We start from the raw sequence: 55,460 nt of genomic DNA, 5'->3' as shown, positions 1-55,460 counted from the left end.
GCCGCCAGAACCGTCGACCAAACCGAGGCCTTCCTGGAACAGGCGGTTGCTGCGCTCCTTGTCACCCAGCTGCGCCAGTAGCCGCGCCAGTTCGGCACAGGTTTGCGGGCGGTGCTCGAGGCGCAAGCTGGCTTCGAAATAGTCGCGCGCCTTACCCCAGAGCTCATTGCGCTGGCTCAAGCGGCCCAGTGCCAGCAACAGCTCGGCATTGTCCGGGTGATCTTTCAGCCAGCTTTCGGCCAGGCTCAGCTGGCGCGATGGCTCCTGCCCCTGGACACGCCCGTAGCGTTCCACCAGGCGGTCGTCGAAATGTTTCTTCAGCGCCGCACGCAAGACTTCCTCGGCCTTGGCCTCATTGCCAAGGCGGGCAAGTCCGTCGGCATACGCGCGCACCAGCGCCGGCTCATTGCGCAGGCCGCTCGGCGAATTCTGCCAGCGCTGTGCGAGTGCCTGCCGCGCCTCTTCGGCGCTCGCTTCGGGCAGCTGCGAAGCCTGCTCGACGGCTGCCGTCCAGGCCAACAACTCCAGCTCGTCCAGGCGTGCCGGCGGCAACGCGCGATGCTTGCGCAGTTCCGGCAGCAGGCGGCACAGCGCGGGCCAGTCCTGCAGTTGCACATAAAGCTGCTGCAGCAGCGTCAGCACGTGGTGATGACGCGGATGGTCGCCATGCAGTCCGTTCAGGGTCTCGCGCGCCTCGACATACTGGCCCCTGTCGATCTGCAGCTGGGCCTGGGTCAGGCCGATAGCCATGCCGGCGCCGGGCTCACGCTCCCGCGCACGCCGCAGCAGCTCATCGCTCTGCTCGTGCCGGCCCAGCTCATTGGCAGCCCGTGCCGCGCCCAGGAAATGCACCAGCGGCTGGCGGTCATGCTCGGCAGCAATCTGCAAGTTGGCCAGAGCGCTGCTCCACTGCCCCTCGGCCAGCTCGCGCAGGCCATTGCGCGAAGCCTTGGCGATACGGCGCTCGCGGTGGCGACGTGACCACGGATTGACCAACGCTCCAGAGAGCTGCAGCACACCCAGAATCCTGTGCACCAGCACCACCAGCAACCAGACGACGAGTATCAGCCCGATCAGAACCCAGAGGCTGGACTCATAGCGAAAGCGGTCATAGCTGATCAGTACGTAGCCGGGGTCCTTGGAGACGGCCCAGCCGACTGCACCAATGATGGCGAGCAAGACGATGAGGAACAGAGCAAACCGCTTCATGTGCGCAGATCCTCTTCACTCGGCTGCTCATCTTCGCCGGCGGGTGCTTCGTCCGCCTCGACCGGCTCGTCGCCCTGGCCGTTCTGGCGTTTTTGCACATAGGCCTGCAGGGTCTGCAGCGCAGGAGCAAGATCCGGCAAGGTCACCGCAACCTGGCGCGAGGACAGCGCCTCGATACGGTCGCGCAGCCCACGGCTCTGGCCGTTGTCTTCGTTGAAGTGATCCTCGATCAGCCGCACGGCCTGGGCCAGCGACTGTCGATAGACTTCCGTATTGCCATTGAGCACCGCCCATTGCGCCTGCTCGATGGCCAGCGAGAGGGCCAGGCGCACCTGGGCCAGACTTTGCCCGGCAAGCAGAGGCTTGACGTCGGTACCGGCATCGAAATCGATGCGTACATAGCGGGTCAGCTCATCCAGCCACTGCTGCCAGCGGCTTTCTCCCTGGCTTTCGGGCTGGGCCTGACCAAGCTGGAACTCGGGCGCCAGGGCGCTTAGCTGGTTCGCCTGGCCGCCCAACGCGCCCAGCTGCAGGAACAGGCCGGTACGGTCCAGCTCGGGCAGGCTGCGCAGGGCTTCAAGGCCTTCGAGCATTTTTTGCCGTGCGGCGTAGGCGCCAGGGTCGTCCTGCCGGCGCAAAATCAGGTCCGCCTCCTCGACCAGCGAAACGGCGCTGTTCACATCCTGCATGGCTGACAGACGCAGCATCGCCATGCGCAGCAGGTGCTCGGCCTCAGCCAGTTGCCACTGCTCGCGGCTAGCGCCCAGAACCTGCTCTACGCGCCCGGACAGTCGCTGCTGATCGGCCTGTAGCTGGGCCACCAGGCGACGTTGCTCACCCAGCTGTTCTTCTGTGGACAACTGCTCCAGGCGCGTCAGACGACCCGCCAACTGCCGAGTTTGCTCGCTGAACTGAGCCATTTCCTGGCGGTTCGCCGACTGCAGTTCCGTGATCTGCAGCGCCTCCTTTCCCGCCAGTTGCTGCAGTTGCCAGACACTGTAGCCGCCAGCAGCCAGGCCGGCCAAACCAACCAGCAGCGCGAGGCCGGCCAGTGCGCCGCGCCCACCCTTTTGCTCGACCTTAGGTTTTGCAGGGCCGGTTTTGCCGCCGGGCGTGACGCCAGCGGCCTGGCTCGGAGGCGTTTTGCTTTCGGGGGTTACGGAGTCCTGCTTTGAAGGTTGCCGAGGCGACTTATCGGAATCTGATTCGCTCACATTTCCATCCTTTGCGTTCAATGTGCGGGCACGGGTGTTGCCCGCAGCGCCACCAGCAAGGCCGCGGCTCCAGCACCGCGGCAGTCCACTATTCTTTTTGCGCCCAAGGCTGCAGCCATTTTTGCAACTCGGGGACTGGGTACGAACAAGGGTAGCTCACAAAGTTCGGGCCAGTCCCCGCCTGCCAGAGCATGCAGCGACTCCAGACCTTGTCCGCTGCTGATCAGCACGCCGTTGAGTTGCTGCGAGCGCAGGGTTTCGACCAACGTGCCTGGCGGATATTCGGGCAGACAGCGCCGGTAGAGTTCCAGCCTGTCCACCTGCACGCCGCGCTCGCGCAGCGTTTCGGTCAGCAGCTCGCGGCCACCCTCACCACGCAGGATCAGGACCCTGGGCTGGGTTGCAGCTTCCAGCACCTCGTTGAACCGCGGCAGCGCCAACAGCGCTTCGCTGTCGTCGGCGCCAAGTGGCCAGCTTGCGTCCAGACCATGATCTTTCAGCAACGTGCCGGTGGCGCCACCGACACTGAACCAGACCAGCGCCTGCGGCGGCTGCGGCCAGTAGCGGTCCAACAGTTCCAGTCCAATCCGGGCCGCCGGCTTGCTGACCACCACGACCGCACAGTAGCGATCCAGCGCAAGGATGGCTGCACGCTGCTCGGGGGTTTCCGCCAGCGGCTCGATGGCCAGCAGCGGCAGGCTCGCGCTCTGAATGCCCTCCGCCGACAGCGCAGCTGACAGTGCGACGCACTCGTCGGCCGGCCGAGTCAGCAGTAGCCGCCAGCCACTCACGCCTTGCCGGCCTCGCCGTAGATGTCCTGAAGAATCTTCCCGGCGCCCTGCGCCAGCAGTTCATCGGCGATCTTCACGCCCAGCGCCTCGGCCTCAGCGGCCGGCGCACGACCTTCGGCACGCAGCAACAGGCCGCCATCGGGCTGACCGACCAGACCACGCAGCCACAGCTGGTCGCCTTCGAGTACGGCATAACAGGCGATAGGTACCTGGCAGCCGCCGTTCAGATGACGGTTCAGCGCACGCTCGGCAGTGACCCGCGATGCGGTTTCCGGGTGATTCAGACATTCAAGCAACTGGTGCAGCTCACTGTCGCCGGTGCGGCATTCGATGCCCACAGCGCCCTGGCCGCCCGCGGGCAGGCTGTCTTCGACGCTGATGCTGGAGCGTATGCGCTCGCCGAAGCCAAGGCGGATCAGCCCCGCAGCGGCAAGAATGATGGCGTCATACTCACCGGCATCGAGCTTGGCCAGGCGGGTGTTGACGTTGCCGCGCAGAAACTGGATTTTCAGATCCGGGCGGCGAGCCAACAGCTGTGCCTGACGGCGCAGACTGGAAGTGCCGACCACTGCGCCGGGCGGCAGTGCATCAAAACTTTCGAAATGGTTGGAGACGAAGGCGTCGCGAGGGTCTTCACGCTCGCAGATGCAATACAGGCCGAGCCCCTCGGGGAACTCCATCGGTACATCCTTCATGGAGTGCACTGCGATATCGGCCTCGTTCTCCAGCAGCGCGGTTTCCAGTTCCTTGACGAACAGGCCCTTGCCACCAATCTTCGCCAGCGGCGCATCCAGCAATTTGTCACCACGGCTGACCATGGGCACCAGGCTTACCGTTACGTGGGGATGTGCAGCTTCAAGGCGCGCTTTGACGTATTCGGCCTGCCAAAGGGCCAGGGCGCTCTTGCGGGTGGCGATGCGGATTTCGCGAGACATGGACAATTCCAGAACAGATGAATTGCCGAGGATGATAACAGGCCCGACCCTGCCGCTGGTTTGGCAGGAATCAAGGAAGCAGTCCTAAGCGACGGGTCTGTTATAGCGTACTCATCAACTTGCGCACCCCGGCGACATGCCGTCGGCTGACCGTCAGCGGCTCGTTATCAAGCCCCTTCAGGTACAGCTGAAAATGCCCCAGCGGTGTGCGCTGCAAACGCTCGATACGGTCACGGTAGACCAGCGCGTTACGGTGAACCCGCACGAAGCGCTCGCCGAATTCGTCTTCCAGGGCTTTCAGTGGTTCATCCAGCAGTACCTCGCCGTGTTCGTGGCGCAGGGTGACGTACTTGTGATCGGCGATGAAGTAGATCACCTGGTCCAGCGGAATCAACTCGATGCCTTTGCGGGTGCGCGCGCTGATATGGCTGCGCGGGCCGCCACCGGTAACGGCAGCAGGCCGGGTCAGCGCTGCCAACTGGACGCGATTGGGTCGTTCTGCCTTTTTCAGCGCTTCGGCCAGATGTTCTGGGCGTACCGGCTTGACCAGATAGCCAACCGCACTGACCTGGAACGCCTCAAGGGCAAATTCGTCATGGGCTGTGCAGAAGATGACAGCGGGCGGCGCATCGCGCTCGCACAGTTTTGCCGCAACCTGCAGGCCATCGAGGCCCGGCATGCGGATATCCAGCAGGACGATATCGGGCCGCAACTCTTCGATCAGAGTCAGGGCTTCTTCGCCATTGCTTGCGGAAGGTTCCAGGACACGATAGCCGTCAAGTTCACCTACTAGGCGGCCGAGGCGTTCGCGTGCCAGAGGTTCGTCATCGACAATCAGCACATTCATATGGATCAGGCTTCCTGCTTTTGGGTCGCACATGGATAGCGTAGACAAGTGTAGTAACGGGCGTTACGCCACTCCACGCTGAGACTCGCCGCGGGACCGAAAAGTGCCGTTAGTCGTGCGTCTATGTTGAGTAACGCCTGTTGGGTGCCGCGCGAGGGCGGTGCTTGAGCGGTCTCGTCATAGGGATTACTGACCTGCAAATGAAACACGCCATCAGCGTAAAACGCGCTTACGCTGACCGTTCCACCCTCGATTCGCGGCTGAATGCCATGAATCAGGGCGTTCTCCAGCAGCGGCTGCAGCGTCAGTTGCGGAATGGGCAGATCATCGGGAACGCCTTCCACCTGCCACTCCACCTGCAATCGGTCACCGAGCCGGTAACGCTCGATGGACAGATAGCGCCGCGCCAGCTCCAGCTCCTCGCACCAAGGCACCAGCGCGCCGGGACGAGCCAGGCTGGCCCGAAACAGATCGGAAAGGTCCAGCACCGCCTGCTCGGCCTGGCGTTGATCGGTGGCTACCAGACTGGCGATGCTGTTCAGGCTGTTGAACAGGAAATGCGGGCGAATCCGTGCCTGCAACGACTCGATGCGGGCCCGCAACTCGGCCTGCTCCTGCCGTCGCCACTGGCTCTGCAGGTAAAAGTAGCGCAGCAGCAGGCCCGACATGATCAGGCCGATCAGCGCATGGCGCAGGTAGAGATTCACTTCCCCCTCGCGGGACAGCGGCCCACCCAGCTGATAGATATCGGCCACGGCGGTGCAGCCCAGGGTCAGACCCACCACCAATGCACAGCAGGCGAGCCCGGCCAGCCAGGGCGACAGCCTGGCCAACAGCGGTCGCAGCCGGCAGGTCAACCCCACCGACAGCAACATGACCCACTGCACGAACAGTGAGGTCAGCGCCAGGCGCACCCAGTCGAATCCCGGCTGCATCGGCTGCGCCAGCACCAACACCAGGACCAGCAATTCGGCCAGCAGCACCAGTCCGAGCAAAGCTTCGGGCTGACACAGCTCGGGCACGAAAAAATCGTCCGTCGTCGGGTGTGCGCTTTTTGACATGTTCTTCTGCATGCCGGCAGTGTCCGCGCGCCCCGGCACGACCGCAAGGCACCCGCGCACGGAGCCAGCGACAAAGTTCGGAAATGCTGCGCAGCTCACTGTTCGCCGCGCCTCCGAGAGCGGCGCCAACCCTGTTATCATTCACGCCTTTACAGTCCCCGTTTTCTGCGAGCGCATTCATGAGCACCGACAAGACCAACCAGTCCTGGGGCGGCCGCTTCAGCGAGCCCGTCGACGCCTTCGTCGCCCGATTCACCGCCTCCGTCGAGTTCGACAAGCGCCTCTACCGTCACGACATCATGGGCTCCATCGCCCACGCCACCATGCTGGAAAAGGCTGGCGTTCTGAGCGCCGACGAGCGCGACCAGATCATCGCCAACCTGAAGGACATCCAGGCCGAGATCGAAGCCGGCACCTTCGACTGGCGCGTCGATCTGGAAGACGTGCACATGAACATCGAAGCGCGCCTGACCGACCGCATCGGCGTCACCGGCAAGAAACTGCACACCGGACGCAGCCGCAACGACCAGGTGGCCACCGACATCCGACTGTGGCTGCGCGACGAGATCGACACCATCCTCGGCGAAATCACCCGCCTGCAGCAGGGCCTGCTGGGCCTGGCGGAAGCCGAAGCGGACACCATCATGCCGGGCTTCACCCATCTGCAGACCGCACAGCCGGTGACCTTTGGTCATCACCTGTTGGCCTGGTTCGAGATGCTCTCGCGCGACTACGAGCGCTTGGTCGATTGCCGCAAGCGCACCAACCGCATGCCGCTGGGCTCGGCCGCGCTGGCCGGCACCACCTACCCGATCCAGCGCGAGATCACCTGCGAACTGCTGGGCTTCGAAGCCATCTCCGGCAACTCGCTGGACGGCGTCTCGGATCGCGACTTCGCCATCGAATTCTGCGCCGCCGCCTCGGTGGCGATGATGCACCTGTCGCGCTTCTCCGAAGAGCTGGTGCTCTGGACCAGCGCCCAGTTCCAGTTTATCGACCTGCCTGATCGCTTCTGCACTGGCTCCTCGATCATGCCGCAGAAGAAGAACCCGGACGTGCCGGAGCTGGTGCGTGGCAAGACCGGCCGTGTGTTCGGCGCCCTTGCCGGCCTGCTGGTGCTGATGAAGGGCCAGCCGCTGGCCTACAACAAGGACAACCAGGAAGACAAGGAACCGCTGTTCGACGCCGCCGACACCCTGCGCGACAGCCTGCGCGCCTTCGCCGACATGGTGCCGGCGATCAAGCCCAAGCGCGAAATCATGCGTGAAGCGGCGCTGCGCGGTTTCTCCACTGCCACTGATCTTGCCGACTACCTGGTGCGCCGCGGCCTGCCCTTCCGTGACTGCCATGAGATCGTCGGCCATGCCGTGAAGTACGGCGTGGACAGCGGCAAGGACCTGGCCGAAATGAGCTTGGACGAGCTGCGCCGGTTCAGCGACCAGATCGATGACGACGTGTTCGCCGTATTGACCCTGGAAGGCTCGGTGAACGCCCGCGACCACATCGGCGGCACCGCGCCGAATCAGGTGCGTGCCGCCGTCGAGCGTGGCAAAGCACTGCTCGCTTCGCGGTGATCGCACCCCGGCCGGTGCATCTCGGTGCCCGGCTGTTCGATACCGAAAGAACACGCTGTTGCGCCATCTTGCGCAGCAGCACCGTTATCGGCCCATGAGTCGGCGCCTCGATCATCGGAAGCGATTCAGCCCAATTGGAGCGGTAATGCGCTGACCACACTTTCAGGAAGAGCAAGATGCCTCTGGAGATTCGCCCCGCAGTACGCGAAGACGCCGCACTGATTCTGCGTTTCATCACCGACCTGGCCATCTACGAGAAGGCCGAGCACGAGGTCAGGACCGACGTCGCGGGCATCGAGAACAGCCTGTTCGCCGACGGCGGCACGGCCCACGGCCTGATCTGCGAGCTGGACGGCGAGCCCATCGGCTATGCGGTGTACTTCTTCAACTACTCGACCTGGCTGGGCAAGCACGGCCTGTATCTGGAAGACCTCTACGTCACTCCGCAGCAGCGCGGCATCGGTGCCGGCAAGGCGCTGCTGCGCCACCTGGCCAAACTGGCGGTGGCGCGCGGCTGCGGTCGCTTCGAGTGGTCGGTGCTGGACTGGAACCAGCCGGCCATCGATTTCTACGAGTCCATCGGCGCCAAGCCCCAAAACGAGTGGATCGGCTACCGCCTCACCGGCGACGCGCTGACGGAGTTCGCTGCGGGCTGAGCGGCTTTCAGGTGTGCAGCCAATACCGGCGTCGATCCCTGACTCAGGAGGCGCAATGCAGCCCCGCAAACCTCGCCTGCCCTTTGCCAACGCCTGGTTCTTTCCCGCTGCTGCGCTGCATGCAGCACTGCTGCTTCCGATTTCGGTGCTCGGGTTGCTTGACCTGATCCCTGCTCTGCCGGGCTTGGCCACGCCTGCCGGGCATGCCCGTGAAATGCTGTTCGGCTTCGCCCTGGCGGTGATCGCCGGTTACCTGCTTGGCCCGCAACCGCTGCGTCTGACGCTTGCGCTGCTGGCCTGCTGGCTGTTGGCGCGCCTCGGCTCGCTGTTCTGGCCCGGCTCTTGGCTGGCGTCAGGCGCCACTTTGCTGTTTGCCGCCGGGCTTGTCTGGAAAGTGCTGCCACGCTTTATCGGCGCCGCGAAGAAGTGGCGCAACCAGTCCATCGCGCCGGTGGTGGGCGGGTTCGCGCTGCTCAGCGCGGTCACCGCCTTCGGCCTCGATCACGGCCTGGTTCGTCTGCTACAGCACGAGGCCCTGTTGCTGCTGGCCGCCCTGCTGTTCTTTATGGGCGGACGCATCATCGCGCCGGCGCTGGCCGGCCATGCTCAAAATGAAGGACGGCAGCTAAACGCCCGCGTGCAGCCTCAACTGGAAGGCGCGGTGCTGATCCTGCTGGCCCTTGCGCTGCTGCTGGCACCCCTTCCGTGGCTTCTGCTGCAGCGTCTGTCCGGTGCCATTCTGATCACAGCAAGCGCACTCACCGGCATGCGCCTGCTGCGCTGGCAGCCATGGCACTGCCGCACCCGCATGGACCTGCTGGCGCTGGTGATCGGCTATGCCTGGCTTGCCCTTGGCTTGCTGCTGCTCGGTCTGAATGTATTGGTCCCGACCCTGCCGACCACCGCCACGCTGCATGCCCTGAGCGTCGGCGCCCTGGGCAGCCTGACCTTTGCCGTGATGGCACGCACGCGACTGGTGCAGCGCTTTCGCGACCCTGGCGCGCGGCGCTGGATCCATCCGCTGGCGTTGCTGCTCAGCCTGGCAGCGCTGGCGCGAGTCGTCCCGCCGCTGCTGGGCTGGCAACACACGGGCTGGATGCTGCTCGCCGCCGGATGCTGGACGCTGGCCTTTCTGGCGTTGCTGGTATTGCTCTGGCAGTGCCGTGATGTTGGTCGCCACGGCTCTCGCCATTTATCGGCGGAGCATTGACCTCGAGACCGGAACTCCACGGCGGGAGACGGGACCTACAAGCATCGGCAGACGAAAGTCGCCGCTCTTGAACCTCACCGGGACCGGCATGGCTGACCTTCGTACACTGCTGCTGAATCAGGACACCCAGGGCGGCGAGCTCTTTGAGTCGCCCAAGGAACGCCTGATCTTCTATCGCTCTGAAATTCACTTCGAGTCTTCGCTGCTGGCAGAGCGAACCAGTGCCTATCTGTCGTCGCAGTCCTTCCTGATGATTGCTTTCGCCTCGACGATGGCCAACAGCAACCCGGACTGGGGGAACCTGTTTCGCCTGGTGGTTCCGGCCGTGCTGGCATTGCTGGGGCTGATTACCTCACTGCATGCGATGCCGGGGATCAAATCCAACTTCGAGGTCATCGAGCGCTGGCACCAGAAGCAGGCCGAACTGCTGCAGTGCGAGGGCCGCGTCGGCATACTGCCCAATAACGAGTCGGCACTGTTCGGCGAAGGCGACAGCCCTGCGGGCGGCAGGCGCTACAAGCGCACCCTGTTGTTCTCACTGCGCACACCACTGATCTTCTCGCTGGTATGGTCAGTGTTTGGCGCGCTGTGTCTGGCGCTAAGTTTTATCGACTAATCGCCCGCATGCGGAGGGCCAACGCCATGCAGAACCCAGATCGCCCGCGCTTTCGTATCGATGCCAATCGCCAGAGTGGCAGCCGAAAGGTACGCTACGTCGAAACCAGCCGCCCGGATGACGGCAGCTGTACCCTCTGCCGGCTGGATGACGAAAATCCCGCACCACTTGAGAGCCGCACCATGTCCGAACCGCAAGACGACGAAGCCTTTGCCGAATCCACCCTGATCCAGGCCATCGAAAATCAGCTGGAAGCCGGCGAGCCCGCCGCTGCCCAGGCCACTCTGAACAAGCTGACCCTGGTGGGTTACGAGCGCGAAGAAAGCCTGCACATGATGGCCCTGGTGCTGGCCCACGAAGTTCGTCTGATGCTGGCTGAAGACCGTCCGTTCGACAACGAAGCCTACGAAAGCATGCTGCGCAACCTCCCCGAGATGCCTGAGTAAATTCGATTCGCCTGCCCGCTTCATGGACAGGCCAGGCGCAGATCAAGCCGGGGTTGCATTCTCCCATTACACTGAGCACACAGGGCCAGCGCCCACAACCAGAGGAACGAGCATGTCGTATACCCCCGAGCGAGTCGCCGAACTGGATGTACTGTGCCAGTTCAACCTGGAAAACCTTCAGGAGGGCCTCAAGGTCCACCATGACGCCAGCCCTGCCACCATCGCCGCCTTCGAGCGCCTGCACGAGAAGGGGCTGACCAGCCAACCGGACGGTGGCTATCTCACCAGCCTCGGTCGCGACGCGGCCGAGCAGGCCCAGAAACTGCTGATCATCCTCGCTGAAACAGCCGAAGCCTGATCCGACTCCTGGCGGCGCTGATCAAGCGCCGCCGTGTCACCCACTCCGCTTCGAGCCCTGCTTTAATCTGCATGAACATCCATGACGCGCTTTCCTGAAATACACCCGGTTCTCGAAGATGGAATCGACCGCAAGGTGCTCGCCACCCTGCGCGCACGCTTTTTGACCATCAACCGCGGGCGTCTGGAACGGGCGCTCGAGACGATTCCGGCACGTCAGCAACCGGTGCTCAAACTGTTGCCGCTGCTGTTTCACGTGAACCATCCGATCATGCCGGGTTATGTTTCCGGCACCGTGCCCGCCGGACTTGACGAATTCGAACCGGACGCCGAAACCCTGGCCGAGGCACAGCGCCTGAGCCGTTCCTTCTCCCACAAGCCTCAGCGCGGCAAGCTTCCGCAACCGATCCAGAGCCTCTTTCTCATGGGCAGTCCGGGCACCATCGCCCAGGAAGAGCAGAGCGATCTTGACGTGTGGGTGTGTCACGACCCACAACTGCCACAGCAGCAGCTCGACGCGCTGCGCACCAAATGCGAGGCACTGAAAAGCTGGGCGGCATCCCTGGGCTGCGAGACGCATTTCTTCCTGATCAATCCCGAGCGCTTTATCCGCGGCCAACGCGAATCAAAGCTCACCTCCGAGGACTGCGGCACCACCCAGCATTACCTGCTGCTGGACGAGTTCTACCGCACCGCCATCTGGCTCGGCGGGCGCACCCCTCTTTGGTGGCTGGTGCCCGACTACGAGGAACACCGCTACGACGACTACGTCGACATCCTGCTCAGCAAGCGTTTCGTGCGCAGCGAGGAGGTATTGGACCTGGGCAACCTTGGCAACATTCCCGCCGGCGAATTCCTCGGCGCGGGGCTGTGGCAGCTGTACAAGGCGCTCGAAGCGCCCTACAAGTCGTTGTTCAAGCTGCTGCTGATCGAGGTCTATGCCAGCGAGCATCCGCAGTTGCGTTGCCTTGGCCTGGATTACAAGCGAGCCGTCTATCGCGGGCAGATGGAGCTCGACGAGCTCGATCCCTACATTGCCGCCTACCACCGGATCGAGAGCTACCTTATCCAGCGCGGCGACCAGGAGCGACTGGCGCTGCTGCGCCGCTGCCTTTACCTGAAGACCAACAAACCTCTGAGCCGGCCACCGACTCGCCACCGGAAAAGCTGGCAACGCTGCCTGCTGGAACGCCTGAGTCGCGACTGGAAATGGGACGAGCGCCAGTTCATCCAACTTGATCGGCGCAGCCAGTGGAAGACCCGCCAGGTCGAACAGGAGCGGCGCGCGCTAGTCAACGAGCTGACCTACGCCTACCGTTTTCTCGGTGAGTTTGCCCGTCGTCAGAACATCACCAGCAGCATCGACGAACGCGACCTGGGCATACTGGGCCGCCGCCTGCAGGCAACCATCGAGCGCAAGGCCGGCAAGATCGAAGCGATCAACCTGGGCATCTCGCCAGACATGGCCGAGGATCAGCTGACCCTGGTGCAAAGCTACGACGCGGCCGGCGACCTGTCCTGGGCGCTGTACGAAGGCAGCCTGCACGCCAGGGAAATCGAAAACTACTCGCCGCTCAAGCGCACCCGCGAGCTGATTCCCCTGTTGGGCTGGTGTCATCTCAACGGCATCATTGACAGCGCTACCCATGTCTCTCTCCATCCGGGCGACAGCGACATGACCGAAGCCGAGCTGTTCGCCTTGCTGAGCGGCCTGCGCCAAACGATTCCCATGCCGCCCCCAGCTGTCAGCGAAGAGACGCTGCTCAATGCTGCCGTGCCCACCCAGGTGCTGATGCTGATCAACGCCGGGTTCGATCCGTTCAAAGCCGAACACACCCCGGCAACGAAAAGCGCCAAGCTGCCCGGTTACGACACGCCACGGGAAAACCTGGTGCTGAGCATCGATCAACTCACGCTCAATAGCTGGAACGAGCTGATCGTCAGCCACCACACCGGCCCACAGGCCCTGGCCGACTGCCTGAACAGCTATCTCGCCAGCCTGGTCGACGGCAACTGTCCCACACTACAGGTGCGCTGCTTTACCCCGCAGACCGGGACCAGCATTGCCCGGCGGGTGGAAGAGATTATCCGCGACAGCCAGCAGGCGTTCGCCGAAGCCCGCGACAGCCGCTATCTGCTGCAGGTCAGGCAACAGTTTCACCTGTTCGACCTGCAGTCAGAACAGCTGCAGCACACCCAGCTCAACGACTTGGGTGCGCTGCTCGAGTACCTGGGAGAAGCCCACCATCGCCAGCGCCCGCTGCATCTGGATCGCAACCTGCTGGCCGGTCACGATTTGCCGCTGATACTGGCGCAGGGCAAGACCGGCTGCCTGCAGATCTTCTACCGTATCGAGGGTGATCAGGCCGAACTGAGCGTGCTGGACGAGTTCAACGCGCTCTGGCGCCAGCGCCTGCCCTACCGCGACGAACAGAGCCTGCTAACGCCCCTGCGCCGCTTCCTGCACTCGTTGGAGCATCGTCGACGCGCGCAGGACACGCTGGACGCAACCGCTAGCGCGAGCATGGAGATCCTGTTCTATCGAATCATGCCGGCTCTCGGCGATCGCCCCACCTGGCTGGAGCGCCGCTACCCGCCGCGCATCGAGGTGAACGATCCACTGCATGATGTGCAGGCCATCGTCGAGCCAGGCGAGCAGAAACGCTCGCAGGTGACGCTGTATTGCAATCAGCAGGAGTTTTCCAGCCTGGAATACGGCAACGGCCTGTTTGCCGCGGTGGCCCGCTACATCCTGGCCCAGCGTCGTCTAGGCGAACGCTATCCCTGCTACATCACCGATTTGGATCTCTCGGCTTTGCACGGCAGCGGTCGCCCGCAGACCGTGCAATACCTGCGCTACAAAACGCATCTGGAGGCGGCGCTGAACCAGGCCATGATGGCCCGAGAGGTCTGACGCCGCGGGTACCGACAGAACTGTCAGAGATTGGTGTCGCCAGCCGCTTCCGGCTGATATTCGACCTCCAGCAGGGTCAGCTTGAGGACTTTTCCGCCGGGGGTCGGCCAATCGATGTGCTGGCCTACGGTCATGCCCAGCAGCGCACTGCCCACCGGCGCCAGTACCGAAACAGTGCCTTCCTTGCCGGCATCCTGGGGATACACCAGCGTCAGGTGGTAGTCCTTGTTGGTGCCTTCATCGCGGCAATGCACGCGTGAGTTCATCGAAACAACACCGGCAGGCAGCTCGCTGCGCTCGACCACCTGGGCACGGGACAATTCCTGCTCAAGCGCCTCGGCAGCTGGACCGTAATCATCCAGGCTGTCGAGCAGCCGCTCCAGCCGCTGAAGATCGAGTTTGGTGATTATGATTGACGGTGCAGTGGTCATGGGTCCTGGTCAGCTCCAGAAAAAGTCAAAGGGGAAAAAGCAAAAACCCCGCCCTAAGGCGGGGTTTTTAAACCTGAACAGACCCTATCACAGCCTAATAAATAAGCAAGTGGGTCAAGGTCTGAACCCCGGCGCGTACCCTAGAGAGCCTCGAAGTCGAGCGCCTCGCCACCCTGCTCCAGCACCACGCGTGCCAGCAGCTCGCCCAGACGTTCGTCGTTGCTGTCACAGATCCAGTGCTGCGCGGCCTCGTCGTAGTCGAAATGGAAACCACCCGAGCGTGCCGCGACCCAGAGCTGCCGCAGTGCCGGCTGACGACTGAAAATCAGCTGGGTGCCGTTTTCAAAGCGCACGGTCAGCACGCCTCCGGAGTTTTCCAGATCCACATCCAGTCCGCTGTCGTCGAACACATCCTCGATTTCTTCCTGCACCGCATCGACAAGGTCGTGATAGCGCGCTTCGCTAAGGCTCATGAGTCGTTTTCCTGCTGAATGAATGGCGTAACAGCCGCGATATGCGGGCGAGCTTATCAGGCCTGAGGCTCAACTGCCGCTCACATAGGCAAGCCATCGAGCGCTGGGTATACTCGCGACATTGATTTTTTCAAGGAATTTTCCACCATGAAGCGTCTGCTGCTTCCTCTTATCGCACTCACCGTGCTGAGCTCCGTGCTCGCCGGCTGCGGCCAGAAAGGCCCGCTGTATCTGCCGGATGACGAGGCGACCGCCAAAGAACGTTCCAAAGATCGATTCGAACTGTAAGGAGGCATCACCATGGAGGCCTTCTCGTACCGCGACGGTCAACTCTTCGCGGAGGGCGTGGCACTGCCCGCTCTCGCGCAACGCTTCGGCACCCCCACCTACGTCTATTCCCGCGCCCATATCGAAGCGCAGTACCGGGCCTACGCCGACGCACTGGCAGGCGTGCCCCATCTGGTCTGCTTTGCGGTGAAAGCCAACTCCAACCTTGGCGTGCTGAATGTCCTGGCGCGCCTCGGTGCTGGCTTTGACATCGTTTCGCGCGGTGAGCTGGAGCGCGTGCTGGCCGCTGGCGGCAAGCCCGAGCGCATCGTCTTCTCCGGCGTCGGCAAGACCCGTGACGACATGCGCCGTGCGCTGGAAGTGGGCGTTCACTGCTTCAACGTCGAGTCTGTCGACGAGCTTGAGCGCCTGCAACAGGTTGCCGCTGAGCTGGACGTCATCGCCCCGGTATCGCTGCGGGTCAACCCGGACGTGGACGCCGGTACCCATCCGTACATCTCCACCGGACTCAAGGAAAACAAGTTCGGCATTGCCATCGCCGATGCCGAGGCCGTCTATGCCCGCGCCGACGAGCTGAGCAATCTGGAAGTGGTCGGCGTCGATTGTCATATCGGCTCGCAACTGACCAGCCTGTCGCCCTTCCTCGACGCCCTGGACCGCCTGTTGGTGCTGGTGGACCGCCTGGCCGAACGCGGCATCCATATCCGTCACCTGGACCTGGGCGGCGGCCTTGGCGTGCGCTACCGCGACGAACAGCCGCCGCTGGCTGGCGACTACATCAAGGCCGTGCGCCAGCGCATCGAGGGCCGCGAGCTGATGCTGGTATTCGAGCCGGGCCGTTCCATCGTGGCCAATGCAGGCATCCTGCTGACCCGCGTGGAGTACCTCAAGCATACCGAGCACAAGGATTTCGCCATCGTCGATGCAGCGATGAACGACCTGATTCGCCCGGCCCTGTACCAGGCCTGGATGGATGTGGTGCCAGTGCAGCCGCGCGAGGGCGAAGGTCGCCCGTACGATATCGTCGGACCGATCTGCGAAACCGGGGATTTCCTCGCCAAGGATCGCCAGCTGGCCCTGGCCGAAGGTGACCTGCTGGCCGTGCGTTCGGCTGGAGCCTACGGCTTCGTCATGAGTTCCAACTACAACACTCGCGGTCGCGCCGCCGAGGTGCTGGTGGACGGTGACCAGGCTTTCGAAGTGCGCCGCCGCGAAAGTGTGCAGGAGCTCTACGCCGGCGAAAGCCTGCTGCCTGCCTGAGGCCCGAACGATGCTTCTGCGTTTCACCAAGATGCACGGTCTGGGCAACGACTTCATGGTCATTGACCTGATCAGCCAGCACGCGCACATTCAGCCCAAGCATGCCAAGGCGTGGGGCGACCGGCATACCGGCGTGGGTTTCGACCAGCTGCTGCTGGTCGAGCCACCGCATAACCCCGATGTTGATTTCCGCTATCGCATCTTCAATGCCGATGGTTCGGAAGTGGAGCAGTGCGGTAACGGTGCGCGCTGCTTCGCCCGTTTCGTGGTGGACAAGCGCCTGACCACCAAGCGCGAAATACGCGTCGAAACGAAGGGCGGCATCATCGTGCTGAACCTGCGCGCCGACGGCCAGGTCAGCGTCGACATGGGCCCGCCACGGCTGGCTCCGGCGGAAGTTCCGTTCCTGGCAGACAGCGAAGCCTTGAGTTACCCGCTGGAGGTCGACGGCCAGTCGCTGGAAATCGCGGCGGTCTCCATGGGCAACCCCCACGCCGTGTTGCGCGTGAACGAAATCGACAGTGCCCCGGTGCATGAATTGGGGCCGAAGATCGAACATCACCCGCGCTTTCCGCAACGGGTCAACGCCGGCTTTCTACAGGTTCTCAATCGCCAGCACGCCAGGCTGCGCGTGTGGGAACGTGGCGCTGGCGAAACCCAGGCCTGCGGCACCGGGGCTTGCGCCGCCGCGGTTGCGGCGATTCGCCAAGGCTGGATGGATTCGCCGGTGCAGATCGACCTCCCGGGTGGCCGTCTGTCCATCGAATGGGCAGGTTCCGGACAGCCCGTTATCATGACCGGCCCCGCCGTGCGCGTTTTTGAAGGACAGGTTCGTCTATGACCGAGCAGAACCCAACCAGCCCGCAGTTGCCCGACGCCGACGCTGTCGCAGCCTACCTCAGCGCTCACCCGGAGTTTTTCGTCGATCACGACGAGCTGATTCCCGAGCTGCGCATTCCCCACTTGCCGGGCGGCGCCGTATCGCTGGTCGAGCGCCAGGTGAAGCTGTTGCGCGAGCGCAATATCGAGATGCGCCACCGCCTGTCGCAACTGATGGACGTGGCTCGCGACAATGACCGGCTGTTCGACAAGACCCGCCGTCTGGTGCTCGACCTGCTCGATGCCAGCAGCCTGGAAGATGTCATCGGCGCCGTGGATGAGAGCCTGCGCCACGAGTTCCAGGTGCCGTTCGTCAGCCTGATCCTGTTCAGCGAAACCCCGCTCTCGGTTGGTCGCAGCGTCAGCCAGGCCGAAGCACAGCAAGCCATTGGCGGCCTGCTGGCGGGTGGCAAGACGATCTGCGGCGCGCTACGTCCCCACGAGCTGGCGTTTCTCTTCAACGAAGAAGCCAGCAAGGAAATCGGTTCCGCCGCTGTGGTCGCTTTGAATAATCAGCAAGGCATCCTGGCCATCGGCAGCCGCGATCCGCAGCATTACAAGAGCTCGCTGGGCACCCTCTTCCTGGGTTATATCGCCGAGATACTGACCCGCGTCCTGCCGCGCTTCTCTACCCCACTGCGCTCGGTACGCTGAGACGCTTTGAGGATCGGTGGAGCCCGTTCCACCCTATGCACGCCGGGAAAACATAGGGTGGATGTCGCTCTCTACATCCACCATACCGCTCGGTGGAACACGCTACGGCGAGCGGTCTGAGGACACTCGATGCAAACCGACCTCGATGCCTACTTCCAGTACCTGCGCAGCGAGCGGCAGGTGTCACCGCACACCCTGGATGGTTATCGGCGCGACCTGCTCAAGGTGGTTGATTACTGCGCGAAGCAGCCGTTGCAGCAGTGGTCCGAGCTTACGACCCACCACGTTCGCCAGCTGATTGCTGATCAGCATCGCAAAGGGCTCTCCAGTCGCAGCCTGGCGCGCCTGCTGTCGTCGCTGCGTGGTTTGTATCGCTACCTGAATCAGGAAGGGCGCTGCGCCCACGACCCGGCAGCGGGCATCTCCCCTCCGAAAGGCGAAAAGCGCCTGCCACGATTGCTGGATACCGATCGTGCGATGCAGCTGCTCGACGGCGGCGTCGAAGACGATTTCATCGGGCACCGCGACCAGGCCATGCTGGAGCTGTTCTATTCGTCAGGCCTGCGCCTGGCGGAGCTGGTCGGCCTGAATCTCGATCAACTGGATCTGCCGGCCGGCCTGGTTCAGGTGCATGGCAAAGGCAACAAGGCGCGTGTGCTGCCGGTCGGCCGCAAGGCTCGCGAAGCCTTGCAGGCCTGGCTGCCATTGCGCGCTTTGAGCAACCCGGTCGATGGTGCGGTTTTCGTCAGCCAAAAGGGCCGCCGCCTAGGCGCACGGGCTATTCAGGTGCGGGTACGCCAGGCCGGCGTTCGCGAGCTGGGCCAGCACCTGCACCCGCACATGCTGCGTCACAGTTTCGCCAGCCACCTGCTGGAATCGTCCCAGGACTTGCGCTCGGTCCAGGATCTCCTCGGCCATGCCGATATCGGCACCACCCAGATCTACACGCACCTGGATTTCCAGCACCTGGCCAAGGTCTATGACCAGGCGCACCCGCGCGCCAAACGCAAGCAGGACCACGAAACGTGACTATTCGCCTGATCACCTTCGACCTGGACGACACCCTGTGGGACGTCGGCCCCGTGCTTCACAGCGCCGAGCTCAGGCTGCGCGAATGGCTGGCCAGCCACGCGCCCGGCCTGAGCGATGTTTCCATCGAGGCGTTGGGGGCGATCAGGCGCAGGCTGCTGGACGCCGATCCGCAGCTTCGCCATCGCATCAGCGAGCTGCGGCGGCGTATTCTCTGCCACGCACTGGAGCAGGCCGGCTATCCGCAGGGCGAAGCGCGCGAGCTGGCCGAACAGGCCTTTCAGGTATTTCTCGAAGCACGGCATGCGATCCAGCTGTTTCCCGAAGTCCACCCGACCCTGGAGCTGCTCGCCAACCACTACACCCTGGGCGTGATCACCAACGGCAACGCCGACGTGCGCCGGCTGGGTTTGGCCGACTATTTCCACTTCGCCTTGTGCGCCGAAGAACTGGGCATCGGCAAGCCCGACCCGCGCCCTTTCCAGGAAGCACTCAGGCTTGCCGGCGTAGCCGCAGAGCAAGCCGTGCATATCGGGGATCACCCGAGCGACGATATCAGCGGCGCACAACAAGCCGGCATGCGCGCCATCTGGTTCAACCCCGGCAGAGCGCCTTGGCAACAGTATGACTCTCAGCCGGATGCGATCATCGCCAATCTGGCGGAACTGCCTGCAGCGCTGCGTGACTGGCGCGATATCAGTAGCTAGAGCTGGTTGACACGCCGCCAGGCCCAACGCAGCGAGATGGTTCTCAGCAGGCGTTACGCTCGCGATTGACGTAACGGAAGCTGCAGCGTGAAGCATGCACCGCATTCACTGCGGTTGGTCGCCGTCAGCTGTCCACCATGCCAATGCACCAGCGCGCGCGCAATGGATAGGCCGAGGCCAACACCATCGCTGCCAGTTTCCTGCGCCTGCCCACGATAAAAGGGCTCGAACAGCCTCGGCATACTGTCTTCGGGAATGCCCGGGCCCGAATCGCATACCGAGCAGACCAGCATTCCGTCCGCTTTATCGACCGCGATGGTAATTGGCGCGCCCGGCGGACTGTACTTGTCCGCATTGGAAATCAGGTTGGTGAGCACTTCAACGCACCACAGGCGGTCGCATTCGATCCACAAAGGGCGGACGATGCCCGGTGCCCAGTTCAGTTCAATCGGCCGTGTCGCGAGCAGCTCGCCGAAGCCGTCGAGCGCCTGGCGCACCAGGTCTTCCCAGTCACAGCGCTGGTATTCCAGCGCGACGCCCTCGCCTCGCTGCTCGTCCACCCGCAAGCCCTGCAGCACGCGGGTGACCAGTTGGTTGAGCTGGCGAACCGAGCTGCGGATGCGCTGCAGGCGCGTTTGCACAGCCTCATGCTCCGCATCCTGGCGGGCCAGTCGCTGGGCGCTGGAGTCGATCACGGCCAGTGGCGTGCGCAACTGATGCGACATCACCGAAACGAAGTCTCGATAGCGCCGGGTTGCCTCCTTTTCGCGCTCCAGCGCGTCAAGCAAGCCGCGCGCTTGGTCGCGGGCCCGGCGCACGCGGGACAGGCTGCCCAGCAGCTGCCAGCAGAGCAGGCCGCCAGCCAGGGTCACCCCGCCAATACAGACGATGAGCAGGCGCAGCAGGTCCTCGTGGTCATCGCGGCGCTCACCGGCCAGGTCGAGCCGGGTGCGCATGATCTGCTGACCGATGGTATGCAGCTCCACCTGTATCAGCCCGTGATCCGGCTGGGGCTCGGCGAGCATTTGCTTGATTCGCAGCAGCGGCTCGCGTGCGCCTGCGCGCTCCATGAACGGCTCCTGCACCGGCGCCAGCAGCACTGCCAGCCTGCCGCGCAGCAGGGCATGCTGCAGCGCCCGATTGCCGCGGTGCCCCTCACCCGGAGCGTACTGAGCCTGCAGCAGCAGGTTGTTCTGGTAGCTCGCCTGGGTGATGGCCCAAACCATGTCCTCGCCCGGATCCTGGGATAGATCTTTCTGCAAATTGGCCAGGGCCATCAGGCTGTACCCGATCAGGCCGGCGGAAGCCGCCATCAACAGCAGCAGCGCCCCGGTGAACCAACGCTCGCGCCGTCTCACCGGCAGTCCCCGGCCATCTCCGGAAGGGTCCAGCCTGCCGCCAGGATCTGCGCCACCAATTCGCTCTGGCGCGTTACGCCAGTCTTTTGGAAGAGGTTGCGCAGGTGGAAATTCACCGTCGCTACGGAAACCCCCAGCGCTTCTGCCACCGCTTCCGAACGGATGCCCTGGGCCATCAGACGCGCCACCCGCGCCTCACTGCGGGTCAGGCCGAACAGCAGGCGCAACGCCTCCACCTCAGGCACGGGACGGCTCTGCGCGCTGCAGACGAACAGCGCGAACAGTTGCTGCGCCGCCACCGCGTGCTCAGCTCCGTCGAGCTTGAGCAGCCCCAGCAACACGGCATCAGTGGCCCGGCGCATTTCCAGGGTCTGCACGCGGCGCACCCCGGTCGCGCACTGACTCAACTCGGCGATGTTTTGCTTCAGCGTCTGCAATGCCGCCGGCAGGGCGTACGGCCACTCCAGTCGTCCCTTGGCATCGACACGCCAAAGGCCATGCTCCTGCATTAGCGCCTGGGCCTGATGGTTGGCATGCAGCAGATTGCCGTCGCCGTCGCACAACAGCACCGCTCCGGGCAGCTGGGCAAAGACGTCGCGCATGCGCCCAAGCAATTCGGTGCGGCTGAATGCCTGACTGTCGCGCACCCGTCCGACCGAAGCCAGGCGCGCAGCGATGGTAGCCAGCAGCAGGTCATAGTCGACCGGTTTAACCAGATAATCGTCGATGCCAAGCCGCTTGGCCTGTAGCAGATCGCTGCGCTGGCCCAGAGCGGTGAGGAGGATGAATGGCGTCGCGGCCAGGTCCGGACGCTGCTGACGGATATGCTGGTGGAGGGCATAGCCGTCCGGCTGATCGTCGGCCCCGAGCATCACATCGCACAACACGAGGTCGGGCGTGAAATCGTCCAAGACGATCAGCGCCTGCGCCACCGAACTGGCCACGCGTACGTCGTAGCCCGCCGCACATAACTCCTCTTGCAGGTCGGCAAGCAGAGTCAGCTCGTCCTCGATGCAGAGGACTCGCGCCGATAGCTGAGGGGCCGGAGTCAACGGGCCAAGACCTCAATGCTGCGCAGCAACCAAACCCACCGGTAATGAAAGCGCTGGTCGCGCAATTCATCGAACTGATCAAGTGGGTAAACCACCCGTAGTGGGCCGAGATCTTCCACGCCCAGCTCCTTGCCATCGACGCGCCAGGCGAGAATGACGTCCCAGCGGTTGAAGTCCTCGTTGGTGAATTCGACGTGATAGTCGTCCCATGAACTGATGCGGATCGGCACCACTTCATCGGCGGGTACATCTATCAGTGCCAGCACGTCACGCAGCAACGGCCCCTGCCAAAGCGCAGGCTCAGGGTGCAGGGTGGTGCCGGTTCTCAGGCTGGCCTGAGGCAGTGCGGCGATCTGTTCGCGTTCCAGTTCGAGCACCTTGTCGCCCATGCGCAGCGTTAACATCGGCGAAAAAGGATCGTCCGCCCAGGCGGTGCCGCTTGTCAGCAAAAACAGAGCCAGAACGGTATTCATCCAGCGAGCCATTTTTGCCCGGCGTTGGGTCAGCAATTGCATACTTCTTCTCTCATGGCCCTGACATCGACTACGGGCAGCAGAGAACGATAGCAAAAAGCTACAGCGTCCCAAATATTAAAAACCTATCAAAACATGCGGGGCGGCTTCTCAAACTCCTACGCTAATGTTCAAAAAATGACGAACGGCATGGAACTTCTCGGAAGAAGCATATCCGGAAACGCACTCCTGCCGTCTTTTTTTGCCGACTGATCCCCAAGGAGTCCCACCAATGTCCATCAAATCCCGTGCGCGCCAACTCGGCCAAGGCATGACCGAATACATCATCATCGTTGCGCTTATCGCAATTTCTGCGATTGTTGTATACAACCTGTTCGGCAGCACGGTGCGTGAGCAGGTCGGTGATATGGCGGCTGAACTGGGTGGCGGCCAAGCCACCCAGGCAGCCAATACCACGGGTACCGAAGCGCAACAAGCAGCCGGTACCGCGCACAACCTGGGCAGCTTCCAGCAAGAAGAGCGTCAGTAACGCCTAGTGCCGGACACAGTCTGTGAAACTCAAGAGGCAGAACGGGCAGGCCATGGTATTTGGCCTGCTGTTCATGGGCATTATCGCGCTGGGCATGATCCTGCTGTTCAATCAGGGCATTCTCACGCGTGACCGCGTGCAGGTGGAGAACGCTGCCGACGCGGCGGCCTACTCACAGGCCAAGCTTTTTGCCCGTCACCAGAACCTGATCGCCTACACCAACCGCGCCATCGTGGCCAATGAGCTGTCGGTTGGTCAGGTGGTGGCGCTTGCTTCATGGGGCAAGCGTTACGCCAACATCCCACGCTGGATCAACAGCTTCCCCGTCTACCAGCTGCCGATTGCCATCATCATTCCCCGCCCGACTATTGGCGATGTGGTCGGTATGGCAACGTTGCCTTGGCAGATACTGGGGATTGGCGCCCGCTTCGTTTCCCTGCCTGTGGTCAATGTCTATCCACAGGTGGTCTCCAGCTTCAACACCATCATGGGCTTTTTCCAGAAAGCCTTCGCCATAGCGACCTTCGAGGCGCAGACGCGAATTGCCGGCGATGTGGTGGGGCGGCACACGATGGACAAGCCCGGCGGCGACACTCTGGAGGTCGCCCCGCTCAGCACCGCGCTGCTGATCCAGAATTTCATCCTGACGTATTTCGCCGACATGCTGCCGGTTCAGGACCTGCTCACCCAGCTCGTCGCCAGCGAGCCCGGGCCGGGTGGCTCGCTGCCGGCCTCACCGAACGACTCCGAAGGGCTTGAAGAACCCGATGACCAAGGGTTTCTCGCTGACTTCCTGGGCTCCAAAACCGGGGATCTCGTGCCCAGTTCGATGTTGGTCAACATTGCCCCGGAGATGCATAGCAAGAGCGGTACGCCCAACGATATCGACTCGCGCAACGCTGCTCGCCAGTACGCAGCGCTGGTTAACGCCCAGCGCAACCCCTGGCTGAGTCAGCGCGACTTCAACTTTGGCCCATCACTGGACCTGTCGCTCAATTTCTCCCTGGGTTTCATCGAGATCAAACTCAACCTGTCCGCCTTTGTCGGCGTGGGCAACGAGGGCGGCACCGCCTACGTCTACAACCCGCTGAGCACCTCGGCCGTGGGAAGCAAGACTCCGGTGTACGGCTGGGCCTCGGTGGACCACAGCTCAATCGGCTTCCAAATCGACGTTGGCCTGGAAATCCGTATTTGTCTGCCGGTCCTTGGCTGCGTTGATGTTCCGCCTCTGCAGTTTGGCTTCGGCATGGGCATTCCGCTGGGAGGGGCTACACATCAGTTGGTGACCAATGTCGGCGACGAAAAACTGTTCGGACCGCAATGGGGTACGCCGGTCGAAGCGGGATTGATCTCCAAAACACCCTACGGTGACGCCATGGACCCCATCCACGCCGCGACTTGGGCCTGGGGCAACGTGCTGTCGATCTACGGCCTCAATCGCGCAGAGGACGTCACCAACGGCTACAGCGGCTCGCCGTCATTCTTTGCCCTGGGTGGCGCCCATAGCGAAAGCGGACGCAGCAAGGAATTCACAGTAGCCGTGTCCAAACCGCTGCAGGCGATAAGGACCAGTGACAACCCGGACGCCCTGAACATTCGCCAAGGCCGCTTCGCTCTGGAGACAGACACGCGCGACAACCCCATGGACTTCGCCTGGGGCGGCGACTCCGAGCGAATGATGACCGTGTCCTCGGCCGAGACGTATTTCGCCGCGCCGTCTGGTCGAGACGAATCGCCCAACCAATACAGCCCCTGGTGGGACGCGCGCCTGCGTGAGCCGAGCAAGGTCGTGCAATTGATCGCTTCCGGTGAAATCGACCTCTCCGAGGTGCTCGGCCTGCCCGATTTTGGCCCGGCGACCGTAGTAGGCCTGCTGTTTGATGTCTCTACCGACTACCTGATCATGCCGGGCGTTGACCGTGCCCTTGAGAAACTGCCGCCGGTGATTTCGCCGGTCGCCAAGCCGGTGATCAACCAGATCAGCGAGAACGTGCTTGATCAGGTCAAGAGCGGCATGCTGGATGCGCTGCAATGAGCACCCTCGGCATGCATCACCTCGCTCGGGGGCAGGCCATGGCCGAATTCGTGGTCATGGTCGCCGGCTGCGTATTGCTGATGTTCGTTGCCGTACCGGTGATCGGCAAGCTTACCGATATGGCTTACAAATCCCAGGAGATGGCGCGCTATGCAGCCTGGGAGCGCACCGTGTGGTACGGCACGCCCGAGGACTACATCGGGCAGAGCAAAAGCGGCCACAGCCCGTCGCAATACGACCGAGACCAGATTTCTTCCTTGTCTCCCTCCGATCGAAGCCTGTATGCACGCCTCGATACCGTGGACGGCTTACCCACCCGCAGCAATGAAGACATCTTCAACAGCGCGGAAAACCGTCTGCTGGCGTATGGACAGGCGGCTCGGCCTTTTACCAATGAGGATGTTGAAGCTCCTGGCAATAGCATGATCAACCGTTTCTGGCGCTGGACCAGCGGCCAGAGCCAACCCATGGTCAACAGTGGCGCCAGCGCAGCTGGCTCGAGCATGAGCAACAGCACGCCCACCTCGGTCGCCGACACATTGACCGGCGGTTACAACGCGCTGATGAGCCCGGTCACCAAGGCGGTGGACATCCTCAGTTTTGGCCGCGGCGACGACGATTTGCTACAGATCGCCCACCCCCGCCGCAACCTCTATAGCAGTGACGTACGCATCCCGGTTTCGCTGACCGGCAGCACCCTGGGCAGCACGCCACTGATCGGCGCTGCGCCATTATCGGTCAATGCCCGCTCGGCGATTCTGGCCGATGCCTGGGTGGCGCAGGACGAACTTCACATGCGTGAAAAATCCGACGACTTCGTCCTCGGCACCGGATTGGAAGACAACCTCCTGTGGGACGTCATCAAGACGGCCGTCAGCATCATGGAGCCGTCGTTCAGGCATATCGACCTGGCCCCCGTCAACACCGACCCGATTCCCGGCGACTCGGTGGCCTGTAATCCACGAACCGGTTTTTGTTATTTCAATGATTAAGCACTGGCCCCTGGTCGCCCTGCCCCTGCTTGGCCTGCTTGGCACAAGCGCATATGCCGAGTGCGACCACGACGACTTCCCACGCATGGACGCCATGCTGGTCGGCGCGATTGCCGACGGCATGCAGTGGAACAACACCGCCATGAATGTGCGCAGCTTCCGTGTGCCCGCCACCCCCCGGCAGGTCAAGGATTTCTACGGCAAGCAATGGAAAGAGGCCGTCGATTACACGACCTTTGGCCCCTGGGAGCAGATCCTGCACATCAACAACCAGTGCATGATGATGGTGCAGGTGCAGGCGCAGAACGAGCGCTACAGCTACGGCAAGCTGATGCTGACCAATCCCCCGGTCGCAGGGGCCAGCGATCGGCGTCTCGGCGAAGGCGTACCCATGCCCGCCGAAGCGCAGGTGGTCAGCGATATGCAAAGCGACGACCCACTGCGCAAGGGGCGCGTAACCATGCTGTTGGTCGCCGACGACATCCAGCGCACCCGCGCCTGGTACGAGAGCGAAATGCTCCACCGTGGATGGCAGCTGGAGCACCGCAGCACCCTGGCTGGCAGCGTCGTGCTCAACTACGCCAAGGGCCGCGAACTGCTGACAATCGGCCTGCTGCGCCACGAAACCAATACCCAGGTCCTGCTCACACGGATGGATCAGTGATCATGCGCAGCAGGCAACTTGGGCAGTCAATGACCGAATACCTGGTCGTGTTAGGCGTTACCGGGGCGGTATTGGTCGCCACCCTGACTGACGTCGAAAACATCTTCGATGCCGTGCATGACAACTACGCCACGCAGTCCCGCGAGATGAACCGCGTGCAGCTGTATGACAGCCATCGCGTGCGTTACAGCGAGGTGGTCCCTGGCGAGGACTATGACGATGGTTCCACCGAGGGCAGCCAGCCCGATATCGAGCTACCAGTCGCTAGCCTGCCCACGGGCATATTCGACGAACTGGGCAACCTGATCGGTATTCAGGACGGCGACAGATACGTCGATAAAAACGGCGAGACCGTCGCCACCTGTGACTTGACCGGCCTGTGCGTGGACGGCAACGGCAACCCGGTCAGCGCCACCCCGATCGACGCAGGCGGCAACGCCCTGACACTTCAGGCGCTATACGACGCACAAGGCAACCTGCTGGGCTTTGCCTATTACCACAACGGCGGCTACTACCATCCCGGCAGCTACCGCCCCATGACCCTGCCCAGCGGCGTCACGGTGGATAAACGCGAGCCCAGCAACACCCTGTACGTAGGCGACAGCAAGCAGCCCGCGGGCTTCGAGTCACGCGGAAAGATCTATGGCCTGGCCAGCGTGTACGCACAGACCGACCTGCGCGCAGGCGGCCTGAACGCCAGTGCTGAACAACTGCTCAGCGTGGCCTACGCCACCCCGCCAGCGGGGTGGGAAAACCTCTCGCCGTGCGTGGTCATGAGCAACGCGCAGATGGCTGACATCGAAATCATTTCCGTGGGCAGCTTAAGCACACCGGTCGCCACGCTGGGCAATTCAGGCAAACGGGCGCTGGCAGATCCAGCCTCCCTGCGCCATGTGAAGACTACCGCCAGCGCTTGTAACGCCGCCAAGCAGGCCACGCTCTATCCGGGCGGGCATTGGGTTGTATCAGACAAATAAAAAAACACATTGCAGTCGCCTCGCAGTGCCGGGGGCGTTTATGAACGGGGAGCAACATGTCATCGGTCTCAGGTAAAAAACTACTGCTAATCGCCATCGCCTGCGGGTTGCTGGCCGCGTTTCTGGGCTGGGCGTACCTGAAGGCCAAGGAGTCCCAGTACAAGGCTGCTTACAAGCCCGCCACCCAGATCATGACCTCGGTGGTAGTGCCCAAGGAAGACATCGGCAAATCCCAGACGCTGTCCCGGGAAAATGTTGCGGCCATGGACGTGCCCCGTGACTACCTGCCTTCCAATGCGGTGCTGGCCGAAGACTGGCCGCGCGTTGAAAACCGCATGGTAGTTAATCCGCTGCAACGTGGCCGGCCGATCACCTGGGATGCACTGGAAAGCAGCCGCATCTCGCGCCTTTCGGAAAACGTCGAACTGGGCAAGCGCATCAAGACCGTGCAGGTCAACAAGATCAACTCTTTCGACGGCATGCTGCGCCCGGGCGATCGCATCGACCTGCTGGGCAGCTTCTCCGCGAACGACGTCGGCCTGCAGCAGCAACCCAACTATTCCGACCAGGTCGTCATGACCGTGCTAGAAAACGTAGAAGTGCTGGCCGCAGGACGTGAAGACGCCAAGGGCAAGAAGTACGAGAAACACTACGACCGCAACTCGTCCGATGGCTTCAACATGAGTTTCTCTACCCTGTCGCTGATGCTGACGCCAGCGCAGGCAGCACGTGTCGAAGTGGCAGAAAAGGCCGGCGAGCTGGTAGCGGTACTGCGTAATCCGAAGGACACCAGCATTGCTTCGCTGGATCAGATCACAGTGGCCAACCTGCTCGACCCGCTCCCGGCCGAAACCGTCGACGTCGTACTCGACGCCAACGGCAAACTGCTAGGGCGCATCGTCGGCGACAACGTGGTCGATCACGACGGTCGCATCATCGGCCATATTGTTGACGGTAAGGCCATCGGTCTGGACGGCAAGATCATGGGCCGCATCGTGCGTGGTCTTTCTGCCGACGATCCGCTACTGCGGATGCGCGAACAGGCCACCGTGATACGTGACGAGGCCGGCAATGTCATCGGCAAGGTGGTTAACGGTCAGGTAGTCGACCGCAACGGCCAGGTCATCGGCAAATACGAAGACGGCAAGGCTATCGGCATGGATGGCCAGAGTCTTGGACGCGTCGAGGAAAACGTCGCGCTAGACGCCAGCGGCCAGGTCATCGATATGCGCAGCTCCCAGGTGCAAAGCCCTGCAGCAGCGCAAACCCATGAACGTCCGGTAGTACGTGACGCAAACGGCAAGGTCATTGGATTCGTCCATGGCGACGAGATCAAGGATGCCAACGGCGTGCTCATCGGTCACGTCAGGGACGGCCAGGCCATCGGTCTGGACGGCAAGATTCTCGGCACCCTGAGCACCGCCCTGTTCGACGCCAACGGCAACCTGGTCGGCGAAATGGGCGAAGTTGTGCGCGGCGCCGATGGCAAGATCCTCGGCACCATTACCGATGGCAAGCTGGTCGACGCCGAGGGCAACGTGTTGGGTAGCGTCAAGGACGGCAAGGCGGTCGACGCCAACGGCAAGGTGCTCGGAGAAGTCGAACAGGCCCTGCTCGGCGCCGACGGCAAGCCACTGGCCGATGCCGCCCAGGTGGTACGCGATGCCAACGGCAACGTGATCGGCACCGTGGTTGGCGACAAGATCGTCGACGCCCAGGGCCGCACCGTCGGCTCGGTCAAGGACGGCAAGGCCCTGGATGGCAGCGGGAATGCCATCGACGGCTCCAGCCTCGACGTGCAGCAGGACGTCGTGCAGGTCGTCCGCGACGCCCAGGGCAACGTGATCGGCACCCTGCGTGGCGACCGCGTCTACGGCGCCGACGGCAAGCTGATCGGCCGCCTGGTCGACGGCAAGGTGATCGATGCCAACGGCAATGTTCTCTACCGCGGCGTCACCGTCACCCTGGAATCCCCTCGCAATGCCGGCCCCAATGCAAACAAGCGCGACGCCAGCCGCATGATCCAGTTCATTCCCGGAGGAACCGGCAGCAACGGCGTGATTCCGGTTCAGACGCTGCGTCTGGAATAACCAGAACCTCAACGTGCCGCGTTGCGGCACGTGATCACCACCTTAGAAGTTTTGCTGGGGCAATCATGAAAAAACAAAGCGTATTCGGCGTTCTCTGCGCCCTGTGCCTAAGCGGTGCCGGCCATGCTGCCGAGCTCCCCAACGCCGTTGTCCTCTATGACGGCGATGTTCGCGTACTGGAAGCACCAGGCGTCGAGCGAGTGGCCGTCGGCAACGTTGAAATCATCAGCGCGACCATGCTGAAGAACGAGGAAATCGTGGTGACCGCCCAGCAACCGGGTGAAACCACGGTGCAGATCTGGTTCGACGATGACACTCGCAAGCAGCTGAGCGTGGTCGTGGCCAAGGCCAACGGCTACCGCCAGTTTGGCGAACTCAAGGCACTGCTCAGCGATATCCCGGGCCTGAAGATTCGTACCGTCGGCCGCCAGGTGGTGCTCGAAGGCCGCCTCAGCGGGGAATACCTCACCCGCGTCAAGGAAGCGGCGAAATTCTACGACAACGTGCTGGTGCTGGCTGAAGAGCAAAGCGGCGCGGCCACCAAGGCCGACTCCGGGGAGGTGCTGGCTGAAGTGCAGGCCATGCTGGGGCAGATTCCAGGGATCAAGATCAAATCCGTAGGCCGCCAGATCGTCATCGACGGCGACCTGCACGCCGTGGATATGAGCCGCATCGACCTGCTCAAGGAGCGCTATCCCGATGTACTGGTACTGGCGCAGCCGATGTCCGAGTTCCTGGCGCCGATGATCTACTTCGACGTACGCATCACTGAGTTCGCCAAGGATGACGTTGAAGAGCTTGGCGTCAACTGGAGCACTTCCATCAATGGCCCGACGCTGGCGTTCAATGCCGACGGCGGCACAAATAACCTTTACCGCGGCCAGTTCGACAGCGCCGGCGGCACCTTCGATGCCCTCAATCAGGTGGTCGGTGGCGCCGGCTCGCACGCTTACTGGGGCATTGCCAGCGAATTGACCTCACGCATCAACTTGCTCGAAAAAAACGGCTCGGCCCTCACCCTCGCCTCCCCGCGCCTGTCAGCACGCAGTGGCGGCAAGGCCGAGCTGACTGTCGGCGGCCAGGTACCCGTTGTCACCAGCAGCATCAATGGCCCATCGGTGGAGTACAAGGACTTCGGCATCCTGCTCAACATCGCCCCCCAGCTCTACGGCAGCGACCAGATCGCTACCCACGTCCTCGCCGAGATCAGCCAACTGGACAAGGCCAACCAGGTCGGCGAATACCCAGCATTCAAGACCCGCCGCACCGAGAACGAAGTACAGCTGAAAGTCGGTGAAACGCTGGTGCTGTCTGGCCTGGTGACCGAAGACAGTCAGTCCACCAAGGAAGGCATCGTCTTTCTCAAAGACGTCCCCTTCATCGGCAGCCTGTTTAGCAACCGCAGCGGGAAAGCCAACCGCACCGAGCTGGTGATCTTCATCACCCCGCGGCTGATGACTGCCGGAGCGAACAGCCCGACCCAGCAAGAACTTGAGCGCCAGGACAAGATGATCGAGACATACCAGGCCACCTTCGGCTCCATCGACCTGATCGACTGAGGCGCGCCATGTTCGAGATCGAAATTACCTACAAAGATGGCCAGCCCGTCGACAAGCTGACCTGTACCACCGCCATCTGCGAGCTGGGCAAGGCGCGTACCGGCCTGATTCGCCTGCGCGGCTGGAAGGTCGCACCGGTGCACGCGCGCATCGAGCAGTCGCTGGCTGGCTTGTTCGTCGAGGACGTCAGCCGCGGCTACGAAGTACGGGTCAACGACCGCGTGGTCAACCGCCATGGCCCGCTCAGCGCCGAGGATGTCATCGGCATCGGCAGTTACCTGGTGCGGGTGCGACCACTGGCGGTACAGAATGAAACCCTGTTGCCCGACAGCACCGAAGAGGCCATTGCAGCGGCGGTGCCGGTCGACGTCGAGGTCACTGACGACGGCCGTGAAGCCTACATGGAGTGGGCACAGTTCGTTCAACTGGAGCTGTTCCGTGCCCTCGACCTGAGGCGCATGAACCTCGACAGCATGGGCCCCGAGGAGGTGCGCGCCACCCTCTCAGACCTGGTCGATGAGCTGCTCAATCAGGTGGCTGGGCGCTTGCCGCCGTCAGTCAAGCGCGAGGTGCTGCACAAGATCGTGCTCGACGAGGCCACCGGCCTGGGCCCGCTGGAAGACTTGCTGGCCGACAAGAGCGTCAGCGAAATCATGGTCAACGCCCACGACGACATCTACGTCGAGCGCGCAGGACGCCTGGAGAAGACCAGCATCAACTTCAGTTCCAATGCCGCGGTGCTGTCGACCATCGAGCGCATCATCTCGCCGCTGGGCCGGCGTATCGACGAAAGCTCGCCCATGGTCGATGCGCGCCTCAAGGACGGCTCGCGGGTCAACGCCATCATTCCTCCGCTGGCATTGCGCGGCCCGTGCCTGACCATCCGTAAGTTCTCCGAGAAGAAGCTCACCACCGACGACCTGATCAAATACGGCTCGATCAACGAACCGATGGTTGAGTTTCTGCGCACGGCCGTGGAGCAGCGCATGAACATCGTGGTCTCCGGCGGTACCGGATCGGGCAAGACCACCCTGCTCAACATCCTGTCCAACTTCATCCCCCTGGACGAGCGCGTGGTTACCGTCGAGGACGCCGCCGAACTGAAGCTGGTGCAGCCACACGTGGTCTCGCTCGAGGCACGGCCGGCCAACATGGAAGGCAAGGGCCAAGTGACCATTCGTGATCTGGTGCGCAACTGTCTGCGGATGCGCCCCGACCGCATCGTGGTCGGCGAATGCCGTGGCGGCGAAGCGCTGGACATGCTGCAGGCGATGAACACCGGCCACGACGGCTCGCTCACAACCGGCCATGCCAACAGCCCGCGCGACATGCTGCGCCGTCTGGAGGTGATGGTGCTGATGGCGGGCATGGACCTGCCGGTGCAGGCCATTCGCGAACAGATCGCCTCGGCGGTGCAGATCATTGTGCAGCAGACCCGCTTCGGCGACGGCTCGCGGCGCATCACCAGCATCACCGAGCTCACCGGCATGGAGCAGAGCACCATCCAGCTCAACGAGATCTTCACCTTCCAGCAGAACGGTTTCGACGAACAGGGCCGAGTGCGCGGCACCTTCCAGGCCACCGGCCAGGTGCCGGAGTTCTACGAGGAACTGAACCATCGTGGCATCGGTGTGAACATGGGCATCTTCCGTACGGGTGCAATGTGATGACTGAGTTGCTGCTGTACCTCTGCGCGGCGTTGCTGGCGCTGGCCGGCTTCGCCGTGGCCATGCTGTTGAGCGAGCGTGTCGCCGACAGCATGAAGTTTTACCGAGCGCAGTTCAGCCGCAGCACCGAACTGGACATGGCCGACATGTTCATCTTCGCCAGTGGCAAGCAGTTGTTTCTCGTCAACGCCATGCTGCTGGTGCTGGTGCCGCTGTTCCTGCACGTGGTGTTCAACATCACGCTTATCACCGTGGCCGGCGCCCTGCTGATGCTGTTCGTGCCCAAGCTGGTGATCGGCCAGATCCGCGGGAAGCGCCTGCGCCAGTTCGAGGAGCAGCTGCCGGATGCCTTCATGCTGCTGTCGAGCAGCCTGCAGTCGGGTGCCAGCCTGAACATGGCGCTGGAAAACGTAGTGCAGCAATCGCCGGCGCCGCTGTCGCAGGAATTCGGCCTGCTGATCAAGAACATCCGCCTGGGTGTCACTCTGGAAGACGCGCTGGTCAAGCTGGAACAGCGCCTGCCACTGCCCTCGTTCATCATGGCCAGCTCGGCCATCCGCATCAGCCGTGAGGTCGGTGGCAATCTGGTGGAGACCATCAACACCCTGGCCGCCATGCTGCGACGCAAAAAGGTCATGGAAGGCAAGATCGACAGCCTCACCGCCCAGGGCAAGGCGCAGGGCAGCTTCATGGCCATGCTGCCGATCTTTCTTGCGGTGATCCTGAGCTTTATCGAGCCCGAGGCCATGAGCCAGCTGTACACCACGCGCAACGGCCTGATCGTGCTCAGCGTGATGATCATCATGCAGATCATGGGCTTTATCTTCATTCGTAAAATCACCCGGATCGACGCCTGATATGAGCGAACTACTGGCCCTGCTCAGCAGCACCAGCCTGGGGATCACCGTTACCTGTTTCCTGTTGCTGCTGATTTCTCTGATTTCCCTGCTGCCTGAGGAAAACCGCGCCTACATGGACCCGGTGCCCAGCTGGGTGCGCCCGATCTGGCCACTGGTGCGCCTGTTCAACCACTTCCTGTGCAGCAACCTGCCGCCCCGGCTGCTGGACAAGGTCGATGAACGCCTGCAGAAGACCGGCGCGCTGTACGTGCTTACCGCCGAGGATTTCGTGGCCCTGTGCCTGACCATGGGCTTGCTGCTGCCGCTGCTGGCGATCCTGCCGATGGCCACCGGCAAGAGCGGCATCATCTGGCCGGTGGTGGCCCTGATGGCTGTCCTGGGGGCGCTGCTGCCGGTGATGTGGATCGCCGATACCCACAAGCGCCGCGACCAGGACATCATCCGCAACCTGCCGGTGTTCCTGGAATACCTGACCATGTGCGTGGACGCCGGCCTGAACTTTCTCGGCGCACTTCAGCAGGCAGTGGATAAAGGCCCCAACGGCGCGATGAAGAACGAGTTCCGTATCGTGCTGCGGGACATCCGCTCCGGCCTGCCCCGCGCCGAAGCGCTCTCGCGGATGGAGCAGCGGGTCAACCTCAAGGACGTCTCGACCTTCGTGCGTTCGGTGATCCAGGCCGAGAAGATGGGCAGCAGCCTGCGCACCACGCTGCAGATCCAGGCCCAGCAGCGCCTGGAAGAGCGCTTTCAGCGCGCCGAGAAGACAGCCATGCAGGCGCCGGTGAAGCTGATCATCCCGCTGATCGTGTTCATCTTCCCGCTGACATTCGTCATCCTGCTGTTCCCCATCGTAGTCAAGTTCATGGGTGAAGCATGATCGCGGCGCAGGTGCGCTGCCGTGACGGGCGCATGCTCGCCCTGCAGCTGGAGCCTGCCTTTACCCTCTGGCCACGGTTCAAGGGCCTGCTCGGCCGCGGCCGTCTCGCACCGGCGACCGGCCTGTGGATTGCTCCGTGCAATTCGGTGCACTGCTTCTTCATGCGCTTTGCCATCGACGTGCTGTACCTGGACAGCCAGCAGCGCGTTATCGCCATTCGCCACACCTTAAAGCCCTGGAATCTGAGCCTGCATCTGTCGGCGCGCAGCGTGATCGAGCTGGCTGCCGGCGAGTGCCAGCGCCTGGGCATTCACATTGGAGACATCGTGCAATGCGCGCACTATCGCTAATCGTCGTGCTCACCCTGACCGGGTGCGCAACCCTGCCCAGCAGTGATCTGGTGGAGCTGCAGCGTCAGGCCGACAGCGCTTACGGCGCCGGGGACTACGCTCGCGCAAAGGAGCTATACGGCCGTCTGGCCAAAGCCATGCCCACCGATGCGGGCGTGCGCTATCAGCAAGGCAACAGCCTGGCGCGGTTGGGCGACAACAATGGCGCAATCAACAGTTACCGCGACGCGCTGTTACGCGACCCACAGCATGCACGCGCCTGGCATAACCTGCTGCAGGTGCAGACTCGGGAAGCCCGCCTGACCGCCAGCGAGATGCAGCGCTACCTGAGTGACCAGACGCCACATGCCGAGCGTGCGCTTCAGCGCGCCCGGCAAATTCTGGAGGCCACTCCGTGAAGCCACGGGGTCCCCAGCATGGCCAGGCAATGGTCGAATTTCTCATCATCATCCCGGTGCTGATTCTTCTCATCTTCGGTGCCGTGCAGGCTGCTCTGATCTACTCGGCTAAAAACGGCCTGAACTACGCCACCTTCCAGGCCGCGCGCATCGCCTCGATGAATAGCGCCCAATACACCGACATACGCCGTGGGCTGTTGCGCGGCATGTACCCGATGTTCAGCCAGTTCCCCGAAAACGAGCGCATGGAGCGCACTGCCACCGAGGTCGACAACTTCGTCCTGGTCACCCGTATCAGCCCCAGCACCGCCATGTTCGCTGCCTACGGAGAGGACCACGGCGATCTTTTCGGCGACGGCGAAGAGCGCAAGGCGATTCCCAATAGCAGCCTGATGTATAGCCAGGACGACGACGCCGGCCTGCCCCTGCAGGACGCCAATCTGCTGAAAATTCGCGTGCAATACTGCATGAGGCTGATCGTGCCGATGGTAGATCGCCTCCTCAGTTCGGGCTCCCGATTTGTCGATCGTGCTCGTGCAACCAAGGAGTCAGCCAGCTTCCGTGACGTTTCGCGCGCCACCAGTTCCAATTACGAGGCTGTCTGCCGCAGCCGCTCAGGCTTCGTTATCAGCTCCGAAGCCACGGTGCGGATGCAGAGTCCCGCGGTCGATGACGAAGATCAGTGTGCAAGCGGTGGGCGAATGATCTGTCCGTGAGGCCGGACAAAACACAGTGCGGGCGTCGTTGAGCCGTTCGTGGCGAACGGCCGACGCCACAAGGGAGAACCGATGCCATCGGTCAGGCATCGGTTTCAATCTCGAAAAGACCCAGGGGAGCGCCTCAAATAGGCCGGCTGCCGTACTTGCTGTCCGGCTTCTTCGGCGGGTCGGCAACTACGTTGGGCTCGACCTCCTGCACCCGGCCACCACGGGCCAGATACTCTTCCATGGCCCGTGCCAGCTCTTCGCGCTCGCGCTGCTTGGCTTCGATGCTGGGCAGCTCCTCGAGCTCAACGGCTTTGGCCTTGGCCTTTTTCGGCGTCGGCGTCACGCGCTCGCTGTCGGTGCCCTCATGGTCGTCGTCAACATCGCCAGGGTCGGCTGCATCCAGCTCGTCTCCTTCGTCGCCCTCTTCAACGTCCAGATCGTCTTGTTCTAGTTCTTCGTCACTCATGTTCCAACCTCATGCCTAGCCAGCGGTAGTTATAGCCCAGCGATACGCTTTGGGCGCTCTCGCAAGAAAAAATTCAACTCACCATTCCGTGCAACGTTGCAATCACCTGCCGCGAGCCGCCCTGGTCCCGGTGTTCGCCCAGATAGATCCCCTGCCAGGTGCCCAGCGCCAGAGCCCCCTGCGCTATCGGCACGCTTAACTGACAGCCCAGCAAGCTGGCCTTGAAGTGTGCAGGCAAATCGTCAGGCCCTTCGTAATCATGCTCGTAACCGCCCACCCCCTGCGGCACCAGCTGGTTGAAGAAGCGTTCGAAATCACGGCGGACGGCAGCGTCGGCGCCCTCGTTGACGGTCAAGGATGCCGAGGTGTGCCGCAGCCACAGGTGTAACAGACCAACCCGGTATTGCTGCAGTTCCGGCAGGGCCGCAACCAGCTCATCGGTGATCAGATGGAAGCCTCGCGGGCGCGGGCGCAAGCTGATGGTCGTCTGCTGCCACATGGGGAAAGCGCCCTCGCAACTGAACGGGCGCATTCTAACGCGACGACAGAAAAAACAAAGGGCGCCGAAAGGCGCCCTTTGGATGACTCGCAAATCACCTCTTGCTGGTGAACTCCGGGTAAGCCTCGAGGCCGCACTCGACGACGTCCACGCCCTCGTATTCTTCCTCGGCGGACACCCGCAGACCCATTACCGCCTTGATGATGCCCCAGACGATCAGGCTGGCACCGAACACCCAGCCGAAGATACAGGCGACACCCAGCAACTGAGCGGCGAAGCTGGCATCGGCATTGGTTGCCGGAACGATCAGTACACCCCAGATGCCGACCACACCGTGTACCGAGATGGCGCCTACCGGGTCGTCAAGACGCAGTCGGTCCATGCCCAGGATGCTGAAGACCACCAGCACACCGCCCACTGCACCGATCAGAGTGGCTTGTAGCGCGGACGGGGTCAGCGGTTCGGCGGTGATTGCTACCAGGCCGGCCAGGGCGCCATTGAGGATCATGGTCAGATCAGACTTGCCAAACAGTACGCGCGAGGTAATCAGCGCCGCCACCAGACCACCGGCAGCAGCCATGTTGGTATTGGTGAAGACCTGGGCGACGGCATTGGCGTCTTCAATAGTGCTCATGCGCAGCTGCGAGCCACCATTGAAACCGAACCAGCCCATCCACAGGATGAAAGTTCCGAGGGTTGCCAGCGGCAGGTTGGCGCCAGGGATGGCGTTGATCTGGCCGTTGGGGCCGTACTTGCCCTTGCGCGCTCCGAGCAGGAGAACACCTGCCAGTGCAGCAGCGGCACCGGCCATGTGCACGATGCCCGAACCGGCGTAATCCATGTAACCAGCCACATCGAGGAAGCCGCCGCCCCATTTCCAGAAGCCCTGTACTGGGTAGATAAAGCCGGTCATGACCACGGCGAAGGCGATGAAGGCCCAGAGCTTCATGCGCTCAGCCACCGCACCGGAGACTACCGACATGCAGGTCGCGGCGAAGACGATCTGAAAGAAGAAATCGGCACGCGCAGAGTAATACGGCGCATCTTCGCCGCCAGCGGCCACGACATCCACCGCGTGCTCGTCACCGATCAGAAAGCCCAGGCTTGGCAGGATGCCGCCCTCGGGGCTCGAGTACATGATGTAGTAGCCGATCAGCAGGTACATGATCGATGCCAACGAATAGAGCACGATGTTCTTCGTGAGGATTTCGGCGGTGTTCTTCGCCCGTACCAGCCCGGATTCGAGCATGGCAAAACCGGCCGCCATCCACATCACCAGGGCCCCGCAAAGGACGAAATAGAAGGTATCGAGCCCGTACTGGACGGGTATCAGTGCTGTGCTGTCCATGTGTCACCTCTTGCTGTTGCGCATCTCGCGCCATTCGGTCGTCGCCGAGCCGCCTTTCGAGCGGCAAGCCGGCTCCAGACCCCGGTGTTGACTCCGGGGGTTCGTACTCTTGAAATTGGGTTTCTATCGGCCAGTACTCTGGCGTGATTGCCTCAGGTCGAGCCGCGGATGGGGATACCGGGGCGGATCAGGGAAATCAGAGCGTCACCCAGGGCGAAACCGTGCAGGCGCTTGCGGCCACCGGCAGCAGCGGTATCAGCGAAGGTCAGCAGTCGAGTAGAGACACAGAGGGCGCTCGCCAGACAGGGAATGGCCACGAACAGCAGCGGGCCATGCGCCCTGCGCCTCCGTGGCGTACCTCCTGATTCGAGCGTTGTCGCCAGCGCCAGGCGCGTACCTGGGGTTTGCGGGGACAAAAGGGCTCCTAGCCCTGCGATTTTTCGCAGAGTCATGGTGTTCACTCCTGGGGCGTGGGGTTCGGAGGGCTTGCTTAGATCGCGTCGGTATCGGTTTCGCCGGTACGGATGCGGATGGCCTGCTCCAGATTGACGACAAAGATCTTGCCGTCACCGATCTTGCCGGTGTTGGCTGCCTTGGTGATCGCCTCGATCACCCGATCGAGTTGGTCGTCGGCAATTGCCACATCGATCTTCACCTTCGGCAGGAAGTCGACGACGTACTCAGCACCGCGATACAGCTCAGTGTGCCCCTTTTGCCGACCGAAGCCTTTGACCTCGGTGACGGTGATGCCCTGTACGCCGATTTCCGACAATGACTCGCGGACGTCGTCCAGCTTGAACGGCTTGATGATGGCAGTAACTAGTTTCATGAAAAACTTCTCCCGTTTAGGTGGACTTGCCCCAGAAGTACGAACCCGAGGACAAGTCTAAGCTCAGTGTCCGGCTCTTGTAACGCGCCGCTGCAATCCGGCCTCGTTCCGACACCTTCAGCCGCTTTGGCAAAACATCCCGAATCACCTGCGCACCATCCCTTGGATGGGCGTCGCCAGTGCCAAAGCAGGATCGATGCCAATTCTTTAAAATCGTCGCTGCCGGGGCTTTTCAAAGGGCATTCAGACATTCCAAGCGAAACCGTGCACCAGATCGAACCGCCTGCACGACGCCGTGCCCACTAATCGTGCGTGGCTGCAAAAACCGCCCGCCGGCATGCGTGTTAAACTGCCCACCACTCAGAAACAGGTGAAGCCATGTTCCCGCCCAAAGCCCTGCTCGACGCCATCGGTTCCCAGGCCTCACGCCTGTTCAATGGCGAAACGCCCCTGCCCAACGCCGAAATAGAAGCCCGCTTCAAGAGCATCGTGCAGAGCGCCTTGAGCAAGCTCGATGTCGTCAGCCGCGACGAGTTCGATAGCCAGATGATCGTTCTGGCACGCACCCGTGCACGTCTGGAAGCGCTGGAGGCCAAGGTCGCCGAGCTGGAAGAAAAACTCTCGCCGCCTGCAACCGAGTAACAGCAGCGGCGACACGATCAAGGAGTGATCGAATGTCCCTGGCCATCGTCCACAGCCGCGCCCAGGTGGGTGTGGAAGCGCCACCCGTCACGCTTGAGGCTCATCTGGCCAACGGCCTGCCCTCCCTGACCCTGGTGGGCCTGCCGGAAACCGCCGTCAAGGAAAGCAAGGACCGCGTGCGCAGCGCCATCCTCACCTCCGGCTTCGATTTCCCCGCGCGGCGCATCACCCTCAATCTGGCCCCGGCCGATCTGCCCAAGGATGGTGGTCGCTTTGACCTGTCCATTGCTCTCGGCATTCTTGCCGCCAGCGCACAGATTCCCGCCGACGCCCTGGAGGGCATCGAATGCCTGGGTGAGCTGGCACTTTCCGGTTCCCTGCGCCCCGTGCAAGGCGTACTGCCAGCAGCCCTTGCAGCGCGTGCAGCAGGCCGGGCACTGCTGGTCCCGCGGGCCAATGCCGAAGAAGCCAGTCTTGCTTCAGGGCTGACCGTCTACGCCGCCGAGCACCTGCTGGAAGTTGCCGCGCATTTCAGCGGCCAGACACCCATCGCCGCCTACCAGGCCCAGGGATTATTGCGGCAGGTGCTGCCCTACCCCGATCTTGCCGATGTGCAAGGGCAGCTGTCGGCCAAGCGCGGCCTTTTGATTGCTGCAGCCGGTTCACACAATCTGCTTTTCAGCGGCCCTCCAGGCACCGGCAAAACACTGCTGGCCAGTCGTCTGCCCGGTCTGTTGCCACCACTGGAGGAGCAGGAGGCGCTGGAAGTCGCGGCAATCCAGTCCGTTGCCAGCCAATCACCACTGGAACACTGGCCGCAAAGGCCGTTTCGCCTGCCCCATCACAGTGCTTCGGGGCCGGCACTGGTGGGTGGAGGCAGCCGTCCACAACCGGGCGAGATCACATTGGCTCACCACGGCGTGCTGTTTTTGGACGAGCTGCCCGAGTTCGACCGCAAGGTGCTCGAGGTCTTGCGTGAGCCCCTGGAAAGCGGTCATATCGTGATCGCCCGCGCCCGTGATCGGGTGCGCTTCCCAGCACGCTTTCAGTTGGTTGCGGCGATGAACCCCTGCCCTTGCGGCTACCTTGGCGATCCCAGCGGTCGCTGCCGCTGCACGCCTGATCAGATCCAGCGCTATCGCGGCAAACTCTCGGGACCGTTGCTCGATCGCATCGATCTGCACCTGACCGTCGCTCGCGAGGCCACGTCCCTCAGCGCCGCGCCAATAGCGAGCGAAAGCAGCGCAACGGTCGCCGCCCTGGTAGCCCGCGCACGGTGCATCCAGCAGGAACGCCAAGGCTGCGCCAACGCTTTTCTGGACCTTACCGGCCTACGCAGCCACTGCGTACTGAGCGCCGAAGATCAACAATGGCTGGAACGCGCCTGCGAACGCCTGGGTCTATCGCTACGAGCCGCACACCGGATACTCAAGGTTGCACGAACCCTGGCCGATCTGGAGGAGACCCCGTCCATAGCCCGCCAGCATCTGGCCGAAGCTCTGCAATACCGTCCGGGAACTCAGGTCAGCTGACGCATATCTTCAGAGCGACCCCGACTATTAGCGGTCTATGCTTCGAACAGGTAATTGTTTTCAGACAGGCCGGTCAGTAATGAGTGATGTTAAATTGCGCCCCCTTTCGCCACAGGCGGCCACTCCCCACTAGTCATACAAGGAGCGCAGCATGGAGGCCCAAAAGTCTTCCCCTTCGACCATCAACCCACCGGTTTTCTACGGCTCGGCCGTTCTCATTCTGGCGCTGGTGATCTACAGCGTTGCATTCTCCGACCACGCCCAGAACCTGTTCGGCGAACTGCAGGCGTGGATCATCGCCAACGTTAGCTGGCTCTATATCCTGGCCGTCGCGATCATCCTGATGATGGTGGTGTTACTTGCCTTTAGTCGCTTCGGCGACATCAAGCTCGGCCCCGATCACAGCCAGCCCGACTACAACAGCCTGACCTGGTTCGCCATGCTGTTCTCCGCCGGCATGGGCATCGGCCTGATGTTTTTCGGCGTGGCCGAACCGGTGATGCACTTTCTCTCGCCGCCGGTGGGCGAAGGCGGCACGGCGGCGGCGGCACGCGACGCCATGCGTATCACTTTCTTCCATTGGGGCCTTCACGCCTGGGCGATCTACGCCATCGTGGCGATGATCCTGGCGTACTTCAGTTACCGACACGGCCTGCCACTGACCCTGCGTTCGGCGCTTTACCCGCTGATCGGCGAGCGCATTTACGGGCCCATCGGCCATGCCGTGGATATCTTCGCCATCATCGGCACGGTGCTGGGTGTGGCGACTTCTCTGGGGCTGGGGGTCACCCAGATCAACACCGGCCTCAACCACCTCTATGGCTTGCCGATTTCGGTTCCGGTGCAGATCGTACTGATCATCGCCACCACCTCGTTGGCCACCATTTCGGTGGTCACCGGGCTGGACAAAGGCGTGCGGCGCCTCTCCGAGCTGAACCTCACCCTTGGTGCGCTGCTGATGTTGCTGGTGCTGATTGCCGGGCCCACGGTGTTCATCCTGCAGACCTTCGTGCAGAACACCGGCAATTATTTCGCGCAGATCATCACCGCCACCTTCAACCTCTACGCCTACGAGCCCAATGACTGGATCGGTGGCTGGACCCTGTTCTACTGGGGCTGGTGGCTGGCCTGGTCGCCCTTCGTCGGCCTGTTCATCGCACGCATTTCCCGCGGCCGGACCATCCGCGAGTTCGTCGCCGGGGTGATGCTGGTGCCCACCGCCTTCACCCTGCTGTGGATGACCGTCTTTGGCGATACGGCGATTCACATGATTCTCTGGGAACACGTCACTACCCTGGGCGAGGCAATCGATCGTGACAGCTCGCTGGCCCTGTTCGCCTTCCTTGAGCACTTCCCCTTCTCGTCCGTGCTGTCGCTGGTCGCGATCATCATGGTGGTGGTGTTCTTCGTCACCTCGGCGGATTCCGGCGCACTGGTGGTGGACATGCTCGCCTCCGGCGGAGAGGGCGCCACGCCAGTCTGGCAGCGCGTGTTCTGGGCTGGCTCCATGGGGCTAGTCGCCATTGCCCTGCTGCTGGCCGATGGCCTGACCGCCCTGCAGACGGCGACCATCGCCAGCGCCCTGCCGTTCACCATCGCGCTGCTGTGTTCGATGTGGGGCCTGCTCAAGGCGCTACGACTGGATGCCACCAAACAGACCCTGCGCTACCAGGCCATCACTACCTCGCCCGCCACACCCCGTGCCTACAGCGACTGGCAGCGGCGCCTGCGCAACCTGATGATGTTCCCGCGTCGTGCCCATGTGGCACGCTTCATCACCGAAGTGGTGCGCCCGGCCTGCGAGGACGTTGCGGTGGAGATGCGCAAGCAGGGTTATGACGTCACCGTCAGCGAGGGCGAAGACCGCCGCACGCGCATCGAGATCGTCCACGAAGGCGAGCCCGACTTCATCTATGAAGTGCGCCCACGTGCTTACGCCATGCCCAGTTTCGTGCCCGGCAGCGACGAGGACGAACCGGGCGAGCGCAAGTACTTCCGCGCCGAGGTCCATCTCAAGGAAGGCGGCCAGGATTACGACGTGATGGGCTGGAGCCGAGAAGGCGTGATCGGCGATATCCTCGATCAGTACGAAAAGCACATGCATTACCTGCATATGGTGCGGTAAGGCGGGCGTAGGGTGGATCACGCTTCATCGATCCACCTGGCGGTGGTTGTGGTGGACGTAAAAAGCGACGTCCACCCTACAGGCTCCATCGTACGTATTAGCCGCCCTAGCCTGCTAAACTCCCGCCCCGCCCTCAGACACCTCTCGAAACGACCATGTCCCGACTCAACCCCCGGCAGCAGGAAGCCGTGAACTACGTCGGCGGCCCCATGCTGGTGCTCGCCGGCGCCGGCTCCGGCAAAACCAGCGTGATCACCCGCAAGATCGCCTATCTGATCCAGCAATGCGGCATCCGCGCGCAATACATCGTGGCGGTGACCTTCACCAACAAGGCCGCGCGCGAGATGAAGGAGCGCGTGGGCAGCCTGTTGCGTGGAGGTGAAGGCCGCGGCTTGACCGTGTCGACCTTTCACAACCTGGGCTTGAACATCATCCGCAAGGAATACGCGAAGCTGGGCTACAAGCCGGGATTCTCGATTTTCGACGAAGGCGATATCAAGGCGCTGCTCACCGACATCATGCAGAAGGAATATGCCGGTGATGACGGCGTCGACGAGATCAAGAATTACATCGGCAGCTGGAAGAACGACCTGGTCACGCCCGAGGAAGCGCTGTCCAACGCACGCAACCCCAAGGAGCAGACTGCTGCCATCGTCTATACCCACTACCAGCGCACGCTCAAGGCGTACAACGCGGTGGATTTCGACGACCTGATCATGCAGCCGGTAAAGCTCTTCCAGGACCACCCCGAGGTGCTGGAGAAGTGGCGCAACAAGGTCCGCTATATGCTGGTGGACGAATACCAGGACACCAACGCCAGCCAGTACCTGCTGGTGAAACTGCTGGTGCAGGAACGCGCGCACTTCACCGTGGTGGGTGACGACGATCAGTCGATCTACGCCTGGCGCGGTGCGCGCCCGGAAAACCTGATGCAGCTGAAGGAGGACTTCCCGTCACTGAAGGTGGTGATGCTGGAGCAGAACTACCGTTCCACCAGCCGCATCCTCAAATGCGCCAACGTGCTGATTTCCAACAACCCCCACGCCTTCGAGAAGCAGCTGTGGTCCGAGATGGGCCATGGCGACCCGATCCGCGTGATCCGCTGCCGCAACGAGGACGCCGAGGCCGAGCGCGTGGCGATGGAAATCCTCACCCTGCACCTCAAGACCCAGCGGCCCTACAGCGATTTCGCCATCCTCTATCGCGGCAACTACCAGGCCAAGCTGATCGAGCTGAAGCTGCAGCACCACCAGATCCCCTATCGCCTGTCCGGCGGCACCAGCTTCTTCGGTCGCCAGGAAGTGAAGGACCTGATGAGCTACTTCCGCCTGCTGGTCAACCCGGACGACGACAACGCCTTTCTGCGGGTGATCAACGTGCCGCGCCGGGAGATCGGCTCGACCACGCTGGAAAAGCTCGGCAACTACGCCACCGCGCGCAAGATCTCCATGTATGCCGCCTGCGACGAGATCGGCCTCGGCGAGCTGATGGACAGCCGCTTCACCGACCGCCTGTCGCGCTTCAAGCGCTACATGGACAACCTGCGCCAGCAATGCGCACAGAACGACCCCATCGCCGCCCTACGCAGCATGGTCATGGACATTGACTACGAAACCTGGGTACGCAGCCAGACCTCCAGTGACAAGGCTGCGGATTTCCGCATGAGCAACGTCTGGTTCCTCATCGACGCGCTGAAGAACACCCTGGAGCGCGACGAGGAAGGCGAGATGACCATCGAGGAAGCCATCGCCAAGCTGGTGCTGCGCGACATGCTCGAACGCCAGCAGGAGGAAGAGGAAGGCGCCGAGGGCGTGCAGATGATGACCCTGCACGCAAGCAAGGGCCTGGAGTTTCCCTACGTGTTCATCATGGGCATGGAGGAGGAAATACTCCCGCACCGCTCCAGCATCGAGGCCGACACCATCGAGGAAGAGCGCCGCCTGGCCTACGTCGGCATCACCCGCGCGCGGCAGAACCTGGCCATGACCTTCGCCGCCAAGCGCAAGCAGTACGGTGAAATCATCGAATGCATGCCCAGCCGCTTCCTCGACGAGCTGCCTCAGGAAGATCTGGAATGGGAGGGCCAGGAAGACGCGCCGGTGGAAGTGAAAGCCGCACGCGGCAACGATGCCCTGGCGGCGATGCGGGCGATGTTGAAGCGCTGAAGACAGCGGAAATTTTCAAGCAGGCGTAGGGTGGATCACGCTTCATCGATACACGGGTGGCCAGTCTCCGAGCGGAATCACAGTGGCTGTGAAAAGCGGCATCCCCCCCAACGTATGAACATGCCAACCACGCCGTAGGGTGGAAAACCGCAAAGCGTTTTCCACCGATGCGGTGTTTGCCTCAACACGATTGCCTGCAGGTGGATAGCTGGTGGATAAGGCTGCGCCGTTATCCACCCTACCCGCTACCCACCGATGATCCCCTCCAGCTCCTTCGCCGCTGCCCGCAGGCGCGGCACGAAGCCCAGCAATTGCTCCATCGAACAGCGGATCACCGGCGCGTGGCTGAACAGGCAGGCAACCAACCGCCCCTGGGCGTCGCGCACCGGCACTGCGCAGGCGACCATGCCGTCGATGAACTCTTCCGAGTCGGTGCTCAGGTCCTCCTCGCGCACGCGAGCAAGATCGTCGCGCAGCGCGCTGAGATCGGTGAGGGTGTTGCGGGCCAGTCGCTGCATCTGCAGACGCGGCAGCACCCGCTCCAGCTGCTCGGGTGGCAGCGAGGCGAGGTACAGCTTGCCGCTGGCGGTGCACCAGAGCGGCGTATGGCTGCCGATGGGCAGGTTGATCTGCAGCGGCCAGTTGGTCTGCACCCGATCGAAATAGAGCATGTCCAGCCCATCGGGGACGGACAGCCCGCAGGTTTCGCCGATTTCTTCGGAAAGCTCGCGCAGGATCGCCTGGCGCAACGCCTTGTGCCGCCCACTGTTGAGGATGTTTACCGCCGTGGCATGCAGACGCTCGCCCGGCAGCAGCCCGCCGCGCAGGCCGAATTGCAGAAAGCCTTCGCTCTCCAGGGTCTGCACCAGCCGGTGTGCGCTGGCTTTGGGGATATCCAGTTTTTCCGCCAGTGCGGTCGGCGTCAGCGGGTCTTTGGCTGCGGCCACTGCCTCGATGATTTCCAGCACGCGGGTGATGGAAGAGCCTTTTTCGCGGGGGGTACTGCGCATGGATCGAAGCCCGGTTACGTCGATGGATAAGAGATCCGCCCCGAAGGGCGGCAAAGTTTAAATGAAGCGCGCGGTGAAGATCTCGCCGCTGCCCCGCTGCCCCTCACCCCAGCCCTCTCCCCATCGGGGAGAGGGAGCGGCTCGACTGGCCACTCACTTCATCGTCGGCATGGCAAAGTCGGCACCGGCACGAATGCCCGTTGGCCAGCGGCGGGTGACGGTCTTCATTCGGGTGAAGAAGCGCACGCCGTCCGGGCCGTGCATGTTCAGTGGGCCGAACACCGAGCGCTTCCAGCCGCCAAAGCAATGGAAGGCCATGGGCACCGGGATCGGCACGTTGACACCGACCATGCCGACCTGAACGTTTTCCTCGAATTGCCGCGCGGTGTCGCCGTCGCGGGTGAAGATCGAGGTGCCGTTGCCGTATTCGTGGTCATTGACCAGCTTCAGCGCCTCGTCGAAGGAATCGACACGCACCACGGCAAGCACCGGGCCGAAGATCTCTTCCTGGTAGATGCGCATCTGCGGCGTTACCCGGTCGAACAGCGTCGGGCCGACATAGAAGCCGTTCTCGTAACCCTCGACTTTTTTGAAGCCACGGCCGTCGCAGACCAGCGTCGCGCCCTCTTCCACGCCCAGATCGATGTAGCCGCTGACCTTCTGCTGATGCTCGCGGGTGACCAGCGGGCCCATGTGCGGCTCAGGCTCGACGCCCAATCCCGGACCGGTGCGCATCTGGCCAATTTCATTTTTGAGCATGCCGATCAGCTTGTCCGCCACCTCGTCGCCGACACAGACCGCCACCGAAATGGCCATGCAGCGCTCGCCAGCCGAACCGTAAGCGGCGCCCATCAGCGAGCTGACCACCTGCTGCGGGTCGGCGTCGGGCATGACCACCATATGGTTCTTCGCCCCGCCCAGCGCCTGGCAACGCTTGCCGTGGGCCGAGGCGGTCTTGTAGATGTACTCGGCAATCGGCGTCGAGCCGACGAAGCTCACCGACTGCACGCGCTCGTCGGTCAGCAATACGTCCACCGCTTCCTTGTCGCCGTTGACGATATTCAATACGCCGGCCGGCAAACCGGCTTCGGCCAGCAACTCGCCGATCAGCATGGTCGCGCTCGGGTCTTTCTCCGACGGCTTGAGGACGAAGGTATTACCGCAGGCGATGGCCACCGGCAGCATCCACAGCGGCACCATGGCCGGGAAGTTGAACGGCGTGATGCCGGCACACACGCCCAGCGGCTGCATCAGCGAGTTAGAGTCGATGTCTCGACCGACGTTGGACGAGAACTCGCCCTTGAGCAGGTGCGGAATGCCACAGGCGAACTCCACCACTTCCAGCCCGCGCGTGACTTCGCCCTGGGCGTCGGAGAAGACCTTGCCGTGCTCGCTGGTGATCAGCCGAGCCACTTCGTCGCGGCGCTCTTCGAGCAGTGTCTTGAAGCGGAACATCACCCGCGCACGCACCAGGGGTGGCGTCTTCGACCAGCTGTCGAAGGCCGCTTGCGCCGCGGCGATGGCTTCACGGGTTTCGTCCGCCGAAGACAGCGAAACGTAGAGGCGTGGCTCGCCAGTGGCCGGGTTGTATACCGTCGCGTGGCGCTCGGAGCGGCCAGCGACGGCCTCGTTGTTGATCAGGTTGCCGAGGGTCTGCATGGGGTCACTCCTGGTTCCAGACGGTTTCGTAGAGGTCGATGATTTCCGCTTCCGTGGGCACGCGCGGGTTGTTGCCCGGCGAGCCCGAGGCCAGCGCCTGCTTTGCCATGGTTTCGCGTAGCTCGAAGAAGCGTTCGCGGGCAATGCCGAATTGCGCGGGGCTGGGCACCTGCAGCTCCTGGTTCAGCGCGTGCAGTTCGGTCAGCAGCTTGTCGTTGGCGGCCTCATCACTATCGCCCTCGCCCGCTACGCCCATGGCCCGGGCGCAGTCGGCGTAGCGCTCGGGCGCGGCCGGGATGGAAAAGGCAGTGATCGCCGGCAGCAGCATGGCGTTGGACAACCCATGGGGCACATGAAAGAAGGCCCCGATGGGCCGGCTCATGCCGTGTACCAGCGCCACCGAGGCGTTGGAGAAGGCGATGCCGGCCAGCGTCGCGCCGAGCATCATGGCTTCGCGCGCGGCCAGGTTGCGCGGCTCGTGGAAGGCAGTGCGCAGGTTGGGGCCGATCAGGCGCATGGCCTGTAGCGCCTGGGTGTCGCTGTAGAGGCTGGCCTTGCGGCTGACATAAGCCTCGATGGCGTGGGTCAGGGCGTCGATGCCGGTGTCGGCGGTGACCCGCGGCGGCAGCGATAGGGTTAGCTCGTAGTCGATCAGCGCGGCGACGGGCATGAAGCCGAGGCCTGCGCAGAGCATTTTCTCGTCGCTGGTCTCGTCGGTGATGATGGTGAAGCGAGTCGCCTCCGACCCGGTGCCGGCAGTGGTGGGGATGGCGATCAGCGGCAGACCGGCTTCGCTGACATCGCGAGGGAAGCGGTAGTCGCGCATCTCACCACCGAACTTGCCAAGGATGCCGATGGCCTTGGCCGAGTCGATGGGACTGCCACCGCCGAGGGCGACGATGGAATCGAAATCGCCGTCGCGAACCATCTGCACCCCGGCGTCAATCGAGGCAGCGGTGGGTTCGGGCTCGGTTTCGGCGAAGCAGCGGCTGGGAATGCCCGCCTCTTCCAGTTGATCGGCCAGACGGCCGGCGTAGCCCAGTTCGACCATCATCCGGTCGGTGACGATCAAGGGTCGGCTGCAGCCCAGGCCGCGTAGCACGGCGGCGAGCTGCTGACTGGCGCCGGCGCCGATTTCCATCAGGCGCGGCAGGATGATGCGATGACTCATAGGCCTTCATTCTCCACTCAGGGCCGCGTGCAGACTCGCGGCTTCTTATAATGAGACTTTTCGTCTCGGACAGCTGGAGAGTAGAGAGCAGGCAGAAGCCTGTCAACGAATAATGAGATCATTTGTCTCAATCAGACGTTTTTACTGGCAATGCGATTCACATACGCACGCGCTTCCGATTGCAGCTTGTCCCGCATCTCGAGCAGCGCCTGACGCGCGCTCGGGCTCTCGAGCGCCTCCAGATCAACCTCGACATTCAGCAGCACCGCATCGACCGCAGCGCCGATCAGCAAGGCGCCGCCCTGCACATCGCAGCGCAGCGACTCGACCGTCTCGGGCCAGGCCGCCTCGGCAATGGCCAGCGCCTCGTTGCAGGCGCGGGCAGTGGCCAGCGGCACGGCGCACGCCTGCCGGGCAGCGGCCTGCCGGGCTTCATCGCCTTCGGCATCCAGGTAACCCTGAAACACCGCCACGTCGTCATCGGCAAAGGCGCCAGGCCTGCTGAGCAGCGCCTGGGCCGAGTGCAGCAGCTCGCCTCGCTCGGCACGAGATTCGCGCTCTTCGCTGACCCGCAACGCCTTGACCACCAGCGCCAGGCCGAAATCGGCCACCACCGCCGCGACCGCGCCGCAACCGGGCAAGGCACGCTCGGCGCAGGCCGTGCGGAACTGCGCCAGGGTCATCTCCCACAGCTGCTCGCCGGCCCCGGGCCGATTCGTCTCGGTCATCAACTGGCGCCCTGCGGCTGCCAGGCCAGCAGTACGTCGAGCATGCGGTTGGAGAACGCCCATTCGTTGTCGTACCAGGCCAGCACCTTGACCAGATCACCCTGCACCCGCGTATGGCTGAGGTCAGCCACGCAAGAGGTCGAATGGCCGAAAAAGTCCCGAGAGACCAACGGCAGGTCGTTGCACTCCATCACCCCGAGCGGCATTTTCTGAGCGCCGTCGCGCAGGATCTGATTGACCGCATCGACACTCCCCGGCGCCCGCTCGGCGGTAAAGGTCAGGTCCACCAGCGAGACGTTGGGCGTCGGCACCCGCACCGCCAGGCCGTCCAGGCGACCGGCCAGCTCGGGCAATACCAGGCCGATGGCCTTGGCCGCGCCGGTGGTCGAGGGAATCATGGATTCCGCCGCGGCACGGGCGCGGTAGAGATCCTTGTGCGCCTTGTCCAGCAGGTTCTGGTCGTTGGTGTAAGCGTGCACGGTGTTGAGCAGGCCCTGGCGGATACCGACCGCCTCATGCAGCACCTTGGCCAGCGGCGCCAGGCAGTTGGTGGTACAGGAGGCATTGGAAATTACTTGCTGATCGCCCAGCCGTTCGTGGTTGACGCCATAGACCACGGTCAGGTCCGCGCCATCGAGCGGGTGCGAGGCGAATACCCGCTGGGCGCCGGCCTGCAGATGCTGTTCGGCCAGCGCGCGGGTCTTGAACCTACCGGTGCATTCGAGCACCACGTCGACACCCAGCTGTTTCCAGGGCAGCTGCGCAGGGTCGCGCTCCTGCAGCAAACGGATCGACTGGCCTCGGATCTGCAGCATGTCTTCGTGCAGATCGACCTGACCATGGAAGCGACCGAAGGTGCTGTCGAAACGGGTCAGGTGGGCCATCGCCCTTGTGTCACTTAGGTCATTGATCGCTTCGATACGAATCTGGTTTTCAAGATTTCGTTCGAACAGTGCACGCAATACAGCTCGGCCAATACGGCCATAACCATTGATGGCGATACGCAACATGGCGGTCTCCAGGGTTGTTGAGCCTTGCTGGCGGTTCGCTACAGAACATCGAGCGACGGGCCTAATGCCTTGAGTGATACCTGAAACCATTACAAAGGCCAATAGCCGGGGCTGCGTATCCCCGCCACCCGTCGCGCCAGCGGCTCAAGCGAAGGCTGCGCTTGGATCAAAGGGCCAAATTGAGCGAGAATGCGCGGCTTTTCCAGGCTGCGGAAAGCGGTGGCGAGGAAAACGGGATCGAAGTGAACCGGCGCAACCCTCCAGGTACCGCGCCTTATCTGTTCAGTCTCGCCAGTCGCCAGCGGTACCGGGCCGTCCAGCTTGAGGTAGCGCGCTTGTGGAACAGCTGAAACAGAAGATTCTTAATGAAGGCATCGTCCTCTCCGACCGGGTTCTGAAGGTCGACGCCTTTCTGAACCATCAGATCGACCCCGTCCTGATGCAACAGATTGGCCAGGAATTCGCCCGCCTGTTCCGCGACGAGGGCATCACTCGCATCGTCACCATCGAGGCCTCGGGCATCGCTCCGGCGATCATGGCTGGCCTGGAGCTGGGTGTGCCGGTGATTTTCGCCCGCAAGCATCAGTCGCTGACGCTCACCGAGAACCTGCTCACCGCCTCGGTGTATTCCTTTACCAAGCAGGTCGAGAGCACCATCGCCATCTCCACCCGCCACCTGTCCGCCAACGACCGGGTGCTGATCATCGATGACTTCCTCGCCAACGGCAAAGCCGCCAAGGGGCTGATTTCGATCATCCAGCAGGCCGGTGCAAGCATTGCCGGGCTGGGCATCGTCATCGAGAAGTCGTTCCAGGTCGGTCGCCAGGAGCTGGAAGAAGCCGGCTTCCGTGTCGAGTCCCTGGCCCGTATCGCGGCCCTCGAGGACGGCAAAGTGGTCTTTATCGACTGACCACTCGCCGCAGAAACGACAAAGCCGCCCGAGGGCGGCTTTGTTGATGCAACAGTCGGCTTACAGGCCGGACATGTGCTGGATCGCAGCCTTGAGCTCGTCGTCCGAGCAGTCGCCGCAGGTGCCTTTCGGCGGCATGGCATTGATGCCGCTGATGGCATTCTTCAGCAGGCCATCGAGGCCGCCGGACTTCTCGGCCTTGGCATTCCAGGCTGCCGAGTCACCGGTTTTCGGCGAGTTGAGCAGGCCTGTCGAGTGGCAAGCAGTGCAGAACTTGCCATAGACATCGGCACCGCTGCGGGCAGCGCCGCCAGCGGCAACGGCAGCACCGGCACCCGCCGCTGCGCACTCTTGGCCTTGAATACAGACTTCACCCACCGGCTTGAGACGCTCGGCGATGGCTTCATCGGTCGCAGCCTGAGCGCTCATTGCCCACAGGGCCATTACGGCAGTCTGTGCTACCAGGATCTTCTTAATCAGCTTCACCTTACACCCTCATAGTGGCTAGACACGCCCGCGGCCACGGTAACGCAGGCGGGCGCTAGTATAGCGGCAAGCCTCGCCTGCCGAAACAGCCAAGGTACAAGCGCCAGCAGCGACTCTGTGTCGCATTCCCAGCGACCGGCCGCCTTTGCTTGGCAGAACAGTACCGCTTAGAAATTCGCCGGCGTCGTCGCGCTGATCAGCCGGGCCGGCTCATCGAACGGATTGCGGAAGCGATGCGGCTTGTTGCTATCGAAGTAATAGCTGTCGCCTGCTGCGAGCACATGAATCTGGCCATTGACCGTCAGCTCAAGGGAGCCTGTCACCAGCATGCCGGCCTCTTCGCCCTGATGTGTGAGCATCTCCTGCCCCGTGTCGCTACCCGGCGGATAGGTCTCGTCGAGAAAGGCGATGGCCCGGCTCGGATGCGCCTTGCCCACCAGTTTCATGCTGACGGCGCCGTCGGAAATATCGATCAGTTCGCCAGCCCGGTAAACCACCTGGGTCTCGCTATCCTGCTCAAAATCCGGAGAAAAGAACTCCACCAGCGACATTGGAATGCCGCTCAGTACCTTCTTGAGCGAACTGATCGAGGGGCTGACGCTGTTCTTCTCGATCATGGAAATGGTGCTGTTGGTCACCCCGGCACGCTTGGCGAGTTCACGCTGGGAAAGACCTTTGAGCTTGCGGATGGTTTGCAGTCGAACGCCGACGTCCAATACGGGAGCCCCCAATCAAGCGCGAAAATCGGAAGCCCCTATGATGGCGAGGGCGTTCGATATTTTCAACACTTCAAAGCTTCGTTAGGCGCCCGGAGCATGAGCTATCAGCGTTCCGGCAGCGCAGCCACCACGGTGATCTCCACGCGCACCTGCGGCGCATACATCATCGCCTGGACCGTGGTGCGAGCCGGAGCGGCGCCCGAGGGCAGCCAGCTGTCCCAGATCTCGTTCATGCCTGCGTAGTCAGCCAGATCGCGCAGATGGATCAGCGCCGAAAGCAGATGCGACCTGTCTGTGCCGGCTTCGGCCAGAAGCCGGTCGATATGGGCCAGCGTTTCGCGAGTCTGCTGGCGGATATCGCCGGCAAGATCATCAGCCAACTGGCCCGACAGATAAACGGTGCCCTGGTTGATCACTATGTCGCTGTAGCGGACCTCGGTGTGCAAGCGCTTGATCGGCATCGGCATTCTCCTGGATACGAATGGCAGCGGGCCACCCTGACAGGCGACCCGCTGCCTGCGAGGGTCAAACCAGCGGGTTCAACTTGCTCTTCTGCACCTCGACGGTCGCACCGGAGCGGTTGCGGATCCAGCTGTAAGCGATGGCAAGGATCAGGGCGAAGCCTACATAGCCCAGCAGCGGATAGACGGTACCAACCAGCTTGCTGAAACCGCCCAGGCTCAGGGCCAGACCAATGCACACGGATATTGCACTGAAACCCTTGAAGCGTGTCGACTCAGGCTTGGCAAAGCGTGCGCTGAAAGCGAAGAACATGCCCACAGCAGTGCTGTAGATCATGCAGATCAGCGCCACCGACATCACCATTGAGAGAATCGGCGAGATCCGCGAGGCCAGCGCCAAAGTCGGCATCTCGACGCCTTGCAACTGGTTGATATTGGCGAACAGGCCGATGTTGAGCACCAGGATCAGCAGACCCAGACCCAGGCCGCCGAACACGCCACCAAGCGCTGCGGCCTTGGGTTGCTTGGTCAAACCCCCGATCACCGCCAGCATCGGGAAGCCCACCGCGATGTTGAAGGAGGCGTACAGCAGCGCGCCGACGACCCAGTTGGAGCTGACCGTTTCGTTGTTCTCGCGAGCGACTGCATCGAGGACTTCAACCGGAGCGTTGTAGCTGAAGATCGAATAGCAGGTGATAAGCAGGACCATTGCCAGCAGGAAGGGCATGACTGCGCTGATCAGGTTGATGATCCGCGTGACGTTCAGGCACAACGTCGCGATCACCAGCGCGGTCATCAGCACGCCGCCGAACAATGGCGGCAGGCCGTACTGCTGAGCGAAGATCGAGCCGCAACCGGCCAGCATCACCACGCCCACGCCGTAGAGGAAGAACGACAGCACCAGATCGACGACCAGCCCAACGCGCGCGCCGAAGAGAATGCAGAGTACTTCCTTGTGGGAGTTGGCCTGCATCTTGGAACTCATCCGGGCAATCTGCATGCCGAGGAAAGCGAACAGCAGGCCGCTGACGAGGGTACCGACAATGCCGATCATCCCAAAGCCGGTGAAGAACTGGAGCACTTCCTGGCCGGAGGCGAAGCCGCCTCCGATAACCACGGACATATAGGCAAGCGCAATCTGAATCGATTGTTTGTTCATTACATTCGTCTCGTTATTAGATTTGTAGGTACGAGGAATGACTGCAGTTTCAGCACATTCCGGTAAAGCAGCTACCCCCATTCATGGGGACTAATGAGCAACTCCGGCTCGCTGATTTCTTCTCCAACAGCCGAACAAAAGCTCGCAACGCGAGCCTTTGCCCGAACATGAGTTCACAGGATTGAATTAGGTCAATCAGTGGGCAGACGCTGGCTGCCTGGCGCCACTGGCCTCGCTGCTACGGTCGTAGCGGGAGATGTCGAGACCCTGGGCGCTGATCTGTGGGCGCTTCTTGGCGATCAGATCGGCGAGCAGGCTACCTGAGCCGCAAGCCATGGTCCAACCCAGCGTGCCATGGCCTGTATTGAGGAACAGGTTGCGGTACCGCGTGGCGCCGATGAT

At 62.6% G+C, this 55,460-nt stretch carries 57 protein-coding genes (2 of these 57 only partly in view); 31 read left to right on the top strand and 26 right to left on the bottom strand.

Annotated elements, in window-relative coordinates; translation table 11 throughout:
• The 6 genes from BN1079_RS13915 to BN1079_RS13890 all read right to left on the bottom strand — a co-directional run.
• Positions 1–1,209, bottom strand: the 5' portion of a protein-coding gene (locus BN1079_RS13915) for a heme biosynthesis HemY N-terminal domain-containing protein (RefSeq protein ID WP_037025410.1). Its footprint begins 30 nt before the window's first position; only the first 1,209 of its 1,239 coding nucleotides appear in the window; its start codon is at positions 1,207–1,209; its stop codon lies beyond the left edge, outside the window.
• On the bottom strand, positions 1,206–2,423 hold the full coding sequence (locus BN1079_RS13910; RefSeq protein WP_037025408.1) for a uroporphyrinogen-III C-methyltransferase: 1,218 nt from the start codon (positions 2,421–2,423) through the stop codon (positions 1,206–1,208). Before BN1079_RS13910 ends, BN1079_RS13915 begins: the two co-directional genes overlap by 4 nt.
• Positions 2,424–2,440: 17 nt before the next feature.
• Positions 2,441–3,214, bottom strand: a complete 774-nt coding sequence (locus BN1079_RS13905; RefSeq protein WP_037025401.1) for a uroporphyrinogen-III synthase — start codon at positions 3,212–3,214, stop codon at positions 2,441–2,443.
• Positions 3,211–4,149, bottom strand: coding sequence for a hydroxymethylbilane synthase (gene hemC, locus BN1079_RS13900; RefSeq protein WP_037025399.1), 939 nt, complete (start codon positions 4,147–4,149; stop codon positions 3,211–3,213). Before hemC ends, BN1079_RS13905 begins: the two co-directional genes overlap by 4 nt.
• A 100-nt stretch (positions 4,150–4,249) precedes the next feature.
• Positions 4,250–4,996: a LytR/AlgR family response regulator transcription factor gene (locus BN1079_RS13895; protein WP_037025397.1), complete on the bottom strand. Its 747-nt coding sequence runs from the start codon at positions 4,994–4,996 to the stop codon at positions 4,250–4,252.
• Between the two features lie 5 nt (positions 4,997–5,001).
• The gene (locus tag BN1079_RS13890; RefSeq protein WP_037026980.1) at positions 5,002–6,057 is read right to left on the bottom strand and encodes a sensor histidine kinase; all 1,056 of its coding nucleotides are present in this window, start codon (positions 6,055–6,057) and stop codon (positions 5,002–5,004) included.
• A 179-nt stretch (positions 6,058–6,236) separates the two neighbouring features.
• Between BN1079_RS13890 and argH the strand changes: the two genes are divergently transcribed.
• The 7 genes from argH to BN1079_RS13855 all read left to right on the top strand — a co-directional run bounded on the left by argH (position 6,237) and on the right by BN1079_RS13855 (position 13,830).
• Positions 6,237–7,631, top strand: coding sequence for an argininosuccinate lyase (gene argH / locus BN1079_RS13885; RefSeq protein ID WP_037025394.1), 1,395 nt, complete (start codon positions 6,237–6,239; stop codon positions 7,629–7,631).
• Positions 7,632–7,807: 176 nt separating this feature from the next.
• Positions 7,808–8,287, top strand: a complete 480-nt coding sequence (locus tag BN1079_RS13880) for a GNAT family N-acetyltransferase (protein WP_037025393.1) — start codon at positions 7,808–7,810, stop codon at positions 8,285–8,287.
• 55 nt (positions 8,288–8,342) lie between these two features.
• Positions 8,343–9,497 carry an NnrS family protein gene (locus tag BN1079_RS13875; protein WP_037025392.1) on the top strand — a complete coding sequence of 385 codons (1,155 nt, stop codon included), beginning with the start codon at positions 8,343–8,345 and terminating at the stop codon, positions 9,495–9,497.
• 88 nt (positions 9,498–9,585) lie between these two features.
• Entirely contained in the window at positions 9,586–10,113 is a 528-nt protein-coding gene (locus BN1079_RS13870) for a hypothetical protein (RefSeq protein WP_037025390.1), read from the top strand.
• 26 nt (positions 10,114–10,139) lie between these two features.
• Complete coding sequence (locus BN1079_RS17735; protein WP_037025388.1) at positions 10,140–10,559, top strand: hypothetical protein; 420 nt, start codon at positions 10,140–10,142, stop codon at positions 10,557–10,559.
• 112 nt (positions 10,560–10,671) lie between these two features.
• Complete coding sequence (locus tag BN1079_RS13860; protein WP_037025385.1) at positions 10,672–10,917, top strand: TIGR02647 family protein; 246 nt, start codon at positions 10,672–10,674, stop codon at positions 10,915–10,917.
• 81 nt (positions 10,918–10,998) lie between these two features.
• Positions 10,999–13,830 (top strand): class I adenylate cyclase, encoded by a 2,832-nt coding sequence (locus tag BN1079_RS13855; RefSeq protein WP_037025382.1) that lies wholly within the window; start codon positions 10,999–11,001, stop codon positions 13,828–13,830.
• A 23-nt stretch (positions 13,831–13,853) separates the two neighbouring features.
• Here the strand turns inward: BN1079_RS13855 and rnk are convergent, their stop codons facing one another.
• Entirely contained in the window at positions 13,854–14,261 is a 408-nt protein-coding gene (gene rnk, locus BN1079_RS13850) for a nucleoside diphosphate kinase regulator (protein ID WP_037025380.1), read from the bottom strand.
• A 140-nt stretch (positions 14,262–14,401) separates the two neighbouring features.
• The gene (gene cyaY / locus BN1079_RS13845) at positions 14,402–14,734 is read right to left on the bottom strand and encodes an iron donor protein CyaY (RefSeq protein WP_037025377.1); all 333 of its coding nucleotides are present in this window, start codon (positions 14,732–14,734) and stop codon (positions 14,402–14,404) included.
• Between the two features lie 147 nt (positions 14,735–14,881).
• Between cyaY and lptM the strand changes: the two genes are divergently transcribed.
• From lptM to BN1079_RS13815, 6 genes are all read left to right on the top strand, one after another.
• The gene (gene lptM, locus BN1079_RS13840) at positions 14,882–15,022 is read left to right on the top strand and encodes an LPS translocon maturation chaperone LptM (RefSeq protein ID WP_037025374.1); all 141 of its coding nucleotides are present in this window, start codon (positions 14,882–14,884) and stop codon (positions 15,020–15,022) included.
• 12 nt (positions 15,023–15,034) lie between these two features.
• The gene (gene lysA / locus BN1079_RS13835) at positions 15,035–16,282 is read left to right on the top strand and encodes a diaminopimelate decarboxylase (RefSeq protein ID WP_037025371.1); all 1,248 of its coding nucleotides are present in this window, start codon (positions 15,035–15,037) and stop codon (positions 16,280–16,282) included.
• A gap of 10 nt (positions 16,283–16,292) precedes the next feature.
• Complete coding sequence (dapF, locus tag BN1079_RS13830) at positions 16,293–17,123, top strand: diaminopimelate epimerase (RefSeq protein WP_037025368.1); 831 nt, start codon at positions 16,293–16,295, stop codon at positions 17,121–17,123.
• The gene (locus tag BN1079_RS13825) at positions 17,120–17,815 is read left to right on the top strand and encodes a DUF484 family protein (RefSeq protein ID WP_037025367.1); all 696 of its coding nucleotides are present in this window, start codon (positions 17,120–17,122) and stop codon (positions 17,813–17,815) included. Before dapF ends, BN1079_RS13825 begins: the two co-directional genes overlap by 4 nt.
• A gap of 129 nt (positions 17,816–17,944) precedes the next feature.
• A complete protein-coding gene (gene xerC, locus BN1079_RS13820) occupies positions 17,945–18,844 on the top strand; it encodes a tyrosine recombinase XerC (RefSeq protein ID WP_037025365.1) in 900 nt (299 codons plus the stop codon).
• A complete protein-coding gene (locus tag BN1079_RS13815; RefSeq protein WP_037025364.1) occupies positions 18,841–19,551 on the top strand; it encodes an HAD family hydrolase in 711 nt (236 codons plus the stop codon). The genes xerC and BN1079_RS13815 overlap by 4 nt, the downstream gene beginning before the upstream one ends.
• Positions 19,552–19,604: 53 nt before the next feature.
• On the opposite strand, the gene BN1079_RS13810 is transcribed toward BN1079_RS13815, so the two are convergent.
• From BN1079_RS13810 to BN1079_RS13800, 3 genes are read right to left on the bottom strand one after another with little or no spacing between them, the layout of a single operon-like run.
• The gene (locus BN1079_RS13810; RefSeq protein WP_037025363.1) at positions 19,605–20,909 is read right to left on the bottom strand and encodes a sensor histidine kinase; all 1,305 of its coding nucleotides are present in this window, start codon (positions 20,907–20,909) and stop codon (positions 19,605–19,607) included.
• Positions 20,906–21,961, bottom strand: a complete 1,056-nt coding sequence (locus BN1079_RS17160; protein ID WP_052114487.1) for a response regulator — start codon at positions 21,959–21,961, stop codon at positions 20,906–20,908. Before BN1079_RS17160 ends, BN1079_RS13810 begins: the two co-directional genes overlap by 4 nt.
• Complete coding sequence (locus tag BN1079_RS13800) at positions 21,958–22,476, bottom strand: putative pterin-binding protein (protein ID WP_052114486.1); 519 nt, start codon at positions 22,474–22,476, stop codon at positions 21,958–21,960. The genes BN1079_RS17160 and BN1079_RS13800 overlap by 4 nt, the downstream gene beginning before the upstream one ends.
• Positions 22,477–22,705: 229 nt before the next feature.
• On the opposite strand from BN1079_RS13800, the gene BN1079_RS13795 reads away from it, so the two are divergent.
• The 13 genes from BN1079_RS13795 to BN1079_RS13735 all read left to right on the top strand — a co-directional run bounded on the left by BN1079_RS13795 (position 22,706) and on the right by BN1079_RS13735 (position 36,148).
• Positions 22,706–22,963 carry a Flp family type IVb pilin gene (locus BN1079_RS13795; RefSeq protein ID WP_037025362.1) on the top strand — a complete coding sequence of 86 codons (258 nt, stop codon included), beginning with the start codon at positions 22,706–22,708 and terminating at the stop codon, positions 22,961–22,963.
• A gap of 22 nt (positions 22,964–22,985) precedes the next feature.
• On the top strand, positions 22,986–24,998 hold the full coding sequence (locus BN1079_RS13790; protein WP_139053064.1) for a hypothetical protein: 2,013 nt from the start codon (positions 22,986–22,988) through the stop codon (positions 24,996–24,998).
• Positions 24,995–25,990: a hypothetical protein gene (locus tag BN1079_RS13785; protein WP_037025357.1), complete on the top strand. Its 996-nt coding sequence runs from the start codon at positions 24,995–24,997 to the stop codon at positions 25,988–25,990. Before BN1079_RS13790 ends, BN1079_RS13785 begins: the two co-directional genes overlap by 4 nt.
• The gene (locus BN1079_RS13780) at positions 25,983–26,654 is read left to right on the top strand and encodes a hypothetical protein (RefSeq protein ID WP_037025355.1); all 672 of its coding nucleotides are present in this window, start codon (positions 25,983–25,985) and stop codon (positions 26,652–26,654) included. The genes BN1079_RS13785 and BN1079_RS13780 overlap by 8 nt, the downstream gene beginning before the upstream one ends.
• A gap of 2 nt (positions 26,655–26,656) precedes the next feature.
• On the top strand, positions 26,657–27,631 hold the full coding sequence (locus tag BN1079_RS13775; protein WP_037025352.1) for a hypothetical protein: 975 nt from the start codon (positions 26,657–26,659) through the stop codon (positions 27,629–27,631).
• Positions 27,632–27,687: 56 nt separating this feature from the next.
• Complete coding sequence (gene cpaB, locus BN1079_RS13770) at positions 27,688–29,721, top strand: Flp pilus assembly protein CpaB (protein WP_037025343.1); 2,034 nt, start codon at positions 27,688–27,690, stop codon at positions 29,719–29,721.
• A 65-nt stretch (positions 29,722–29,786) separates the two neighbouring features.
• On the top strand, positions 29,787–31,280 hold the full coding sequence (locus BN1079_RS13765; protein WP_037025340.1) for a type II and III secretion system protein family protein: 1,494 nt from the start codon (positions 29,787–29,789) through the stop codon (positions 31,278–31,280).
• An 8-nt stretch (positions 31,281–31,288) separates the two neighbouring features.
• The gene (locus BN1079_RS13760; protein WP_037025337.1) at positions 31,289–32,947 is read left to right on the top strand and encodes a TadA family conjugal transfer-associated ATPase; all 1,659 of its coding nucleotides are present in this window, start codon (positions 31,289–31,291) and stop codon (positions 32,945–32,947) included.
• Positions 32,947–33,804 carry a type II secretion system F family protein gene (locus tag BN1079_RS13755; protein WP_037025335.1) on the top strand — a complete coding sequence of 286 codons (858 nt, stop codon included), beginning with the start codon at positions 32,947–32,949 and terminating at the stop codon, positions 33,802–33,804. Before BN1079_RS13760 ends, BN1079_RS13755 begins: the two co-directional genes overlap by 1 nt.
• Before the next feature lies 1 nt (position 33,805).
• Entirely contained in the window at positions 33,806–34,684 is an 879-nt protein-coding gene (locus tag BN1079_RS13750; RefSeq protein ID WP_037025332.1) for a type II secretion system F family protein, read from the top strand.
• A complete protein-coding gene (locus BN1079_RS13745) occupies positions 34,681–35,034 on the top strand; it encodes a DUF192 domain-containing protein (protein ID WP_037025329.1) in 354 nt (117 codons plus the stop codon). The genes BN1079_RS13750 and BN1079_RS13745 overlap by 4 nt, the downstream gene beginning before the upstream one ends.
• A complete protein-coding gene (locus BN1079_RS13740; RefSeq protein WP_037025327.1) occupies positions 35,016–35,432 on the top strand; it encodes a tetratricopeptide repeat protein in 417 nt (138 codons plus the stop codon). The genes BN1079_RS13745 and BN1079_RS13740 overlap by 19 nt, the downstream gene beginning before the upstream one ends.
• Entirely contained in the window at positions 35,429–36,148 is a 720-nt protein-coding gene (locus BN1079_RS13735) for a TadE/TadG family type IV pilus assembly protein (RefSeq protein WP_037025325.1), read from the top strand. The genes BN1079_RS13740 and BN1079_RS13735 overlap by 4 nt, the downstream gene beginning before the upstream one ends.
• Before the next feature lie 124 nt (positions 36,149–36,272).
• Here BN1079_RS13735 and sutA read toward each other — a convergent pair whose 3' ends face one another.
• The 5 genes from sutA to glnK all read right to left on the bottom strand — a co-directional run bounded on the left by sutA (position 36,273) and on the right by glnK (position 39,281).
• Positions 36,273–36,605: a transcriptional regulator SutA gene (gene sutA / locus BN1079_RS13730; RefSeq protein ID WP_037025322.1), complete on the bottom strand. Its 333-nt coding sequence runs from the start codon at positions 36,603–36,605 to the stop codon at positions 36,273–36,275.
• A 73-nt stretch (positions 36,606–36,678) separates the two neighbouring features.
• Positions 36,679–37,104, bottom strand: a complete 426-nt coding sequence (locus BN1079_RS13725) for a secondary thiamine-phosphate synthase enzyme YjbQ (RefSeq protein ID WP_037025320.1) — start codon at positions 37,102–37,104, stop codon at positions 36,679–36,681.
• 94 nt (positions 37,105–37,198) lie between these two features.
• Positions 37,199–38,452 (bottom strand): ammonium transporter, encoded by a 1,254-nt coding sequence (locus BN1079_RS13720; protein WP_037025318.1) that lies wholly within the window; start codon positions 38,450–38,452, stop codon positions 37,199–37,201.
• Positions 38,453–38,604: 152 nt separating this feature from the next.
• Positions 38,605–38,868: an Hcp family type VI secretion system effector gene (locus BN1079_RS17625; protein ID WP_139053063.1), complete on the bottom strand. Its 264-nt coding sequence runs from the start codon at positions 38,866–38,868 to the stop codon at positions 38,605–38,607.
• A gap of 74 nt (positions 38,869–38,942) precedes the next feature.
• Positions 38,943–39,281, bottom strand: a complete 339-nt coding sequence (glnK, locus tag BN1079_RS13715) for a P-II family nitrogen regulator (RefSeq protein ID WP_003096476.1) — start codon at positions 39,279–39,281, stop codon at positions 38,943–38,945.
• A 378-nt stretch (positions 39,282–39,659) separates the two neighbouring features.
• Between glnK and BN1079_RS13710 the strand changes: the two genes are divergently transcribed.
• The 4 genes from BN1079_RS13710 to rep all read left to right on the top strand — a co-directional run bounded on the left by BN1079_RS13710 (position 39,660) and on the right by rep (position 45,745).
• Entirely contained in the window at positions 39,660–39,923 is a 264-nt protein-coding gene (locus tag BN1079_RS13710) for an accessory factor UbiK family protein (RefSeq protein ID WP_037025317.1), read from the top strand.
• Positions 39,924–39,955: 32 nt separating this feature from the next.
• On the top strand, positions 39,956–41,455 hold the full coding sequence (locus BN1079_RS13705; protein WP_037025315.1) for a YifB family Mg chelatase-like AAA ATPase: 1,500 nt from the start codon (positions 39,956–39,958) through the stop codon (positions 41,453–41,455).
• A gap of 151 nt (positions 41,456–41,606) precedes the next feature.
• Positions 41,607–43,580, top strand: coding sequence for a BCCT family transporter (locus tag BN1079_RS13700; protein WP_037025314.1), 1,974 nt, complete (start codon positions 41,607–41,609; stop codon positions 43,578–43,580).
• 155 nt (positions 43,581–43,735) lie between these two features.
• Positions 43,736–45,745: a DNA helicase Rep gene (rep, locus tag BN1079_RS13695; protein ID WP_037025313.1), complete on the top strand. Its 2,010-nt coding sequence runs from the start codon at positions 43,736–43,738 to the stop codon at positions 45,743–45,745.
• 245 nt (positions 45,746–45,990) lie between these two features.
• Here the strand turns inward: rep and BN1079_RS13690 are convergent, their stop codons facing one another.
• From BN1079_RS13690 to gap, 5 genes are all read right to left on the bottom strand, one after another.
• Positions 45,991–46,755, bottom strand: a complete 765-nt coding sequence (locus BN1079_RS13690) for an IclR family transcriptional regulator (RefSeq protein WP_037025312.1) — start codon at positions 46,753–46,755, stop codon at positions 45,991–45,993.
• A gap of 153 nt (positions 46,756–46,908) precedes the next feature.
• Positions 46,909–48,414: a CoA-acylating methylmalonate-semialdehyde dehydrogenase gene (locus tag BN1079_RS13685; RefSeq protein ID WP_037025310.1), complete on the bottom strand. Its 1,506-nt coding sequence runs from the start codon at positions 48,412–48,414 to the stop codon at positions 46,909–46,911.
• 4 nt (positions 48,415–48,418) lie between these two features.
• Entirely contained in the window at positions 48,419–49,585 is a 1,167-nt protein-coding gene (locus BN1079_RS13680; protein WP_037025309.1) for an iron-containing alcohol dehydrogenase, read from the bottom strand.
• 131 nt (positions 49,586–49,716) lie between these two features.
• Entirely contained in the window at positions 49,717–50,313 is a 597-nt protein-coding gene (locus BN1079_RS13675; protein WP_037025307.1) for a cyclodeaminase/cyclohydrolase family protein, read from the bottom strand.
• A complete protein-coding gene (gap, locus tag BN1079_RS13670) occupies positions 50,313–51,323 on the bottom strand; it encodes a type I glyceraldehyde-3-phosphate dehydrogenase (RefSeq protein ID WP_037025306.1) in 1,011 nt (336 codons plus the stop codon). Before gap ends, BN1079_RS13675 begins: the two co-directional genes overlap by 1 nt.
• A 337-nt stretch (positions 51,324–51,660) precedes the next feature.
• On the opposite strand from gap, the gene BN1079_RS13665 reads away from it, so the two are divergent.
• Positions 51,661–52,233 carry a xanthine phosphoribosyltransferase gene (locus tag BN1079_RS13665; protein ID WP_037025305.1) on the top strand — a complete coding sequence of 191 codons (573 nt, stop codon included), beginning with the start codon at positions 51,661–51,663 and terminating at the stop codon, positions 52,231–52,233.
• Between the two features lie 60 nt (positions 52,234–52,293).
• Here BN1079_RS13665 and BN1079_RS13660 read toward each other — a convergent pair whose 3' ends face one another.
• From BN1079_RS13660 to dadA, 5 genes are all read right to left on the bottom strand, one after another.
• Positions 52,294–52,719, bottom strand: coding sequence for a c-type cytochrome (locus BN1079_RS13660; protein ID WP_037025303.1), 426 nt, complete (start codon positions 52,717–52,719; stop codon positions 52,294–52,296).
• Between the two features lie 167 nt (positions 52,720–52,886).
• A complete protein-coding gene (locus BN1079_RS13655) occupies positions 52,887–53,435 on the bottom strand; it encodes a cupin domain-containing protein (RefSeq protein ID WP_037025300.1) in 549 nt (182 codons plus the stop codon).
• Positions 53,436–53,542: 107 nt separating this feature from the next.
• A complete protein-coding gene (locus BN1079_RS13650; protein WP_037025298.1) occupies positions 53,543–53,899 on the bottom strand; it encodes a RidA family protein in 357 nt (118 codons plus the stop codon).
• Positions 53,900–53,963: 64 nt separating this feature from the next.
• On the bottom strand, positions 53,964–55,058 hold the full coding sequence (locus BN1079_RS13645) for a YkvI family membrane protein (RefSeq protein ID WP_037025293.1): 1,095 nt from the start codon (positions 55,056–55,058) through the stop codon (positions 53,964–53,966).
• Positions 55,059–55,253: 195 nt separating this feature from the next.
• Positions 55,254–55,460, bottom strand: the 3' portion of a protein-coding gene (gene dadA / locus BN1079_RS13640) for a D-amino acid dehydrogenase (protein ID WP_037025291.1). 1,092 nt of this gene lie beyond the right edge of the window; 207 of the gene's 1,299 nt are visible here — the last part of the coding sequence; its start codon lies beyond the right edge, outside the window; it ends in the stop codon at positions 55,254–55,256.

It is taken from the genome of Pseudomonas saudiphocaensis (assembly GCF_000756775.1).
Classification (GTDB): domain Bacteria; phylum Pseudomonadota; class Gammaproteobacteria; order Pseudomonadales; family Pseudomonadaceae; genus Stutzerimonas; species Stutzerimonas saudiphocaensis.
This window is presented reverse-complemented; position numbering and strand designations above follow the sequence as displayed.

Bases quoted from the DNA above. Each gene is read 5' to 3' on its own strand.
- BN1079_RS13645 (WP_037025293.1), bottom strand. From the start codon at position 55,058: ATGAACAAACAATCGATTCAGATTGCGCTTGCCTATATGTCCGTGGTT.
- BN1079_RS13860 (WP_037025385.1), top strand. From the start codon at position 10,672: ATGTCGTATACCCCCGAGCGAGTCGCCGAACTGGATGTACTGTGCCAG.
- BN1079_RS13700 (WP_037025314.1), top strand. From the start codon at position 41,607: ATGGAGGCCCAAAAGTCTTCCCCTTCGACCATCAACCCACCGGTTTTC.
- BN1079_RS13725 (WP_037025320.1), bottom strand. From the start codon at position 37,104: ATGTGGCAGCAGACGACCATCAGCTTGCGCCCGCGCCCGCGAGGCTTC.
- BN1079_RS13750 (WP_037025332.1), top strand. From the start codon at position 33,806: ATGAGCGAACTACTGGCCCTGCTCAGCAGCACCAGCCTGGGGATCACC.
- BN1079_RS17735 (WP_037025388.1), top strand. From the start codon at position 10,140: ATGCAGAACCCAGATCGCCCGCGCTTTCGTATCGATGCCAATCGCCAG.
- lptM (WP_037025374.1), top strand. From the start codon at position 14,882: ATGAAGCGTCTGCTGCTTCCTCTTATCGCACTCACCGTGCTGAGCTCC.
- hemC (WP_037025399.1), bottom strand. From the start codon at position 4,149: ATGTCTCGCGAAATCCGCATCGCCACCCGCAAGAGCGCCCTGGCCCTT.
- BN1079_RS13775 (WP_037025352.1), top strand. From the start codon at position 26,657: ATGCGCAGCAGGCAACTTGGGCAGTCAATGACCGAATACCTGGTCGTG.
- BN1079_RS13765 (WP_037025340.1), top strand. From the start codon at position 29,787: ATGAAAAAACAAAGCGTATTCGGCGTTCTCTGCGCCCTGTGCCTAAGC.
- BN1079_RS13895 (WP_037025397.1), bottom strand. From the start codon at position 4,996: ATGAATGTGCTGATTGTCGATGACGAACCTCTGGCACGCGAACGCCTC.
- sutA (WP_037025322.1), bottom strand. From the start codon at position 36,605: ATGAGTGACGAAGAACTAGAACAAGACGATCTGGACGTTGAAGAGGGC.
- BN1079_RS13720 (WP_037025318.1), bottom strand. From the start codon at position 38,452: ATGGACAGCACAGCACTGATACCCGTCCAGTACGGGCTCGATACCTTC.
- lysA (WP_037025371.1), top strand. From the start codon at position 15,035: ATGGAGGCCTTCTCGTACCGCGACGGTCAACTCTTCGCGGAGGGCGTG.
- gap (WP_037025306.1), bottom strand. From the start codon at position 51,323: ATGTTGCGTATCGCCATCAATGGTTATGGCCGTATTGGCCGAGCTGTA.
- rnk (WP_037025380.1), bottom strand. From the start codon at position 14,261: ATGACCACTGCACCGTCAATCATAATCACCAAACTCGATCTTCAGCGG.
- BN1079_RS13710 (WP_037025317.1), top strand. From the start codon at position 39,660: ATGTTCCCGCCCAAAGCCCTGCTCGACGCCATCGGTTCCCAGGCCTCA.
- BN1079_RS13650 (WP_037025298.1), bottom strand. From the start codon at position 53,899: ATGCCGATCAAGCGCTTGCACACCGAGGTCCGCTACAGCGACATAGTG.
- glnK (WP_003096476.1), bottom strand. From the start codon at position 39,281: ATGAAACTAGTTACTGCCATCATCAAGCCGTTCAAGCTGGACGACGTC.
- BN1079_RS13875 (WP_037025392.1), top strand. From the start codon at position 8,343: ATGCAGCCCCGCAAACCTCGCCTGCCCTTTGCCAACGCCTGGTTCTTT.
- cpaB (WP_037025343.1), top strand. From the start codon at position 27,688: ATGTCATCGGTCTCAGGTAAAAAACTACTGCTAATCGCCATCGCCTGC.
- BN1079_RS13760 (WP_037025337.1), top strand. From the start codon at position 31,289: ATGTTCGAGATCGAAATTACCTACAAAGATGGCCAGCCCGTCGACAAG.
- BN1079_RS13785 (WP_037025357.1), top strand. From the start codon at position 24,995: ATGAGCACCCTCGGCATGCATCACCTCGCTCGGGGGCAGGCCATGGCC.
- BN1079_RS13795 (WP_037025362.1), top strand. From the start codon at position 22,706: ATGTCCATCAAATCCCGTGCGCGCCAACTCGGCCAAGGCATGACCGAA.
- BN1079_RS13800 (WP_052114486.1), bottom strand. From the start codon at position 22,476: ATGCAATTGCTGACCCAACGCCGGGCAAAAATGGCTCGCTGGATGAAT.
- BN1079_RS13755 (WP_037025335.1), top strand. From the start codon at position 32,947: ATGACTGAGTTGCTGCTGTACCTCTGCGCGGCGTTGCTGGCGCTGGCC.
- cyaY (WP_037025377.1), bottom strand. From the start codon at position 14,734: ATGAGCCTTAGCGAAGCGCGCTATCACGACCTTGTCGATGCGGTGCAG.
- BN1079_RS13870 (WP_037025390.1), top strand. From the start codon at position 9,586: ATGGCTGACCTTCGTACACTGCTGCTGAATCAGGACACCCAGGGCGGC.
- rep (WP_037025313.1), top strand. From the start codon at position 43,736: ATGTCCCGACTCAACCCCCGGCAGCAGGAAGCCGTGAACTACGTCGGC.
- xerC (WP_037025365.1), top strand. From the start codon at position 17,945: ATGCAAACCGACCTCGATGCCTACTTCCAGTACCTGCGCAGCGAGCGG.
- argH (WP_037025394.1), top strand. From the start codon at position 6,237: ATGAGCACCGACAAGACCAACCAGTCCTGGGGCGGCCGCTTCAGCGAG.
- BN1079_RS13680 (WP_037025309.1), bottom strand. From the start codon at position 49,585: ATGAGTCATCGCATCATCCTGCCGCGCCTGATGGAAATCGGCGCCGGC.
- BN1079_RS13690 (WP_037025312.1), bottom strand. From the start codon at position 46,755: ATGCGCAGTACCCCCCGCGAAAAAGGCTCTTCCATCACCCGCGTGCTG.
- BN1079_RS13685 (WP_037025310.1), bottom strand. From the start codon at position 48,414: ATGCAGACCCTCGGCAACCTGATCAACAACGAGGCCGTCGCTGGCCGC.
- BN1079_RS13890 (WP_037026980.1), bottom strand. From the start codon at position 6,057: ATGTCAAAAAGCGCACACCCGACGACGGACGATTTTTTCGTGCCCGAG.
- BN1079_RS13880 (WP_037025393.1), top strand. From the start codon at position 7,808: ATGCCTCTGGAGATTCGCCCCGCAGTACGCGAAGACGCCGCACTGATT.
- BN1079_RS13740 (WP_037025327.1), top strand. From the start codon at position 35,016: ATGCGCGCACTATCGCTAATCGTCGTGCTCACCCTGACCGGGTGCGCA.
- dapF (WP_037025368.1), top strand. From the start codon at position 16,293: ATGCTTCTGCGTTTCACCAAGATGCACGGTCTGGGCAACGACTTCATG.
- BN1079_RS13745 (WP_037025329.1), top strand. From the start codon at position 34,681: ATGATCGCGGCGCAGGTGCGCTGCCGTGACGGGCGCATGCTCGCCCTG.
- BN1079_RS13780 (WP_037025355.1), top strand. From the start codon at position 25,983: ATGATTAAGCACTGGCCCCTGGTCGCCCTGCCCCTGCTTGGCCTGCTT.
- BN1079_RS13675 (WP_037025307.1), bottom strand. From the start codon at position 50,313: ATGACCGAGACGAATCGGCCCGGGGCCGGCGAGCAGCTGTGGGAGATG.
- BN1079_RS13825 (WP_037025367.1), top strand. From the start codon at position 17,120: ATGACCGAGCAGAACCCAACCAGCCCGCAGTTGCCCGACGCCGACGCT.
- BN1079_RS13855 (WP_037025382.1), top strand. From the start codon at position 10,999: ATGACGCGCTTTCCTGAAATACACCCGGTTCTCGAAGATGGAATCGAC.
- BN1079_RS13705 (WP_037025315.1), top strand. From the start codon at position 39,956: ATGTCCCTGGCCATCGTCCACAGCCGCGCCCAGGTGGGTGTGGAAGCG.